At 41.7% G+C, this 53,664-nt stretch carries 53 protein-coding genes, 1 other RNA gene and 1 pseudogene (1 of these 55 only partly in view); 26 read left to right on the forward strand and 29 right to left on the reverse strand.

Annotated features, from left to right (window positions below):
• The 6 genes in view from lptB to KZ793_RS12585 are tightly spaced (at most 23 nt apart) and all read right to left on the reverse strand, a layout consistent with a single transcriptional unit that may run on beyond the window.
• Positions 1-422, reverse strand: partial view of an LPS export ABC transporter ATP-binding protein gene (lptB, locus tag KZ793_RS12560; protein WP_011148169.1) — the 5' portion only. It extends 304 nt beyond the left edge of the window; the window shows 422 of its 726 coding nt (coding positions 1-422); its start codon is at positions 420-422; the stop codon falls past the left edge of the window.
• Positions 423-428: 6 nt separating this feature from the next.
• Positions 429-962, reverse strand: a complete 534-nt coding sequence (gene lptA, locus KZ793_RS12565; protein ID WP_225815648.1) for a lipopolysaccharide ABC transporter substrate-binding protein LptA — start codon at positions 960-962, stop codon at positions 429-431.
• On the reverse strand, positions 943-1,521 hold the full coding sequence (lptC, locus tag KZ793_RS12570; protein WP_225815649.1) for an LPS export ABC transporter periplasmic protein LptC: 579 nt from the start codon (positions 1,519-1,521) through the stop codon (positions 943-945). The genes lptA and lptC overlap by 20 nt, the downstream gene beginning before the upstream one ends.
• A 20-nt stretch (positions 1,522-1,541) precedes the next feature.
• Entirely contained in the window at positions 1,542-2,105 is a 564-nt protein-coding gene (kdsC, locus tag KZ793_RS12575; protein ID WP_118985587.1) for a 3-deoxy-manno-octulosonate-8-phosphatase KdsC, read from the reverse strand.
• Between the two features lie 17 nt (positions 2,106-2,122).
• Positions 2,123-3,091 (reverse strand): arabinose-5-phosphate isomerase KdsD, encoded by a 969-nt coding sequence (gene kdsD / locus KZ793_RS12580; protein ID WP_225815650.1) that lies wholly within the window; start codon positions 3,089-3,091, stop codon positions 2,123-2,125.
• Positions 3,092-3,114: 23 nt separating this feature from the next.
• A complete protein-coding gene (locus KZ793_RS12585; protein ID WP_225815651.1) occupies positions 3,115-4,089 on the reverse strand; it encodes a calcium/sodium antiporter in 975 nt (324 codons plus the stop codon).
• Between the two features lie 228 nt (positions 4,090-4,317).
• On the opposite strand from KZ793_RS12585, the gene mlaF reads away from it, so the two are divergent.
• The 7 genes from mlaF (at position 4,318) to murA (ending at position 9,099) form a co-directional block, all read left to right on the forward strand.
• Complete coding sequence (gene mlaF, locus KZ793_RS12590) at positions 4,318-5,121, forward strand: phospholipid ABC transporter ATP-binding protein MlaF (protein ID WP_225815652.1); 804 nt, start codon at positions 4,318-4,320, stop codon at positions 5,119-5,121.
• A 10-nt stretch (positions 5,122-5,131) separates the two neighbouring features.
• On the forward strand, positions 5,132-5,914 hold the full coding sequence (gene mlaE / locus KZ793_RS12595) for a lipid asymmetry maintenance ABC transporter permease subunit MlaE (RefSeq protein WP_225815689.1): 783 nt from the start codon (positions 5,132-5,134) through the stop codon (positions 5,912-5,914).
• Between the two features lie 4 nt (positions 5,915-5,918).
• Entirely contained in the window at positions 5,919-6,425 is a 507-nt protein-coding gene (gene mlaD, locus KZ793_RS12600) for an outer membrane lipid asymmetry maintenance protein MlaD (RefSeq protein ID WP_225815653.1), read from the forward strand.
• A 33-nt stretch (positions 6,426-6,458) separates the two neighbouring features.
• Positions 6,459-7,088, forward strand: a complete 630-nt coding sequence (gene mlaC / locus KZ793_RS12605; RefSeq protein ID WP_225815654.1) for a phospholipid-binding protein MlaC — start codon at positions 6,459-6,461, stop codon at positions 7,086-7,088.
• A 1-nt stretch (position 7,089) separates the two neighbouring features.
• A complete protein-coding gene (gene mlaB / locus KZ793_RS12610) occupies positions 7,090-7,383 on the forward strand; it encodes a lipid asymmetry maintenance protein MlaB (RefSeq protein WP_225815655.1) in 294 nt (97 codons plus the stop codon).
• Between the two features lie 144 nt (positions 7,384-7,527).
• Entirely contained in the window at positions 7,528-7,782 is a 255-nt protein-coding gene (ibaG, locus tag KZ793_RS12615; protein WP_118985580.1) for a BolA family iron metabolism protein IbaG, read from the forward strand.
• Between the two features lie 51 nt (positions 7,783-7,833).
• On the forward strand, positions 7,834-9,099 hold the full coding sequence (gene murA, locus KZ793_RS12620) for a UDP-N-acetylglucosamine 1-carboxyvinyltransferase (protein WP_225815656.1): 1,266 nt from the start codon (positions 7,834-7,836) through the stop codon (positions 9,097-9,099).
• Positions 9,100-9,363: 264 nt separating this feature from the next.
• Here murA and KZ793_RS12625 read toward each other — a convergent pair whose 3' ends face one another.
• The 5 genes from KZ793_RS12625 to zapG all read right to left on the reverse strand — a co-directional run bounded on the left by KZ793_RS12625 (position 9,364) and on the right by zapG (position 15,274).
• On the reverse strand, positions 9,364-9,684 hold the full coding sequence (locus KZ793_RS12625; protein WP_225815657.1) for a DUF7716 domain-containing protein: 321 nt from the start codon (positions 9,682-9,684) through the stop codon (positions 9,364-9,366).
• A gap of 288 nt (positions 9,685-9,972) precedes the next feature.
• On the reverse strand, positions 9,973-11,031 hold the full coding sequence (degS, locus tag KZ793_RS12630) for an outer membrane-stress sensor serine endopeptidase DegS (protein WP_225815658.1): 1,059 nt from the start codon (positions 11,029-11,031) through the stop codon (positions 9,973-9,975).
• Between the two features lie 1,878 nt (positions 11,032-12,909).
• The gene (gene vapB, locus KZ793_RS12635; RefSeq protein ID WP_225815659.1) at positions 12,910-13,137 is read right to left on the reverse strand and encodes a type II toxin-antitoxin system VapB family antitoxin; all 228 of its coding nucleotides are present in this window, start codon (positions 13,135-13,137) and stop codon (positions 12,910-12,912) included.
• A gap of 118 nt (positions 13,138-13,255) precedes the next feature.
• Positions 13,256-14,632, reverse strand: a complete 1,377-nt coding sequence (degQ, locus tag KZ793_RS12640; RefSeq protein WP_225815660.1) for a serine endoprotease DegQ — start codon at positions 14,630-14,632, stop codon at positions 13,256-13,258.
• Between the two features lie 237 nt (positions 14,633-14,869).
• Positions 14,870-15,274 carry a Z-ring associated protein ZapG gene (gene zapG / locus KZ793_RS12645; RefSeq protein WP_225815661.1) on the reverse strand — a complete coding sequence of 135 codons (405 nt, stop codon included), beginning with the start codon at positions 15,272-15,274 and terminating at the stop codon, positions 14,870-14,872.
• A 218-nt stretch (positions 15,275-15,492) separates the two neighbouring features.
• On the opposite strand from zapG, the gene zapE reads away from it, so the two are divergent.
• The 5 genes from zapE (at position 15,493) to sspB (ending at position 19,186) form a co-directional block, all read left to right on the forward strand.
• On the forward strand, positions 15,493-16,623 hold the full coding sequence (zapE, locus tag KZ793_RS12650) for a cell division protein ZapE (protein ID WP_225815662.1): 1,131 nt from the start codon (positions 15,493-15,495) through the stop codon (positions 16,621-16,623).
• Between the two features lie 255 nt (positions 16,624-16,878).
• The gene (gene rplM / locus KZ793_RS12655; RefSeq protein WP_225815663.1) at positions 16,879-17,307 is read left to right on the forward strand and encodes a 50S ribosomal protein L13; all 429 of its coding nucleotides are present in this window, start codon (positions 16,879-16,881) and stop codon (positions 17,305-17,307) included.
• A 15-nt stretch (positions 17,308-17,322) separates the two neighbouring features.
• The gene (gene rpsI, locus KZ793_RS12660) at positions 17,323-17,715 is read left to right on the forward strand and encodes a 30S ribosomal protein S9 (protein ID WP_011148146.1); all 393 of its coding nucleotides are present in this window, start codon (positions 17,323-17,325) and stop codon (positions 17,713-17,715) included.
• Between the two features lie 310 nt (positions 17,716-18,025).
• Complete coding sequence (gene sspA / locus KZ793_RS12665; protein ID WP_058589205.1) at positions 18,026-18,667, forward strand: stringent starvation protein SspA; 642 nt, start codon at positions 18,026-18,028, stop codon at positions 18,665-18,667.
• A 3-nt stretch (positions 18,668-18,670) separates the two neighbouring features.
• Positions 18,671-19,186 (forward strand): ClpXP protease specificity-enhancing factor, encoded by a 516-nt coding sequence (gene sspB, locus KZ793_RS12670; RefSeq protein WP_225815664.1) that lies wholly within the window; start codon positions 18,671-18,673, stop codon positions 19,184-19,186.
• 50 nt (positions 19,187-19,236) lie between these two features.
• Here the strand turns inward: sspB and KZ793_RS12675 are convergent, their stop codons facing one another.
• The 3 genes from KZ793_RS12675 to gltB form a co-directional block, all read right to left on the reverse strand.
• On the reverse strand, positions 19,237-19,743 hold the full coding sequence (locus KZ793_RS12675; protein ID WP_225815665.1) for a hypothetical protein: 507 nt from the start codon (positions 19,741-19,743) through the stop codon (positions 19,237-19,239).
• A 238-nt stretch (positions 19,744-19,981) separates the two neighbouring features.
• Positions 19,982-21,400, reverse strand: a complete 1,419-nt coding sequence (locus tag KZ793_RS12680) for a glutamate synthase small subunit (protein ID WP_225815666.1) — start codon at positions 21,398-21,400, stop codon at positions 19,982-19,984.
• A 9-nt stretch (positions 21,401-21,409) separates the two neighbouring features.
• Positions 21,410-25,867 (reverse strand): glutamate synthase large subunit, encoded by a 4,458-nt coding sequence (gene gltB, locus KZ793_RS12685; RefSeq protein ID WP_225815667.1) that lies wholly within the window; start codon positions 25,865-25,867, stop codon positions 21,410-21,412.
• A 748-nt stretch (positions 25,868-26,615) separates the two neighbouring features.
• On the opposite strand from gltB, the gene arcB reads away from it, so the two are divergent.
• The 3 genes from arcB (at position 26,616) to mtgA (ending at position 30,582) form a co-directional block, all read left to right on the forward strand.
• Positions 26,616-28,961: an aerobic respiration two-component sensor histidine kinase ArcB gene (gene arcB, locus KZ793_RS12690; RefSeq protein WP_225815668.1), complete on the forward strand. Its 2,346-nt coding sequence runs from the start codon at positions 26,616-26,618 to the stop codon at positions 28,959-28,961.
• A gap of 237 nt (positions 28,962-29,198) precedes the next feature.
• Positions 29,199-29,852, forward strand: a complete 654-nt coding sequence (gene elbB / locus KZ793_RS12695) for an isoprenoid biosynthesis glyoxalase ElbB (RefSeq protein WP_225815669.1) — start codon at positions 29,199-29,201, stop codon at positions 29,850-29,852.
• A gap of 4 nt (positions 29,853-29,856) precedes the next feature.
• On the forward strand, positions 29,857-30,582 hold the full coding sequence (mtgA, locus tag KZ793_RS12700; protein WP_225815670.1) for a monofunctional biosynthetic peptidoglycan transglycosylase: 726 nt from the start codon (positions 29,857-29,859) through the stop codon (positions 30,580-30,582).
• A gap of 98 nt (positions 30,583-30,680) precedes the next feature.
• Here the strand turns inward: mtgA and dolP are convergent, their stop codons facing one another.
• The 4 genes from dolP to KZ793_RS12720 all read right to left on the reverse strand — a co-directional run bounded on the left by dolP (position 30,681) and on the right by KZ793_RS12720 (position 34,064).
• Positions 30,681-31,256, reverse strand: a complete 576-nt coding sequence (gene dolP / locus KZ793_RS12705; protein WP_225815671.1) for a division/outer membrane stress-associated lipid-binding lipoprotein — start codon at positions 31,254-31,256, stop codon at positions 30,681-30,683.
• A 10-nt stretch (positions 31,257-31,266) separates the two neighbouring features.
• Positions 31,267-31,857: a DnaA initiator-associating protein DiaA gene (gene diaA, locus KZ793_RS12710; protein ID WP_112878876.1), complete on the reverse strand. Its 591-nt coding sequence runs from the start codon at positions 31,855-31,857 to the stop codon at positions 31,267-31,269.
• 24 nt (positions 31,858-31,881) lie between these two features.
• Complete coding sequence (locus KZ793_RS12715) at positions 31,882-32,256, reverse strand: YraN family protein (protein ID WP_118985664.1); 375 nt, start codon at positions 32,254-32,256, stop codon at positions 31,882-31,884.
• A 65-nt stretch (positions 32,257-32,321) separates the two neighbouring features.
• Entirely contained in the window at positions 32,322-34,064 is a 1,743-nt protein-coding gene (locus KZ793_RS12720) for a penicillin-binding protein activator (RefSeq protein ID WP_225815672.1), read from the reverse strand.
• A 63-nt stretch (positions 34,065-34,127) separates the two neighbouring features.
• Here KZ793_RS12720 and rsmI point away from each other — a divergent pair, with 63 nt between their 5' ends.
• Positions 34,128-34,994, forward strand: coding sequence for a 16S rRNA (cytidine(1402)-2'-O)-methyltransferase (rsmI, locus tag KZ793_RS12725; protein WP_225815673.1), 867 nt, complete (start codon positions 34,128-34,130; stop codon positions 34,992-34,994).
• 202 nt (positions 34,995-35,196) lie between these two features.
• Positions 35,197-35,575: RNase P RNA component class A (gene rnpB / locus KZ793_RS12730), an RNA gene on the forward strand.
• Between the two features lie 42 nt (positions 35,576-35,617).
• Here the strand turns inward: rnpB and KZ793_RS12735 are convergent.
• Positions 35,618-36,319: a pirin family protein gene (locus KZ793_RS12735; RefSeq protein WP_118985563.1), complete on the reverse strand. Its 702-nt coding sequence runs from the start codon at positions 36,317-36,319 to the stop codon at positions 35,618-35,620.
• Between the two features lie 110 nt (positions 36,320-36,429).
• On the opposite strand from KZ793_RS12735, the gene KZ793_RS12740 reads away from it, so the two are divergent.
• Together KZ793_RS12740 and KZ793_RS22890 are read left to right on the forward strand one after the other, a co-directional pair.
• Positions 36,430-37,326 (forward strand): LysR family transcriptional regulator, encoded by an 897-nt coding sequence (locus KZ793_RS12740; RefSeq protein ID WP_225815674.1) that lies wholly within the window; start codon positions 36,430-36,432, stop codon positions 37,324-37,326.
• 466 nt (positions 37,327-37,792) lie between these two features.
• A pseudogene (locus KZ793_RS22890) lies at positions 37,793-37,912 on the forward strand (helix-turn-helix domain-containing protein); the annotation flags it as partial.
• Between the two features lie 42 nt (positions 37,913-37,954).
• On the opposite strand, the gene KZ793_RS12750 reads toward KZ793_RS22890, so the two are convergent.
• The 8 genes from KZ793_RS12750 to KZ793_RS12785 form a co-directional block, all read right to left on the reverse strand.
• Positions 37,955-38,725 carry a hypothetical protein gene (locus tag KZ793_RS12750; RefSeq protein ID WP_225815675.1) on the reverse strand — a complete coding sequence of 257 codons (771 nt, stop codon included), beginning with the start codon at positions 38,723-38,725 and terminating at the stop codon, positions 37,955-37,957.
• 98 nt (positions 38,726-38,823) lie between these two features.
• Positions 38,824-39,162 (reverse strand): hypothetical protein, encoded by a 339-nt coding sequence (locus tag KZ793_RS12755; protein WP_225815676.1) that lies wholly within the window; start codon positions 39,160-39,162, stop codon positions 38,824-38,826.
• A gap of 962 nt (positions 39,163-40,124) precedes the next feature.
• Positions 40,125-40,520 carry a DoxX family protein gene (locus KZ793_RS12760; RefSeq protein ID WP_225815677.1) on the reverse strand — a complete coding sequence of 132 codons (396 nt, stop codon included), beginning with the start codon at positions 40,518-40,520 and terminating at the stop codon, positions 40,125-40,127.
• A gap of 212 nt (positions 40,521-40,732) precedes the next feature.
• Positions 40,733-40,993, reverse strand: a complete 261-nt coding sequence (locus KZ793_RS12765; protein WP_225815678.1) for a YqjK-like family protein — start codon at positions 40,991-40,993, stop codon at positions 40,733-40,735.
• Complete coding sequence (locus KZ793_RS12770) at positions 40,986-41,387, reverse strand: phage holin family protein (RefSeq protein WP_225815679.1); 402 nt, start codon at positions 41,385-41,387, stop codon at positions 40,986-40,988. The genes KZ793_RS12765 and KZ793_RS12770 overlap by 8 nt, the downstream gene beginning before the upstream one ends.
• Position 41,388: 1 nt before the next feature.
• On the reverse strand, positions 41,389-41,694 hold the full coding sequence (locus KZ793_RS12775) for a DUF883 family protein (protein ID WP_225815680.1): 306 nt from the start codon (positions 41,692-41,694) through the stop codon (positions 41,389-41,391).
• Between the two features lie 194 nt (positions 41,695-41,888).
• Positions 41,889-42,560: a DedA family protein gene (locus tag KZ793_RS12780; protein WP_118985553.1), complete on the reverse strand. Its 672-nt coding sequence runs from the start codon at positions 42,558-42,560 to the stop codon at positions 41,889-41,891.
• A 258-nt stretch (positions 42,561-42,818) separates the two neighbouring features.
• A complete protein-coding gene (locus tag KZ793_RS12785) occupies positions 42,819-43,034 on the reverse strand; it encodes a hypothetical protein (protein WP_225815681.1) in 216 nt (71 codons plus the stop codon).
• An 89-nt stretch (positions 43,035-43,123) separates the two neighbouring features.
• On the opposite strand from KZ793_RS12785, the gene KZ793_RS12790 reads away from it, so the two are divergent.
• Together KZ793_RS12790 and sstT are read left to right on the forward strand one after the other, a co-directional pair.
• Positions 43,124-44,086, forward strand: a complete 963-nt coding sequence (locus KZ793_RS12790) for a TerC family protein (protein WP_225815682.1) — start codon at positions 43,124-43,126, stop codon at positions 44,084-44,086.
• A 416-nt stretch (positions 44,087-44,502) separates the two neighbouring features.
• Positions 44,503-45,750 (forward strand): serine/threonine transporter SstT, encoded by a 1,248-nt coding sequence (gene sstT / locus KZ793_RS12795; RefSeq protein ID WP_225815683.1) that lies wholly within the window; start codon positions 44,503-44,505, stop codon positions 45,748-45,750.
• Positions 45,751-45,878: 128 nt separating this feature from the next.
• On the opposite strand, the gene KZ793_RS12800 is transcribed toward sstT, so the two are convergent.
• Positions 45,879-47,897, reverse strand: a complete 2,019-nt coding sequence (locus KZ793_RS12800) for an oxidoreductase (protein ID WP_225815684.1) — start codon at positions 47,895-47,897, stop codon at positions 45,879-45,881.
• Between the two features lie 540 nt (positions 47,898-48,437).
• Between KZ793_RS12800 and KZ793_RS12805 the strand changes: the two genes are divergently transcribed.
• Positions 48,438-49,037: a GNAT family N-acetyltransferase gene (locus tag KZ793_RS12805; RefSeq protein ID WP_225815685.1), complete on the forward strand. Its 600-nt coding sequence runs from the start codon at positions 48,438-48,440 to the stop codon at positions 49,035-49,037.
• A 53-nt stretch (positions 49,038-49,090) separates the two neighbouring features.
• On the opposite strand, the gene KZ793_RS12810 is transcribed toward KZ793_RS12805, so the two are convergent.
• The gene (locus KZ793_RS12810; protein WP_225815686.1) at positions 49,091-50,026 is read right to left on the reverse strand and encodes a VirK/YbjX family protein; all 936 of its coding nucleotides are present in this window, start codon (positions 50,024-50,026) and stop codon (positions 49,091-49,093) included.
• A gap of 578 nt (positions 50,027-50,604) precedes the next feature.
• Here KZ793_RS12810 and idi point away from each other — a divergent pair.
• The 4 genes from idi (at position 50,605) to dinQ (ending at position 53,134) form a co-directional block, all read left to right on the forward strand.
• Positions 50,605-51,138: an isopentenyl-diphosphate Delta-isomerase gene (gene idi / locus KZ793_RS12815; protein WP_225815690.1), complete on the forward strand. Its 534-nt coding sequence runs from the start codon at positions 50,605-50,607 to the stop codon at positions 51,136-51,138.
• Positions 51,139-51,275: 137 nt separating this feature from the next.
• Positions 51,276-52,220 carry an SAM-dependent methyltransferase gene (locus tag KZ793_RS12820; RefSeq protein WP_225815687.1) on the forward strand — a complete coding sequence of 315 codons (945 nt, stop codon included), beginning with the start codon at positions 51,276-51,278 and terminating at the stop codon, positions 52,218-52,220.
• A 205-nt stretch (positions 52,221-52,425) separates the two neighbouring features.
• Positions 52,426-52,617: a hypothetical protein gene (locus tag KZ793_RS12825; RefSeq protein ID WP_225815688.1), complete on the forward strand. Its 192-nt coding sequence runs from the start codon at positions 52,426-52,428 to the stop codon at positions 52,615-52,617.
• A 424-nt stretch (positions 52,618-53,041) separates the two neighbouring features.
• On the forward strand, positions 53,042-53,134 hold the full coding sequence (dinQ, locus tag KZ793_RS22685) for a damage-inducible type I toxin DinQ (protein WP_274521077.1): 93 nt from the start codon (positions 53,042-53,044) through the stop codon (positions 53,132-53,134).
• Positions 53,135-53,664: the final 530 nt, after the last annotated feature.

The following is a 53,664-nucleotide window of genomic DNA, read 5'->3' on the forward strand; positions in this document are numbered from 1 at the left end:
CCCCCGGAAAGTGATTGACCAAGATTGTCACGTAGGTGGCTGATATGGAACTCTTCCATCAGCTCTTCGGCACGCTCTTTTCGTTGTTCTTGAGTCAGATCCTGGCGGATTTCCAATACCGCCATCAGGTTGTCGAAGACGCTTAGACGGCGGAAAATAGACGCTTCCTGAGGCAAATAACCGATACCACGGCGTGCCCGTTCATGAAGTGGCAGTAGGCTGATATCTTCATTATCAATGGTAATTGTCCCGGTATCCCGTGAAACGATACCGACGACCATATAGAAAGTCGTCGTTTTCCCTGCACCGTTCGGACCAAGCAGGCCGACAATTTCGCCGGAGTTCACGTTTAGGCTGACATTTTCAACGACCTTACGGCCTTTGTAAGCTTTTGCCAGATTTTCTGCGTTTAGTATTGCCATATATCGTTATTTACTCTTGTTGTTAGCCCCAGGGCTTTCTTCTTGTAATTGAGAAGGGAGTAGGACGGTTGTCACTCGTTTACCTTTGTCACTAAACGCTTCCATCTGCTGAGTTGGGACTAGATAGGTGATACGATCACCTTTTATATTGCTGTCTAACTGTTCCAAATAGGCATTGCCAGTGAGTGTAACCAGCTCTTTATCCATTTCGTAACGCATTTTGGAACCGCGGCCCTTGATTGGTTTGCCATTGTCCTGTAGTTGATAGAAGGTTACCGGATTACCAAATGCTTCAATAACCATTTTCTTAGAATCGCCATCTGGGCGAGTCACAACAACTTTGTCAGCGCGGATATCAATAGAACCCTGTTTAACGATCACATCTTCTGTAAATGTGGCAGTGTTCCCTGTCATGTCAAGGGCTTGTTTAACAGAATCGATAGAAATGGGTTTCTGTGTGTCATCTTTCAGTGCCATAGCGGGAAGAGTGACTGCAAAGATAGCACTGGCAATAAAAGCATTACGGATTCTGTTTTTCATGTTGGATTTCATAGTAGGTGTTAACCTTTTCAATCAGTTCAGCGGTTTTGTTTCGCAGGTTGCCACGCATTTTCATACCGACAGATTTTAGCCCGACACCAATCAGTGTGACCTGATCGTCGGATGAAACATCCTGAGTGACCAGGTTGATGATAGCGTTCTCTGTAGTAATACGTTGTAATTGTGATGTATTAGTCAGACTGTCAACCTGTACGTCTCCGTAAAGATAGAGCATTTTGTCATTAGTCAGTTTGGCTTTGTTAGCACGAACTGTCCATGTAGCAATGGCATTTGAGTCATAAGTAATTAATACCGGTTTGGTAAACCAGGTAATTTTTGACTCTGCATAATTCTGGACATCATCAGCGACCAATTTATACGTCAATTTCCCCGTAGGGTCATAAACAAAAGTTATGGCTTCCTGACTTTGATAGGTTGGCTGACTGTTATCTGTAGCAGAAGATGATTTAGTCTCATCTGAATCAGACAAGTTCCAGCCCATTAACGCCAGGATGATTAATACCAGAGTTATCACCAACCAGGATTTGATTCTATCCATTTTCGTTTCACTTCAACCTACTATATTGATAATCCTTTGGATTCTTCTAGCTTATTCTGAGCGAAAAGCACCAAATCACAAAGTTCCCTTACCGCACCGTGTCCCCCTGCAATTTGGGTGACATAATGCGCTTTTGGTAAGAGTAATGGATGTGCATCTGCCACAGCGACAGATAAACCTACTTGTTCCATGACCGGCCAATCAATCAGATCATCACCGATGTAAGCAACCTGTTCTGGTCTTAATCCCAGTTTATCTAACAATTCTTTGTACGCCAAAACCTTATCACTTTGTCCTTGGTAAAGATGTGTAATACCTAAGGTATTTGCTCGATCTTCCAGCAATTTTGCTTTACGGCCGGTAATAATAGCGACTTCGATTCCTGAAGTAATTAAGCAGCGAATTCCGTAACCATCTCGAACATTAAATGTTTTTAATTCTTCACCGTTATTGCCCATATAGATCCGACCATCGGACATAACACCGTCAACATCGCAAATCAGCAAGCGGATTTTACAGGCTTTTTCAATAACGTCTTTATTAACTGGACCATAACAGGTGTCCAAATAAACTAATTGGCTCATTAAGGCATTTTCTCCGGTTACACCACACCAGCTTGTAGCAGGTCATGCATATGTAATACACCAAGTAATTTATTTTCCTCTGCGACCAACAAGGAAGTGATATGGTGTGATTGCATTAAGTTCAATGCATCAACTGCAAGGGCATTCGGTTTGATGCGGATACCACCTGTTGTCATAACATCTGAAATTTTGACATTGTACAAATCGACGCCCATATCAAACACTCGCCGTAAGTCACCATCAGTAAAAATACCATCAATATACATATTTTCATCGCAAATGACGGTCATACCCAGTTTTTGTCGGGTGATTTCGAGCAGAGCTTCGCGTAAGGAAGCGTCGCGATTAACCTTTGGAATATCATTGCCTGTATTCATCAAATCACTCACCAGTAGCAGAAGTTTGCGTCCAAGAGTGCCGCCTGGATGTGATAGTGCGAAATCTTCAGCGGTAAAGCCGCGTGCCTGGAGCAATGCAACCGCTAAAGCATCACCCATAACCAGTGTTGCAGTGGTACTGGTTGTAGGAGCTAAACCTAGCGGACAGGCTTCCTGTGGGATTTTGATACACAAGTGGATATCGGCGGCTTTTCCCATATTACTGTTGCAATTGTTAGTCATGCAGATAAGCGGAATTTTTTGGCGTTTTAATGCGGGAATCAGCGACAAAATTTCACTGGATTCACCCGAATTTGAGATAGCTAAAACAATGTCTTTAGGTGTGATCATGCCGAGGTCGCCGTGGCTGGCTTCTCCCGGATGAACGAAAAAGGATGGTGTACCGGTGCTGGCGAAAGTGGCAGCAATTTTACACCCGATATGGCCGGATTTGCCCATCCCCATGACAATCACTTTACCTTCGCAGTTGAACATCAGTTCACAGGTACGGTCAAAATCTCCGTTTATATGTTGTTCAAGTTCTGTTAATCCATCACGTTCTATGTGTAATACTTTTTTACCCGTTTGCTGAAAATCAATCTTAGGCATTTCTTTTTCCTACTCATTCGTGTTTATTCAATGCTGTAATTGGAAATAAACAGTACGATAAAATAAGCGATAAAGCAGCTTAATAACAAGACACCTTTAAATCGGTTTAATCGGTGTTTACGACCCAGACAAAATGCAGTAAATATTATGCTGGCTACCATCATTACCCAAAAGTCACGATGGAAAGATTCAGGTGAAATGGCTGCTGGTGAGAGTAATGCGGGAAGGCCCAAAACAATTGATATATTGAATATATTCGAACCTATAATATTCCCGAATGCAATGTCATCTTCGCCTTTGAACGCGGCGGCAATAGAGGTTGCTAATTCTGGCAGGCTGGTACCGACCGCAAGTACAGTAAGCCCTATAACTAATTCACTGATGCCATAAATGCGGGCAATAACAGTTGCATTATCAATAACCATACGAGTTGCCATAGGTAAAATAAGTAACCCTAATAGAATCCAAAGTAGGGCAATGTGTTTATTGCCTTCGACTGGTAATTCGGCAGCCTGTTCTTGCGTATAAATATCCGCTTCGGCGCGGCGCGGGAGAGCAACCATTTTTATCATCAGTAAGATATACACTATGGCGGAAGCGAGTAATACCAACCCATCCATCCGGTTGAGGTAGTGATCACTCATCAAATAACCACAAAAGGCGGTGAGCAGTAGCATCAACAGCAGTTCCTGCCGCAGGATATCTGATTTTACTTCCATCGGGCGAATAAATGCAGCAGCACCGGTTATTAGTAGCAGATTAGTAATGTTGGAGCCAATAACATTACCCACAGCCATATCAGGTTGACTATCTAGCATTGCAGTAACTGAAACCATTAATTCGGGTAGAGAAGTTCCAATGCCAACAATGGTAATACCAATAATAAAGGGAGGCAGCCCCAGAGTACGGGCAAAAATTGCAGCACCATATACTAATCTATCGGAACCATATACCAGTAAAATCAACCCGGTAATGAGAAGTGAAAAGGTCAGAAGCATGAAGCATCCCTTGTAAGGTATATTCCGAATTAATGTTAACGCTGGTTGATTTTCTAAACAAAAATTGTCTGCCCAGTTAGATGGGGTATATTCTGACGGCGGCGGATAGAAAAGTAAAATTTGTCATCACATTAATGGCGAAAATTCTCCAGTTTTTTTGTAGTATATATGATTAATATATGAACCAAATATTAAAGCCAATTTATTAACCGTTAAGGGCTATCAATAATGAACCAACAGACAGCAAATCTCATCGAGATCCGTGGTATGTATTTTACCCGTGGTAACCGTTTGATTTTTGCTGATATTAATTTAGTTGTGCCTAGAGGAAAAGTCACTGCAATTATGGGGCCTTCTGGGATAGGGAAAACAACACTATTACGATTGATTGGCGGTCAGTTACGTCCTGAGCGCGGAGAAATCTGGTTTGATGGCGACAATATTCCTGTTTTATCCCGTTCTCACTTGTATGCTGCTCGCAAGAAGATGAGTATGCTGTTTCAATCTGGGGCATTATTCACTGATCTCAGTGTCTTTGAGAACGTTGCTTTTCCGCTGCGTGAACATACGAATCTGCCTGAAGAAATTATACAGACCACGGTAATGATGAAATTAGAGGCCGTAGGGTTACGTGGTGCCGCGAATTTGATGCCTTCTGAACTTTCCGGTGGTATGGCCAGGCGTGCAGCTCTAGCGCGTGCCATTGCACTTGATCCTGATCTGATTATGTTTGATGAGCCTTTTGTTGGCCAGGACCCGATTACGATGGGGGTTTTGGTGAAGTTGATTGATGAACTGAATAAGGCACTTGGCGTTACCTGTGTGGTTGTTTCCCACGATGTACCGGAAGTTCTGAGCATTGCAGACTACGCTTATATTATTGCTGAACAACAGATTATTGCTGAGGGTACTGCTCAGCAGTTGCACTCTAATTCTGATAGACGAGTACGGCAATTTCTTGATGGTATTGCTGACGGGCCGGTACCTTTCCGTTTCCCGGCTGGGGATTATAAAACTGAGTTATTAGGATAATGGGATGTTAATGTTAACACAGGTGCTGGTGGCACTTGGCCGACGGGCCATTGAGGTATTTGCCTCTTTTGGTCGTGCAGGTTTTATGCTTTTCCTCGCGATAATTGGCAAGCCAGAACCCGCCAGACAATGGCCGTTACTCCGACAGCAGCTTTACAGCGTGGGTGTTCGGTCATTATTGATTATTATCGTTTCAGGGCTGTTTATTGGCATGGTGCTTGGCCTACAGGGGTATCTGGTTCTGACAACATATAGCGCAGAAGCCAGTCTTGGTATGATGGTGGCGATATCTCTGTTGCGTGAATTGGGGCCGGTGGTTACTGCACTATTGTTTGCTGGTCGAGCAGGATCAGCCCTGACCGCAGAAATTGGTTTGATGAAAGCCACGGAGCAAATTTCCAGCCTGGAGATGATGGCGGTAGATCCATTACGGCGTGTGATAGCACCCCGTTTCTGGGCCGGGTTTATCAGTATGCCGCTATTATCCTTGATTTTTGTGGCGGTAGGTATTTGGGGCGGTGCGATGGTTGGTGTTGATTGGAAGGGGATTGACAGTGGCTTCTTCTGGTCTTCAATGCAGTCTGCTATCGAGTGGCAGAAAGATTTACTTAATTGTTTTATTAAAAGTGTCATTTTCGCCATTACTGTGACTTGGATTGCCTTATTCAATGGTTATGATGCGATTCCTACTTCGGAAGGGATCAGCCGAGCAACGACCAGAACGGTGGTTCATGCGTCGCTAGCCGTTTTAGGTTTGGATTTTGTGCTGACAGCACTCATGTTTGGGAACTAAGCCAATGCAAAGCAAGAAAAGTGAAATTTGGGTTGGATTTTTTGTCTTGATTGCACTGGCTGCAATCGTCTTTTTATGCCTAAAAGTGGCAGACATTAAATCGGTAGGCAACCAGCCAACTTACCGTCTGTACGCAACTTTTGACAATATTGGTGGTCTGAAAGTGCGTTCACCGGTAAAAATTGGTGGTGTGGTGATTGGTCGTGTTGCAACTATCTCTCTTGATGAAAAAACTTATACGCCGCAAGTGGCACTGGATATTATGAAGCAATATGACCATATCCCTGATACCAGTTCTCTTTCCATCCGTACTTCTGGCCTATTAGGTGAACAATATATTGCCCTGAATATAGGGTTTGAAGATCCCGACATGGACACCCGTATTCTGAAAGAGGGTGACCGCGTACAGGATACCAAATCAGCAATGGTACTTGAGGATCTTATCGGCCAGTTCTTGTATAAGAGTGGTGATAATGTCCAAAGTGGGGCAGAGCATCCATCGACACCCTAGCCAGCAACTGAATATCATTAAGAGGAACCAATTATGTTGAAGAGATTATTAATGGTGGTGCTGCTGGTTGTTGCGCCATTAGCGAGCGCAGTTGATCAGACGAATCCTTATAAGTTGATGCAGGATGCGGCGGAAAAGACTTTTACTCGTTTGAAAAACAGCCAATCACAAATTCGTCAAAATCCAGATTATCTGCGTAAAGTGGTGAAAGAGGAACTACTGCCTTATGTCCATATCAAATACGCAGGGGCATTGGTTCTGGGGAAATACTATAAAGATACGACTCCAGAGCAGCGTAAGGCTTATTTTGTTGCATTTGAATCCTATCTTGAGCAGGCTTATGGGCAGGCTTTGGCAATGTATCATAATCAAACTTACCAGATTGACCCTGAAAAGCCGTTGGGAGACAGTAATGTTATTGCTATTCGTGTCACGATTATCGACACGAATGGCCGTCCTCCAGTCCGTCTTGATTTCCAGTGGCGCAAAAACAGCAAAACGGGTTACTGGCAGGCATTTGATATGATTGCAGAAGGCGTCAGTATGATTACGACTAAACAAAGTGAATGGGCTTCTATCTTGCGTCAGCAAGGTATTGATGGCTTAACTAAGCAGCTTGAAATCAGTGCTCGTCAGCCAATTACTCTGGAAGAGAAAAAGTGAGATGGGTGAGAGTTTGAGTTGGGAAAAAGTAGAGCAAACATTGATCCTCAAAGGTATTTTGGATCGCGACACTTTGCTTCCTCTCTGGCAGCAAAAAGAAAAGTTAATGGCCGATATCGACTGTATCAATGTGTCACAGCTTGAATATGTGGATTCTACCGGGTTGGCTCTTTTAGTTCGTTTTAAGCATCATATGCAAAAGAGAGGGGATAAATTGCGCTTTTCTGGCATTGATGAACGGCTTAACACCCTGATTACGCTCTATGATCTGCAAGAAATTATCATTGATAGCTAACCGATAATCTCATTAATTATCTGTATAATCAGCGCCCTTGTAAGCAGAAATGTTACAAGGGCGTTTTCACAGTTTAAGAATAAGCAGGATTCTATTAGGATAGATGGCTGTCTATTATTTCTAACTACAGAACATTGAGCAATTATGGATACTAATGAGATTAAGCAAGTGCTGATGGATAAATTAGCACTGGATGAAGTCATCGTTAACGGAGATGGCAGCCATTTCCAGGTTATTGCGGTGGGTGAAATGTTTGCCGGTATGAGCCGGGTGAAACAGCAGCAAGCCGTTTATGCGCCTTTGATGGAATACATTGCTGATAATCGTATTCATGCCCTATCAATCAAAGCCTACACACCGGATGATTGGAAACGAGATCGTAAACTCAACGGTTTTTAATGTTGTTTGCCTCGCCGCGAGCAGCAAATCATATAAAGAGAGTAGTCACAGATGGATAAATTTCGTGTGAAGGGGCCCACTCGTCTGTCGGGTGAGGTTACTATTTCCGGGGCAAAAAATGCTGCACTGCCAATCCTGTTCGCCGCGTTGTTGGCTGAAGAGCCTGTTGAGTTGCAAAATGTTCCAGAATTGAAAGATATTGATACCACTATCAAATTATTGAATCGCCTTGGGACCAAAGTTGAACGTAATGGTTCTGTCTTTGTGGATGCTCGCAGTGTGAATCAATATTGTGCGCCTTACGAGCTAGTGAAAACCATGCGTGCATCTATTTGGGCGTTAGGTCCTTTGGTAGCGCGTTTTGGTCAGGGGCAAGTTTCTTTGCCGGGTGGTTGTGCGATTGGCGCCCGTCCAGTTGATCTGCATATCAGTGGGTTGGAACAACTCGGTGCTGAAATTGTGCTGGAAGAAGGCTACGTTAAGGCTTCCGTTAATGGGCGTCTGAAAGGGGCGTGCATTGTGATGGATAAAGTCAGCGTTGGGGCGACAGTCACGATTATGACTGCGGCAACGTTGGCAGAAGGGACAACCGTTATTGAGAATGCAGCACGTGAACCTGAAATCGAAGATACGGCTAATTTTCTTAATACCTTGGGAGCAAAAATCACAGGTGCAGGCACTGACCATATCATCATTGAAGGTGTAGAACGTCTTGGTGGTGGTGTACACCGTGTATTACCCGATCGGATTGAAACTGGAACATTTCTTGTTGCGGCAGCGATATCCGGTGGCAAGGTGGTTTGCCGTCATGCTCAGCCTGATACGTTGGATGCCGTATTGGCTAAATTGCGTGAGGCGGGAGCTGATATTGAAATGGGTAAAGATTGGATAAGCCTTGATATGCACGGTAAACGTCCTAAAGCTGTGACATTACGTACTGCTCCGCATCCGGGTTTTCCGACCGATATGCAGGCACAGTTCAGCTTACTGAATTTGGTTGCTGAAGGGGCTGGTATGATTACCGAAACTATTTTCGAAAACCGTTTCATGCATATCCCTGAATTAATTCGTATGGGGGCTCATGCGGAAATTGAAAGTAATACCGTGCTTTGTCATGGTGTTAAGAAATTATCCAGTGCTCAGGTCATGGCGACGGATTTACGCGCATCGGCAAGTTTGGTTCTGGCGGGTTGTATTGCCGAAGGAGTAACGGTTGTTGACCGTATTTATCATATTGACCGGGGTTATGAACATATCGAAGATAAGTTGCGTGGACTTGGCGCAAACATTGAACGAGTGAAATCAACGGGGAAGTAATTTTGTTTTCTTATTGTTGGAAACAAGAAGCACTATAGTTTTAGCAAAGTAAGTAATGATGGGTAGAAGAAGTAACAGTGTATTTATAAGGTACACAACTCAGATCGAGAAGGTACTGATGTGTTACTACAATTTACTCATCTCATCGCTTACGATTAAGGATGCCATCGGTAAGTTCCAGTCGGCACTGGCTTACTGTGGGTATGCGCCAAGATAGATCATAAGAAGGCCGGAAGATCACGCGGATCTTTCCGGCTTTTATAATTAAAACTCTATAAAAGCATCATTTTCAAAATAAAAAATAAATGCTTTCAATAGATCATCAAGAGATGGATTGTCTAACTGGGCCTTAGTATTAGCTACTACTTCTTCAATTGCTCCTCCATCTAAAACTTCAATCCACCCGTTTTCTTTTACCTGTTTAGGTAAATAATCATCAGAATCAGGTGGAAAATCAGCACTACTTAGAGAAAAAACTCCTTCTGTTTTTAACGTCCAATTATTTTGATCTGGAGGTAAGCAAAACCACTCGCTGGAATTATTTTCTGGGGTCGATAACACATCAGCAATAGAAACTAACTTCATAAACTACCTCATTATTTATAGTCCACCACAGTTGCTGATAGTCTTATTGATAACCTGTATTGAACAGGCAACATCGGGGATATTCCATTGCTGTTAAGATAACTGAACTGATTAAGTAGTTTTATTTGTTTAATATATAATCAAGAACATATAACAAAAAATTCATGTTGTCCCGCCTGTTTGTGTGATTAACATTTGATTAACTTAATAAATGTGACATAAATCCCAAATTTTTTTAATCAGTTGCGCTCACCAAAAATCCAATTTCAGTGAAGCTCAGATACCGTCTCAGTCATTAAACTCTTCAACGGTCACTTGTAGCGATAATATTTTCCCATTGCGCAATAAAGTGACAGGAATAACGCTGCCGGGGCGTATTTCAGCTACTTGATCCATTGTTTCAACCGCAGAAATAGCAGGTTTATTATTGACACTGGTAATGATATCACCCACTTTAATATCGGCTTTTTGCGCTGGCCCGTTTGCAGTCACCTGAAATACTCGTAGCCCTTGAAGCTGGTTAATATTGCCGTTAGAAGAGCGAATATGTGGAAGTTCCTGTGACGTTATGCCGATAAAACCCCGGATAACCCGTCCGTCACGGATAAGTTTCTGCATAATCTTGGTGGCGAGTTCAGTCGGAATAGCAAAGCCTAACCCTTCTGGGGTTTCACCATTTTCACTTTTATCGAATGATAATGTATTGATACCCACCAGTTCACCAAGGGTGTTAATCAATGCACCGCCAGAGTTACCTTGATTAATGGAAGCATCGGTCTGGAGAAAGTTTTGGCGGCGGGTAGGGCTCAATCCGACGCGACCAGTAGCGCTAATAATTCCTTGAGTAATGGTTTGCCCCAAGTTGTAAGGGTTACCAATGGCTAAAACGACATCTCCCACATGAGCCACTCTATTTGGATTGATAGTAATGACAGGCAGGTTTTCGGCATCAATTTTCAGGACGGCAAGATCCGTTAAGCTGTCAGAGCCTATGACCAGGGCTTCATAAAAATGACCATCTTGCAGTGCAACAATAATTTGTCCTGCATTATTAATGACGTGTTTATTCGTAAGAATGTAGCCTTTATCACTCATAATGACGCCAGAACCAAGGGTATGGTTTTCCCGGCCTTGATGAGAAAAACTCCCCATGTTGCTGCTGTAGACATTAACCACGGCAGGCGCTGCTCTACGGACACCTTTATTAAAGCTGAATGGGACTTCGTCATTATTGTTGCTGGTAATTGCAGATATCAGCCCGCTAGGGCGCAGTGATGGAATGGTAATCAGTAAAATTACAGCTACAAGTAATCCTAAAAAAGCAGAGCGCAGCAACTTGGCAATCATGGGTATTATTCAATGTGAGTTAATGAGTCATTGCAGGATAACATAGAAATTAACAGACACCGCATTATGCTGTATCTCGGATTGCTGACTTTTAGCGCTTCGATTATCACTATTGAGTTTTCATTAATAATAAAACGAAAAAATTTGTACTGATGATTTACATGGGTATTAAACTCTTTTTTATCGCATTTTGCTACAATCAGTGGGATTTTAACGCTATTTTTACTGTCTTTAACTTTTCGTTTTAGTGCTTTTTATTTACTTCGTAACGTTGAGATTCACTCAGATTAAATCATGTGGGTTGTTGTTTTTTATGTGATCTGAAAGCAAGGAATGACAGAAACTTTCATTCATTCAGGTAAGATGAGATACGCTTTATCTGAATATGATAAAGCAGTAGTTAAAAAGCTGTTTATGGTCTGTCAGTGTAGTTTTAAAATCTGGAAAAAATAGTCAGCATATTATGAAAAAGCAGGTAAGACCTTTAATCATTAAAGGTAAAAATAAGTGATTAAGGCTTTTTAAAAACGGGTAAAAATTCGATGCTATACTGACATTGGAAGAGAAAACATCAGGAAAAACTGGTCTTGAATTGATTAACAAAGTGATAGCGTTAACCCGATAATGAGAATAAAAATATTTAATAGGATTAACCGCACTAAGCTAGTTTTCTTAAATAAAAGATTTTACATGGTCTGTAAGAAGCTTACGAAATACCAGAGACAATCATTAAATAGAAATGGTAACCTTTTAGGTTAGCTAGATTAGCAGTATTAAAAATGATTAAATAAGTAGGAATTGATCCTAATATTACTAGCATATCTGTTATCAGCTCTGGTTTTAAAACTAAAGAATTAAATACAGGAAAAAGATAAAACCTAATAATCGGTTTAATGGAAAAGAGAAAATTAAATATTTGTCAGTAAATGAAAAAACATTAGCTTTATAAAAGCTGCTTAATGAAAATCATCTATTGGATGCATTTTTGATTAAAAAAACAGGGAAACTCTAAAAATGAGAATCGTTTTACAGGTTCCATCTTTTTAATATGGTTAACTTTCTATTTTTACTTGTATTTCTCGTTTTTAGCAATCGTAGGCGATTTTTTATCGGGCTAAGAGTTAAAAAGTAGATATCCTATTAATGCCAGTTTTTTAAAAAGTACAGAGTGAATAAAGGTGGTCTATTCCTTACTATGATCATTTAAAAGTGAGTATACAGAGAAATTAGAGATTTTATATAAAATGAGAAGGCAGGTTTAACTCAATAGATGCACTTTTTATAAGGGCAGTCAAATAAGATTCCAAAATAGTGTTACGTCTTATACCACTAACAACTCTATATATAACAATGGGTTGAATAGGGCTGTGTGTGGTAGAATTATAAAGCGTTATTTAATTACATTTAATCAAATGCTATTAACCATTAACAGAGAGTTGAAAAGAAATCAGCAGGTAAAGGAATATTATTCAGAATGTTGATATTAAAGTGTTTTCAACCGTTATTTTACTGAGCAAGTTATAAATATGATGCAATAAAAAGAGGGATAAAACAGTTAATGTGGTTGGATTTAAGTTCTAAACAGAGAGCTTATTATCTGAAAAAATATAAAGGGGTATCTTTAACGTCATCAGGTTATTTATTGACATAATTTATGTGGATAAAGTAAAGGGTGATAGCTTATAGAAATCTCTCAGGATTAAGAGTAAACAACATCAGCAAAGATAAAAATCAGGTATGATTAACGCTTGTTAAATGTAAAATACGATATGCCATGATGATTAGACCTAATAAAATCAGGTTTTAAGAGTGGTAAAAAAAACGGTTAAAGCCTGATGCCGATTAAAATCAGAGGTTAAAACAATGGCCTATATTTTTTCATAACTTAACGCGTTCTTTTTCCATAATGTCCAGCCGTTCGGTTAAAAAGTCAGAGCCAGCTTTTTCTTGCTGTAAAAAAGAATTCCAACTGGGTTTAACTGGTCGCAGAATAATGATATCGCCTTCACGAATAATCTCCAATTCATTCACTCCCTCGAAATCGAGGTCGCGAGGTAAACGTACAACCCGGTTATTGCCGTTTTTAAATACTACTACGGTTCTCATATTGAGTCCTCCAGAAAAACTGATTTACAAGACCACCTATCGTGGGGGATATCAGTGAGTTAAGACACAGCATTACACTGTGCCTTAAATGGAATTAGATCGATTTTTACTAAAAGTATTAATTTCTTAGTAACAGATAGATACTCTCTTCTCCGCGAAGAATGTTCAGCGCTATAACTGGAGGTTTAGAATCAATAACTTTGCGCAGTTCATTAATATTCTGTACCCGTTCATTATTGATCCCGACAATCAGGTCATTTTTCTGTAAGCCAGACATCGCCGCCGGTGAATTTTGGGTGACACTATCGATTTTCACACCGTAAGTCCCTTTCACTTCACCATTGCTCAGGGTTGCACCTTGCAGGGCAAGGGTCAGATTTCCCGCTTTAGTTGTTTGGCCTTCACTGTTTTCCAGCGTAACAGAAACCTCCATTGGCTTACCTTTACGCAATAAGCCAATTTTAACTTCTTTACCTGGTATCGTTGTGCCGATTTTGGCTTTCAGTTCAGCAAAGCTATTAATCTTCTTGCCGTCAACGGAAACTAAAATATCGCCGGATTTAATACCTGCTTTCGCTGCTGCGGATTTTGGTAATACTTCACTGACAAATGCTCCGCGTTGGGCATCAATATTGAATGCCTTGGCAATATCGGCGTTCATTTCAGTACCTTTGATACCGAGAATACCGCGTTTGACTTCACCGTGAGCGATAAGCTGCTCGCTCAGGGTTTTTGCCATATTACTTGGGATAGCAAAGCCGATACCGATGTTACCGCCGCCTGGAGCCAGAATTGCTGTGTTGATACCAATCAACTCGCCATTCAAATTAACCAGTGCACCACCGGAGTTACCTCGGTTTATAGAGGCATCGGTTTGGATAAAATTTTCCAACCCTTCCAGATTCAGACCGCTGCGTCCTAACGCCGAGATAATTCCCGAGGTTGCAGTTTGACCAAGACCGAATGGATTACCCACCGCGACAGCAAAATCACCAACCCGGAGCTTATCGGAATCGGCTATTGTAATTGCCGTTAAATTCTTGGCATCTTTCAGTTGCAGCAAGGCGATGTCAGTTTGAGCGTCGCGACCTAACAGTTTAGCTTCATATTCACGTCCATCATTCAATTGGACACGGATTTTATCCGCATTCTCAATAACGTGATTGTTGGTCAATATATAACCTTTGGCAGCGTCAATGATGACACCTGAGCCAAGCCCTTGAAATGGGCGGGTACTTTCACGGCCCATTGGCAGATTTGGACCAAAGAAGAACCTGAACTCTTCCGGTATACTCTGCTCCTGTTGTACCTGAGTACCGGAAACATGCACGCTGACAACCGCTGGCAGGACTTTTTCAAGCATCGGTGCAAGGCTTGGCAACTCCTGACCAGCAATAGCAGCAGGCAAAGCAGCATTGCTAATCATAGGGACGGAAATTGCAGACAACCCGATACTGATTGCTAATGCACTAAGGAATAAGTGTTTTCTTTTCATCTAATTTTGTTCTCTTGTATACCTAAGCCAGAAGGCTAATTAAGTTAATTCTGGCAAGCTGCCATGATTACTCTATGACTGTTAATTATTAAATAAAGTTCATCGGGCAAACAGATTTAGCATGATTCTTTACAGGTATTTACATGATTGAAAAACAAAAAAACAAAACTTGTAGGTAGATAATAGATTTTACATTTGAATTAATGTTGTGGCACAAGATGTGCCACAGCAGGGTATTTACTGGTTTTTTTCGTTCATCGGACGAAACAGGCCGGAAGCACCATCGGAATAATCTCTTGGTGGCATTTTAACCGGAGATTGATCATTATCCGCTTCTGATTCAGTCAATCTATAATTAAATGGATTTTCTTGTGCTGGCATATTCGGCATCAGTTCATGAGAGCTTTTAGCCATATGCTGATATAACTGACGATAATCGCGAGCCATATTGTCGAGTAATTCTGCACTACGGGCAAAATGACCAACTAATTCTTTACGGTATTCTTCCAGTTCTGATTTATTATTCTCCAGTTCAGTTTGTAAGGCTTTCTGCTGGCGCAGCTTGGTGTTACCAAAACGCATAACTAGCGCTCCGATAGCAAAACCAGCCACCAATCCAATCAGTGCATACTCCCAAGTCATAGCTACTCCTTCATCGACATCGTTGTTCCGCAGAATGTTTCACTTAATTATCGTCACTATAACCGTTAATCTAGTTAGAGTGGAATATTGATCATGATTTACATTTGCTTGTAGATCTTATTGTGGACCTTATTGTAGACAATTGATCCGGTAATAAGGTCAATCTGAATCATAAAAACGATAAAAAACGGGCGATTATTTTAAGGATTGTTATTGTCATGCCATCATTGATTACCCCTTCATCATGCTATCAAGAAGCCCTTTCTAAGGGTAAATACCAACCAGATGATGTTCAGCGTCAAGTTGTAGCTCAATTGGATACCATTCACAATGCTCTGATTAATGTTTCTTCCGGCAATCCCGCGAGGCGACAAAGCTTGAAAGGGCGTCTGAGTAAACTGTTAGGAAAGCAGGCTTCAATGAGCTGTGCACCTGTGCAAGGGCTTTATATGTGGGGAGGCGTTGGTCGAGGGAAAACGTGGTTAATGGATATGTTTTACCAGAGTTTACCCGGTGAAAGAAAATTACGTTTGCATTTCCATCGTTTTATGCTGCGGGTGCATGAAGAATTAAAGGCATTACAAGGGCATGAAAATCCGCTGGATATTGTGGCGGATGGTTTTAAAGCGGAAACAGATGTGCTTTGCTTTGATGAATTTTTCGTCTCCGATATTACTGATGCCATGATTCTTGGTACATTGTTGGAAGCGCTGTTTGTCAGAAGGATTACCTTGATTGCAACGTCAAATATTCCTCCTGATGAACTCTATCGCAATGGTTTACAGCGAGCTCGCTTTTTGTCGGCGATTGAGCAGATCAAAAAATATTGTGACGTTATGAATGTGGACTCGGGTATTGACTATCGGTTACGCACGTTGACACAAGCTCATCTCTATTTCACACCGCTGAATGAAGATAATGAACGAGCGATGGATCAAATGTTTATTCTTTTGGCCGGTAACAGCAGTGAACAAGCCTCTGTATTGGAAATTAACCATCGGCGGATGCCGGCAATTCGTAATGCTGATGGTGTATTGGCAATTGGATTTAAAGTCTTGTGTGAAGATGCGCGTAGTCAGATGGATTACATTGTTTTATCAAAACTTTATCACACTGTTTTGTTATATCAGGTTCCAGCGATAATGTCGGGTAATGAAAATGCTGCTCGTCGTTTTCTGGCGCTGGTTGATGAATTCTACGAGCGTCGGGTAAAACTGATAATTAATGCCGCGGTACCGATGGAACAGATTTACCAAGGGGTGTTGTTGGTTTTCGAATACCAGCGTTGCTTATCCCGTTTGCAAGAGATGCAAAGTGAAGAGTACCTGAAATTACCTCATTTACCTTAAGTTTGAGTTCGCTTATATATTTCAGACTGAAAACTGATTTTAAATATTCAAATGGGGGTCGATTTTTATTTTTGACTTCTCTATAATCTTGCGACCCCACGTTACAGCAATGTTTTTTTCCCAAAAACTTGCATATAGTGCCGGCATAGGCTATTCGAAGGGGTAGGTTTGCTGGACAAGAGTCGTGTGAACCTCGGCAAGTTTCTGAACCTTGAGTGTTCACCAACGTGTAACTTATTTATTGGGTAAGCTTTAATGAAAACTTTTACAGCTAAACCAGAAACCGTAAAACGCGACTGGTATGTTGTTGATGCAGATGGCAAAACTTTAGGCCGTCTTGCAACTGAAGTGGCTCGTCGTCTGCGCGGCAAGCATAAAGCGGAATACACTCCGCATGTTGATACCGGTGATTACATCATCATCGTTAATGCAGAAAAAGTTGCAGTCACCGGCAACAAGCGTTCTGATAAAATCTACTATCACCACACCGGTCATATCGGTGGTATTAAGCAAGCGACCTTTGAAGAGATGATTGCCCGCCGTCCTGAGCGTGTAATTGAAATCGCGGTTAAAGGCATGCTGCCAAAAGGGCCACTGGGCCGTGCAATGTACCGTAAACTGAAAGTTTATGCAGGTAACGAGCACAACCATGCGGCACAGCAACCGCAAGTTCTGGACATTTAATCGGGATTATAGGCAATGGCTGAAAATCAATACTACGGCACTGGTCGCCGCAAAAGCTCTTCCGCACGTGTCTTTATTAAGCCAGGTAGCGGTAATATCGTCATCAACAAACGCAGCCTTGAAGTTTACTTCGGCCGTGAAACAGCGCGCATGGTTGTTCGTCAGCCGCTGGAGTTGGTTGATATGTTAGGTAAACTGGACCTGTACATCACCGTTAAAGGTGGTGGTATTTCTGGTCAAGCGGGTGCAATCCGTCACGGTATCACCCGCGCACTGATGGCGTATGACGAAACTCTGCGTTCTGATCTTCGTAAAGCTGGCTTCGTTACCCGCGATGCTCGTGAAGTTGAACGTAAGAAAGTTGGTCTGCGTAAAGCACGTCGTCGTCCACAGTTCTCCAAACGTTAATTTTTTGTCTTTATGGCAATTATTTAATGTGCAAACCCGTCTTTGTGGCGGGTTTTTTACTTAATTATCCATACACTTCCCCCAAAATGTACAAAATCTGGTAAACTAGTGCCAATTTTTGCCTCATCCATTTGTCTGCTTACTATCTGAACGGTAATAATTGTGTTGAAACGATAGTAATTGTGTTGAGTAGCGCATTCCGTATTCACCGTTGTGGCGCAGAAACGTAAGGGATGAGAATGAATGAGTAAGAATAGTCGTGGTCGTGTGGGGCTATTCATTCCCTTTTTAGATAAACTTGGAGGTTTTCATGGCTGTCGCTGCCAACAAACGTTCGGTAATGACTCTGTTTTCAGGCCCGGCCGACATTTTTAGCCATCAAGTGCGAATTGTATTGGCGGAAAAAGGTGTCAGTGTTGAAGTTGAACAGGTTGAGGCAGGTAACCTGCCACAGGACCTTATCGATCTGAACCCTTATCAGACAGTTCCGACTTTGGTTGATCGTGAGCTGACGCTGTATGATTCCCGCATCATTATGGAATATCTGGATGAGCGCTTTCCTCATCCACCATTAATGCCTGTGTATCCAGTTGCCCGTGGTTCCAGCCGTTTGATGATGCACCGCATCGAAAAAGACTGGTATTCCCTGATGCATACTATTGAGGAAGGCAATTCTCAAGAAGCCAATACTGCCCGTAAACGATTAGCAGAAGAGTTGCTAGCAGTGGCGCCAATATTTAAAGAGATGCCATTCTTTATGAGCGAAGAATTCAGTTTGGTTGATTGTTATCTTGCTCCTTTACTGTGGCGTTTACCGGTATTGGGTATAGAACTACCGAGTTCTGGTACTAAAGATTTACAAATTTACATGCAGCGTGTCTTTGAGCGTGATGCATTCTTGGCTTCATTAACCGAAGCTGAACGTGAAATGCGCTTGCAATCCAGGAGCTGATTTATGGAGCTGTCTCAAATGTCTCCCCGTCGTCCTTATTTGTTGCGTGCTCACTACGAGTGGTTACTCGATAATGATATGACTCCGCATCTGGTTATAGATGTGACTTTACGCGGAGTTAATGTACCAATGGAATATGCCCGTGATGGGCAAATTGTGTTGAATATAGCGCCGAGAGCTGTTGGTAATCTTGAGTTAACCAATGATGAAGTACGCTTCAATGCCCGTTTTGGCGGTGTTCCCCGTCGGGTTAATGTACCGATGGCGGCAGTTATAGCGATTTATGGCCGTGAAAATGGGGCGGGAATGATGTTTGAGCCTGAAGCAGCTTATAAAGATGAATATCTTTTTAAATCCGCTTCAGATCAGGATAAGGTTGATACCTCTGCATCTGCGGCAGATAATCTGGTATTAGTTACGGATACATTGCCCGATGCTGAAGATGATAGTGGAACTTCACCTGATGATGAGCCACCAAAACCGACGAGAGGGCGCCCTGCTTTACGGGTAGTAAAATAAGCGTTAAAAGAGGGGGCGATTTGCCTCCTTATTTTTTTCAAATTCATTGATTAGAATTCTGTATTGTAGGCTTTTTCTAATTCCCATAAACAGTCTTCAATTCTGTCTTTAACTTTGTAATCTGTGATAGCGCCTAAGCTCTTTTTAACTTTATCTACAAATTCTATTTTATTCTCCCTGGTCCCCAGTTCTGGTGGGATTGTGCAGATATCAGCCAATGATATATTGTTTTCTTTATCTGCGTTAGCAAGGACTTCAACGGGATTATTAATTAATGCAAGGGATAATGCATAACGCATCTCTTTGGCAAAATCCAGATGCATACTTTGCATTAATTTAAAAGCCAGTTTTATCCAGTTACTGTCACCAGTAGTAATTTTGTGAGTGATTTCTTGCTTGGCGCCCATTTCACCTAATTCTGCCACCACAGAATTGGTACCTCTATTTACAATTTCTTTGGTAATATTTTCAGGCGTCAGGGGGCGTGATAAGGCAAGTGCCGTATGACTGATAAACAGCATTGGAGACAATAAAATTAGAGTTTTTATTAGTTGCATTAATGTTTCCAGTATTTATAGTTGAATAAGCATCGTGATACTTGTGCCGGTTAGTTGGAATATTTTATTTAAAACCCATATTAATGAGAGGGAATATTCCAAAATATCATATATGACAGTAATAAGTGTGGAATGTTCATTAAATCTACTTACTTTTTTGTGTAAGAGTAATCCAATTAATATAAGTTATCGAACTGATAATAGAAAGAGGTGGGAGCTGAAAAGCTCCCTTGGTTGATTAGATGTTGAGATAATCAAGAATGCCTTGTGCGGCTTTACGTCCTTCAGCAATTGCGGTTACAACCAGATCTGAGCCACGAACGGCATCTCCACCAGCAAATATCTGCGGATTGCTGGTTTGAAAGGGAATATCTGAGCACTCTGGTGCAACAATGCGTCCCTGTTTATCTAAGGCTACTTGATGATCACTGAGCCAGTTCATTGTATGTGGTTTAAAGCCAAATGCCATGATCACTGCGTCAGCTTCGAACAGCCGTTCCGAGCCTGAGATAATTTCAGCTTGGCGACGTCCATTCTCATCAGGTTGACCTAGTTGAGTCTGTACCATTTTTATGCCACAAACTTGACCTGAATGATTGATTTCAATACTGACAGGTTGCAGATTAAACAGAAATTCTACGCCTTCTTCTTTAGCATTTTTTACTTCGCGCTGGGAGCCTGGCATGTTGATTTCGTCACGACGATAAGCACAGGTAACTGAGGCTGCTTTTTGGCGAATAGCCGTTCTGACACAATCCATTGCAGTATCTCCGCCACCGAGAACCACAACTCTTTTACCTTGCATATTGATGAAAGGTTGTGATTGTAGGGCGGGATAACCCATCAAATTCCGGGTATTGGCAGTCAGAAATGGCAGAGCGTCATAAACACCATCAGCATCTTCATTTGCTAGTCCCCCACGCATTGACTGATAGGTTCCTACACCCAGGAACACCGCATCAAACTGCTCAGTCAGTTCAGATAAGGCAACGTCTTTGCCTATTTCAGTATTAAGCCGGAATTCAATACCCATCTCAGAGAACATTTCATGGCGACGTATCATGACCTCTTTTTCCAGTTTAAATGCCGGTATGCCAAAGGTGAGTAATCCACCGATTTCAGGATGGCGATCAAAAACAACGGCTTGTACGCCATTACGAGTCAATACATCAGCACAAGCTAGCCCTGCGGGGCCTGCACCAATAATCGCAACCTGTTTGCCCGTTGGCTGAACTTGTGACATATCGGGCTTCCAGCCCATAGCAATAGCTTTATCATTGATGTAACGTTCAATATTACCAATAGTCACTGCACCGAACTCATCATTCAGAGTGCAAGCGCCTTCACAAAGGCGATCCTGTGGGCAAACACGACCACAAACTTCCGGCAGGCTGTTTGTTTGATGGGATAAATCAGCCGCTTCCATAATACGTCCTTCATTGGCAAGTTTAAGCCAATTGGGAATGTAGTTATGAACGGGGCATTTCCATTCGCAATAAGGGTTACCGCAAGAAAGGCAGCGATCGGCCTGTGTCTGTGCCTGAATTGCTGAAAATGGCTCATAGATTTCCACAAATTCTATTTTGCGGATTTTCAGCGGTTTTTTAGGCGGATCGACGCGTTGTAAGTCGATAAACTGATATACATTCTGGCTCATCTTGGCTCCTTATTGCGCTTGAATTCGCAACTCTGCGGAAGAACGACTGCGATGTCCCAGTAGGGCTTTCACATCACTGGATTTTGGCTTCACAAGCGCAAATTTGCTCAGCCACTGTTGCCAGTTAGCAAGAATATCTTCACCGCGTTGGGAGCCTGTCAAGAGGACGTGTTCAGTGATAAGCCCTCTCAAGTGCTCTTCGTGGATAGCTAAGGCATCTACTGCCAGTACTTCGACCAACTCTGGGTTAACCCGTTTGCGGAAATCATCATTTTCATCCAGGACATAAGCAAAGCCGCCGGTCATTCCTGCACCAAAATTTATGCCAGTGCGTCCGAGAATACAGACGATACCGCCTGTCATATATTCACAGCCATTATCTCCGATACCTTCTACAACTGTAATCGCTCCTGAATTACGAACGGCGAAGCGTTCTCCTGCTCGCCCGGCAGCAAACAGTTTGCCTCCGGTTGCGCCATAGAGACATGTGTTGCCAATGATGGTTGCCTGATGGCTTTTGAAGGCAGAACCTACGGGAGGGTGTATAACAATGCGGCCGCCAGCCATACCTTTACCGACATAATCATTGGCATCACCGATGAGTGTCAGCTCCAGACCGCCGGCATTCCAGACGCCAAAACTTTGACCGGCAGTACCATTGAAATGAATTTTTATTGGTGCCGCCGCGATCCCCTGATTACCATATCGAGCAGCGATAAAACCGGAAAGTGAAGCGCCCACTGAACGATCCGTATTACGGATATCGAAATAGAAAGTTTTACTTTGTTGGTTCTCAATATAGCGAGAGGCTTGAGCCAGTAAGTTTTTATTCAGTGCCCCATTATCAAATGGTGGATTGCTTTCAGTGCAATATAATTTTTTGCCCTGATGGGGTTCTGCTGTTGCTAATAGCGGATCGAGATTTAGTTTGCTCTGTTTTGCTGAGATACCTTCCAGTACTTCCAACAGGTCAGTTCGACCTATTAAATCAGTTAGATTTTTGACACCCAATGTAGCCATGATTTCTCTGGTTTCACGGGCGATAAAGCGGAAATAATTCATTACCCGTTCAGGTAATCCGTGGTAGTGGTCGCGACGTAATTTCTCATCCTGAGTGGCAACCCCGGTTGCACAATTATTGAGATGGCAAATACGCAGATATTTGCATCCAAGGGCAACCATTGGCCCAGTACCGAAACCGAAACTTTCAGCGCCAAGAATGGCCGCTTTAATAATATCTACGCCCGTTTTCAACCCGCCGTCAACTTGTAAGCGGATCTTATGACGTAATCCGTTAGCAACTAGCGCTTGTTGGGTTTCCACCAGCCCCAATTCCCACGGGCATCCGGCATACTTCACCGATGACAGTGGACTGGCGCCGGTACCGCCATCATAACCTGCGATAGTAATTAAATCGGCATAAGCTTTGGCAACGCCAGTGGCAACAGTACCAACGCCCGGTTCTGAAACCAGTTTTACTGAGATTAGCGCATTGGGGTTGATCTGTTTTAGATCGAAAATCAACTGAGCCAAATCTTCAATAGAGTAAATATCGTGATGTGGTGGTGGAGAAATAAGGGTTACGCCGGGTACGGAATAACGCAGTTTTGCAATATACGGTGTTACCTTATCACCCGGTAATTGCCCACCTTCTCCGGGTTTAGCACCTTGTGCGACTTTAATCTGAATCACATCAGCGTTGACCAGATAAGCAGGTGTCACACCAAACCGACCGGAAGCAACTTGTTTGATACGGGAAACCTTTTTTGTTCCATAACGTGCGGGATCTTCTCCACCTTCGCCGGAGTTGGAAAAACCACCTAGCGTATTCATCGCTTCAGCCAGAGCTTCGTGTGCTTCCGGGCTTAATGCTCCAATCGACATCGCTGCGGTATCAAAGCGCTTAAACAGCTCTTCGGCAGGTTCTACTTCTTCAATAGGTAGAGGCTCATCTTTTGTTTTTATCGCCAGTAAATCACGGATTGTGGTAATTGGACGCTGATTAACCAGACGAGAATATTTCAAGTAATCGTTATATTCGCCACTATGAACCGCAGACTGTAAAGTGCTTACAACATCCGGGTTATAAGCGTGGTATTCGCCGTTATGAACATATTTCAGCAATCCGCCCTGATCGAGTGGTTGACGAGCAAGCCATGCACGTTTAGATAAGTTTCGCAGATCCTGCTCAAAATCGTTGAAATTAGCACCGCCAATTCGGCTAACGACGCCATTGAAGCAGAATTCAGTTAATTCGGAATGTAAGCCGACAGCTTCAAATAGTTTAGAACAGCGATAGGAGGCGATAGTCGAGATGCCCATTTTCGACATGATTTTATATAACCCTTTATTGATACCGTTGCGGTAGTTAAGCATGACATCAGCATAAGGTTTATTAATTGTGCCATTATCGACCATTTTGGCGAGGGATTCATAAGCCAGATAGGGATAAATTGCTGTTGCACCAAATCCCAGTAGTACAGTGAAATGGTGTGGATCACGGGCACTCGCTGTTTCTACTATCAAGTTGGTATCACAGCGTAGGTTTTTTTCTACCAAACGGTGTTGAATAGCGCCAACAGCCATAGGAGTGGGTATAGGTAACTTTTCCGGCGTAATGTTGCGGTCAGATAATACCAACAATACCGCACCATCTCTGGCGAGTTGTTCAGCTTGGTCACACAATGCAAATAGGGCATTTTGCAGATTGGTTTCTTGTGGATTGAAAGTTAAGTCTAATTGTTCTGCGCGATAATGTGGACTTTGCTGCGTTATTAATTGGTGAAAGTCAGAGTAGAGCAGAATAGGAGATTTAAAACTTAATCGGTGTGCTTGTCCCTCTGCTTCACAAAATACGTTCATCTCCCGCCCGATGCAGGTGGTGAGAGACATAACATGTGCTTCGCGTAGTGGATCGATTGGCGGATTAGTGACTTGAGCAAATTGCTGGCGGAAATAGTCATAGATAATCCGTGGGCGGCTGGAAAGGATGGCAAACGGCGTATCATCCCCCATTGAACCTGTCGCTTCCTGACCATTCTCTCCCAGAACACGGATGATTTGATCTAGCTCTTCGTTGCTGTAGGCAAATTGTTTGTGATAAACCGCTAAGGATTGATCGTTCAGATCTCGGTGACCGGCTTGATCTTCCAGTAATTCTTCAAATGGGGTCAGGCGCTTGACGTTTTTATCCATCCATTCTTTATAGGGATGGCGGCTTTTCAAGTCATTGTCTGTTTCTTCTGCATGAAGGATACGGCCTTGGCGGGTATCGATCACGATAAGCTCACCGGGACCAACTCGACCTTTTTCCACCACTTCATCCGGTTGATAATCCCAGATGCCGACTTCGGAAGCACAGGTGATCAGTTTATCTTTGGTGATGACATAACGTGCCGGGCGTAAGCCATTACGATCCAGATTACAGGCAGCATAGCGTCCATCTGACATGACGATTCCCGCAGGGCCATCCCACGGCTCCATGTGCATAGAGTTGAAATCAAAGAAAGCGCGCAGATCTTCATCCATATCAGGATTGTTTTGCCATGCGGGAGGAACCAGCAATCGCATAGCACGGATTAAATCCATTCCGCCGTTGAGAAACAGTTCCAGCATATTATCCAGTGAGCTGGAGTCTGATCCTGTTTCGTTGACAAAAGGAGCCGCAGATTGCAGATCAGGGATAAGCGGGGTTTTTAATTTATAGGCTCTTGCCCGTGCCCACTGGCGGTTACCGGTGATGGTGTTTATTTCACCGTTATGGGCGAGGTAGCGGAAAGGTTGTGCTAATGGCCAGCGTGGGACGGTATTGGTTGAGAAGCGTTGGTGGAATAGGCAAATTGCCGATTCCAAACGTAAATCAGCCAGATCAGGATAGAAACGGGGCAAATCTGCCGCCATGCACAGTCCTTTATAGATAGTCACCAGATTGGACAAACTACAAACATAAAAATCACTGTCGCTGATGCGTTTTTCTATCCGGCGGCGGGCAACGAATAAACGGCGTTCTAAATCACGGGCACGCCAGCCAGCAGGAGCATTAACAAAAATCTGTTCGATACGGGGGAGGCTTGAAAGGGCTATTTCGCCCAGAATATCACTGTTGGTCGGTACTTCACGCCAGCCAACGACTGACAGCGTTTCATTTTGCAGCTCCTGTTCGACTATTTCCCGGCAGTTTTGGGCAATCTGAGGATCTTGGCTGAGAAATAGCATACCGACTGCATAATTGCGGGCTAAACGCCATTCGTGCTCTTGTGCGACCATCCGAAAAAAACGGTCGGGTTTTTGCAGCAATAAACCGCAACCATCGCCGGTTTTACCATCTGCTAGAATTGCGCCACGATGTTGCATTCGTGCTAGTGCATGGATAGCGGTACGGACTACTTTGTGGCTTGGCTCCCCTTCAATATGGGCTATCAGTCCAAAGCCACAGTTATCCTTTTCTTGAGATTTGTTATATAGCATAGTGTGAACCTCCCGAGGTTCTGTCCGACTCTCACAGAAACTCACAGACATTTGTGAGATTAATATTTTTTACTGGCGTCTGAATTGCGCCCTCAATCAACCACCACTTGTTTATTTGTGATAAACAGGTGGTGACTTAAATGATATTGTGTCACTGCATAATTATGGTTCAGATGAGAATCTGACAGATGATTTCCAGTGACTTTCCAAGTTAACTAGAAATATAAATCAGGTCAAATATCACCGGGATAAGATAAGGATAGGTGATAAGTAAAGTTAATGTTATGATTTATAAGTAGAAAAATTAACATTAGTGTTGTGTGATATAGATCATGTTAGGATTTTAATGTGATTTATATCACTAATATTAGTGTAATATCTGTTTTGTATATGCTGTTAAACTTTTATTTATTAGATTTAAAATCTGACTAATATTAACTTTTAAGAATTAATTTGTATTTTTGTTCCTTTATAAGAATAAAGTTTTATCTTTTTGGGGGATATTAAAAGAGTAAAAAGAATTTTATGCTTATTTTATCAATGTATTTGATTATTTATTCATGTTTGGATTGTGCGAAAAGACCGGCAGGAGTAGAAAGCCAGAATAATGTTTGGGAAGTCATAACTAAAACTATTAAATAATACTATTGTTTTACCAGGTCAACAATTTCTGTTATTCCTTCAACGAAGTGGCCGGTTTTTTACGGTATGATCCGGAGTGGTCATATTTAACGGGAGTCTTTATGAAATGAAGCTGCTCAGGGGCCTGGCCCAATATTATGTTGATTTAATGATGAAATTGGGGTTAGTACGCTTCTCATTACTGCTTGCATCCGCACTGGTCGTTCTTGCCATGGGTGTACAGATGGTAGTCACTTTTCTGCTTCAGGGAGGAGTGCAAAGTATTGATTTAGTTCGCTCAATCTTTTTTGGTTTGTTGATTACGCCTTGGGCTGTCTATTTTCTTTCGGTTGTTGTTGAACAGCTCGAAGAGTCCCGCCAGAGATTATCCAAATTAGTTGAAAAGTTGGAAGTTATGCGTCAGCGTGATCGGGAACTTAATCAGCAATTAAAAGACAACATTATTAAGCTTAATCAGGAGATCTCTGAAAGAGAAAAAGCTGAGCAGGCTCATCTAATATTGTTGGATAAACTCAAAGAAGAGATGAAACACCGTGAGCAGACGCAGATTGAATTGGAACAACAATCTGTATTGTTGAAATCTTTTCTCGATGCCTCTCCTGATTTGGTCTATTACCGTAATGAAAATAATGAGTTTTCTGGTTGTAACCGGGCGATGGAATTGCTGACGGGTAAAAGCCAGAAACAACTTGTCGGGCTGACACCAAACGACGTTTATGACAAAGAAGTTGCTCGCAAAGTAATGAAAACCGATGAAAAAGTGTTCCGTCATAATGTTGCACTCACTTATGAACAATGGCTAGTTTATCCCGATGGTCGAAAAGCCTGTTTTGAGCTTCGGAAAGTCCCTTTTTATGATCGGGTAGGCAAAAGGCATGGGCTTATGGGATTTGGGCGCGATATAACGGAACGTAAGCGTTATCAGGACGCTTTGGAGAATGCAAGTAGGGATAAGACTACTTTTATCTCAACGATTAGCCATGAGCTTCGTACGCCTTTAAATGGCATTGTTGGTTTGAGCCGTATTCTGCTCGATACTGAGTTGACGTCTGAGCAAAATAACTATCTGAAAACGATTCATGTCAGTGCTATCACGCTGGGTAATATTTTCAATGACATTATTGAAATGGATAAAATTGAACGGCGTAAAGTGCAAATTGATAATCAGCCGATTGATTTTACCGGTTTTATGTCCGATTTGGAAAATCTCTCTGGGCTGCTGGTCCAACCGAAAGATATTAAATTTGTAATGAACCCAGAACTGCCACTGCCTGCCAGAATCATCACGGATGGTACTCGCTTGCGCCAAATTCTGTGGAACTTGATTGGCAATGCGGTGAAATTTACGCAAAAAGGTGAGATTAATGTTCGAATCTGGTACGAAGAGGGAGAACGTTTGCTGTTTGAAGTCACAGATACGGGGATTGGTATCCCACAGGATGAGCTAGAGAAGATCTTTGCGATGTATTATCAAGTAAAAGGCAGTCATGGTGGTTGTCCAGCAACGGGAACCGGTATTGGATTGGCGGTATCCAAACGTTTGGCTCAAAGTATGGGAGGGGATATTGTGGTGGAAAGTGAGCCGGGACAAGGTTCTCGATTTACACTGTCTATCATTGCACCTGCTATGGAAGAGAGTCTTTTATGCAGAGAAGATACAGAAGATTGCCCACTTCCGGCTTTGCATATCTTATTGGTAGAAGATATTGAGCTGAATGTGATTGTTGCTCGCTCTGTATTGGAGAAGTTGGGTAACAGTGTAGAAGTCGCTATGAATGGTAAAGATGCGCTAGAGGTGTTTAAGCCAGGAGAGTTCGATCTGGTACTGCTTGATATTCAGCTACCCGATATGACCGGGTTAGACATCTCCCGGGAATTAAGTCAGCGATATGCCAAAAAGGATCTGCCCCCACTGATTGCACTGACAGCAAATGTCTTAAAAGACAAAAAAGAGTATCTGGATGCAGGTATGAATGGTGTGTTGAGTAAGCCGCTTTCTGTGAATGCGTTAACCGCCATTATTGAACAATATTGGGGGGAACAGTCTGTGCATCATATGCAGCCGGAAGAAGAGGAGTCAGGATTGATGAAAAAAGATGAAGATTTACTTGATACAGAAATGCTTAACCAATACATCGAGCTCGTTGGGCCTCAATTGATTCGCAATAGTCTGAGTGTATTTGAAAAGATGATGCCGGGTTACTTATCTGTTCTGGACTCAAATATGACAGCTAAAGATCAGAAAGGCATTACGGAGGAAGCGCATAAGATAAAAGGTGCTGCGGGATCAGTTGGATTGCGTCATTTACAGCAATTGGCCCAGCAGATTCAATCACCTGATTTACCTGCATGGTGGGATAATGTTCAGGAATGGGTTGATGAGTTAAAGCAGGAATGGAGGAACGATACGGAAATTTTGGGAGAATGGTTGACGGACGCTGAAAAAAAATAACCCCAACCGAGGTTGGGGTGCGCGAATACTGCGCCAACACCAGGGAAAACTTTTTACACGCCTATCTAATATATCTTTGGTTGCGGCGAGTAAATGAGGAATTCTCCGTACATCATACAAGTACCAACATAGCAAAGATAAGATTTTTTGTTACAAGATTCATTAAAATCTGTGATGAAGATTGGTGTTTAACCCCCTAAAGGGTTAAGCAATAATCTACTACAAATGGAGTGAGGTATGAAATCAGTTGCGGTTGTCTTAAGTGGATGTGGTGTATTCGATGGTAGCGAAATTCATGAGTCAGTATTAACTCTGCTTTCTTTAGACCGTTTAGATGTTAAAACGAGCTTTTTTGCTCCTGACGAACCACAACTTCATGTTATTAATCATATTAGCGGCGAAGAAACGGGCGAAGAACGTAGCGTCCTACAGGAATCTGCCCGTATTTCAAGGGGAAAAATTAAGCCTTTATCACAAGCAAATGCCGATGAATTTGATGCCCTGATAATTCCTGGGGGATTTGGTGTTGCAAAGAATTTATGTGACTTTGCCGTTAAGACAGTTGATTGTGAAATAAATAAGGAATTATTAAGTTTTGTGAGGGCGATGCATAAGCAACATAAACCAATGGGATTTATGTGCATTGCGCCTGTTATGTTGCCAAAATTACTTAATAAACCGGTGAAACTAACTGTCGGCAATGATCCTGAAACGATTGCGCAAGTAGAGGCAATGGGAGGAGTCCATATAATTTGCAAGGTAAATGATGTTGTTGTTGATTTAGAAAACAAAATTGTGACGACACCAGCCTACATGCTTGCTGAATCTATTTCTCAGGCGGAAGAGGGAATTGATAAACTTGTCAGAAAAGTATTGGAAATGACTGAGTAACTGGATGCGAAATCCTTTTCAATTTTTATGGTACTGGCTTAAAAAAATCGTAATCTCAGTTATTATCTTATGGATAGTTTCTGTTGTTGCATTTTCATTTTTGCCAGTACCGTTTTCTATGGTTATGGTTGAGCGCCAGATTAGCGCTTGGTTATCGGTTAATTTTTCTTATGTGTCTCGTTCTGACTGGGTAGGGCAAGGACAAATATCGCCAAATATCGCATTGGCTGTTATTGCTGCGGAAGATCAGAAATTCCTACAGCATTGGGGATTTGACTTTGATGCTATCGAAAGTGTACTTGAGCGTAATCAAAATAACTCAGGAAGGTTGAGGGGGGCTTCAACGATTTCTCAGCAAACGGCCAAAAATTTATTTTTGTGGAATGGACGTAGCTGGTTGAGAAAAGGATTGGAAGCTGGAGTGACCTTTACCATTGAATTGGCATGGTCAAAAAGCCGAATTCTGACGGTTTATCTTAATATTGTAGAATTTGGTGATGGTATTTTTGGTGTTGAAGAGGCATCCAGACACTATTTTCATAAATCAGCCAGTAAATTGACTGCATCAGAAGCTGCTTTACTCGCTGCTGTATTGCCTAACCCGCACCGCTATAAAGTTAACGCACCTTCGGCTTATGTTTTACAGCGTCAACAATGGATTTTGCGACAAATGCGGTTGTTGGGTGGGGTGAATTACCTTAAGAAAAACGAGTTATTGAAGAATAATTGAGGGAAGAATGGTAAAAAGGGAAAGCGCCCGCGTCAAAGAATGACGCGGCTTAATATATCCAGGATAGATTTATGGTGCTATCCCCCTTAGTAATATGCTTAATTCAGATAAGTAAACGCAGTTGTTACCCGCTTAACACCGTTAGTTTCGCTGGCAATTTTCGCTGCGGCGTTACCCTCTTGTTTGGTTAGAATGCCCAGTAAAAAGACTTCGCCGTTTTCCGTAACGACTTTTATGTTAGAAGACTTAACCGAGTCACTAGCTAGGATTTTTGAGCGTACTTTAGTTGTAACCCAGGTATCTTTAGAAGCAGTGCCTAATTCAACAGGTTTCCCCTGACGAATTTCATTGTAAACGGTGTGTGCTCCATCAACACGTGATGCTATCTGTTTAGCACGGTCTAAAAGGCTTGAGTCTGGGCTTTGACCTGTCAGTAAAACTTTTCCTTGATAGGCAGTAGTAATAATACGGGTTTGCCCTTTGAGCTGCTTATCTTTGTTAAGCGCATTACTGACACGGGCTTCGAGAGTACTATCGTCAACCTGTTGACCAATAGTGCGTGGATCGGTTGCGGTTTTAGTCGCTACGGCAGCAGAACTGACCACGACCGCACCAATACATCCTTGTAACATTACAGCAGCACAAATCGTAGCTAATAGGGAGAAAAATCGCATTATTGGCTCCTTAGTCATCCTGATGGGGAAAGAGTGTATTATCGATTAAGTCACACAGGCAGTTAACTGTTAGCATATGAACTTCCTGAATTCTGGTGCTGCGATGAGATGGAATTCGAATCTCCACATCTTGTGGCCCAAGTAAGCCGGCAAGCTCACCACCATCATAGCCAGTAAGGGCGACAATTGTCATATCGCGGGTTACGGCGGCTTCAACGGCTTTAACAATATCACGGCTATTACCATGCGTGGAAATTGCTAATAACACATCTCCTGGCTGACCTAATGCCCGTACCTGTTTAGCATAAATTTCATCATGCTGTTTATTGCTTGAAATCGCGGTAATTACCACATTGTCTGCGTTAAGTGACAATGCAGGCAGGCTTGGGCGCTCAGTTTCAAACCGGTTAATCATATTGGCAGCAAACCGTTGGGCAGTCGCTGCTGAGCCTCCATTACCACAGCAAAGGATTTTGTTACCATTCAGTAATGACTGAACCATCATCATTGCCGCTCGCGAGATAGCATCAGGTAATGCTTCTGCGGCTGCAATCTGAGTTTGAATACTTTCTGTAAAACAGACTTTAATTCTATCCAGCACGTTTATAACCTACTCAGTATCATTTTAACGAGTGAACTCATTTTGATTGAAGGCATTTTGCAACCATTCAAATTGTTGACCAGTAATAGCACAAATATCAAAGCGACAAGAAGAGGTTTCAAAACATTCACCTCGTTGAAACAGCCATACTGCGGCAGCGTGTAGTAATTTTTTACGCTTGCTACGGGTGATTGTCACCAATGCATCTCCATATTGCCCTGATTTGCGAAAACGGACTTCAATAAAGACCCAAGTTTGCTTGTCTTTCATAATCAGGTCAATTTCACCGCCGTGAACTTTCACATTTGCGGCGATAAAAGATAATCCTTGTTTTTGTAAAAACAACTTTGCTTGCGCTTCATAGTTGCGTCCTAGCAAATAACTTGTCGGCTTTTTTATTTTCTTTTCATCCTGAAATGTGTCATTTGAATTGAAAGGACGCTTGGTGACAAGCGGCAAGTTACTTAAATCGCAGTGATTTGGCCTTGATGATATTGCATCCATGAGAGCTGTCGGAAAATGGTGCAGTTTTCCTGAACAGATAGCACCCCGGAAGCACCATTGAAATGGAAATCACTTTGAAGCTGAACCTGGCTGAATTGATTTGCTAATGACCAGGCATCAATACCCATAGCGTAAAGGCGCATCAAAGAGTAATCATTTGTAAATTTACTGGCTGCTTGCTGCATCAGTGGCAAGTTAGCACCGGCGATTAAGGGAATATCACTGAATTGCATTCCTTCCATCTCCAGGCGGAAATCGGGACCGACGCCAGCCTGATTACTGCGGGAACTTGCATAAAGGGGGGGCTTATCGCGGGAACTGATTGCCATATCAATCATTGTCTTAATTAGCGTCAGTTCATCCAGGGTAGAAACAATATACACTGCATCCACTGAGCCGCCAGTAGAAGTAGGAGCGACATCGGTGTTTATCTGGGGGATTTCCAGATCACCAATAGCGATTGATGTAGGTTGATTGCTTGTGACATTGACAGTTGTTCCGGTTAAGCGAATGCCGGTACCTCTATTAATCAATTGTTTCAGTTCGGCGGAAGAGCCAAAAGTTTGTTGCAGAACAGTATGTCCCCCTTGTTTGTGCCATTCCTGTGCAAAGGCTTTGGCAATGCGATCGCCAAAAGTCCCTCTGGGGACCAAAATCAGAGGATTCTGTTTCTGTTGCTGCCAAATATGTTCCGCGGCATTTTTCGCTTCATCTTCTGGTGACAAAGAAAAATAGCAGATATTAGAGTGTGGTTGAGCATTGTCTAACTCATTGAGTACTAGCATGTTTAATGCAGTATTTATCTGAACGAGTTTAACCACATCTGGCTTAAGTAACGGCCCGACAACTAAATTCACGCCGTCCTGCTTAGCCTGAATAAATAAGTTTTCCAATGGCTGGCTTGCTGTGTCATAGATTTTGACCTGTTGTGTGTTAATCGGCGTATTGGCTATGACAGGTATTGTCTGAGTGGTTGGTGTTGCTGAGTCTATGGGCGCCACTTCACTGGGGGACATATCGGACGAAACCATGCCATTTGACGCACTATCTCTGTCAGCTATAGATAAATTTTCCGAGTTTTCTGTTGGCAATGATGGATTTGGTAAACCGGCCTGAGCATCAAGAAAACCTTGGCGAATGGCTTCACCGAATAATTTTGCTTGACCACTTAATGGCAGGAACAGAGCAATACGGATATTCGCATCTTGCTGTTGGATGTCTGACTGTTGTAACTGAGTTGGGAGTGACTGTGCGGCAGGGTTTTGTGGATAACGAATTTTCCAGTCACGGATAGCTGCCTGTAGTTTGTCAGAGTCCTGTTTGTTATCCTGATAGGCACTGAGTAAGTCCAGCCAGCCTTGCAGAACATTTTCATCAGCGTTGATGACCAACCCACGGCGCTCTTGTGGTGAAAGACGGGTCAGCATTTGCCAGGTATCATCAATATTTTTTTGATGAGCCGCACTCTCTTTCAGAAGTGGTTCCTGAGCGATATAAGCACGGATGGCATCAAGAGAGGGTTCTCCATGAGCGGCATCAATGATGGATTGATAACGGGCGATTTCTATACTGATTTTGTCCTGGGTTTGCGAAGGTTGTTGCCCCTGTTGGTCAGGTATGGTACATCCTGCGATGATCATGACTGCCAGCATAGCTGAACAGACTAAACCAGTTTTGATACGCACAAAAATTGAGGAAAGCATACTGTATCCAGCGATGTTTTTTTCAAAGATGCTCAATTTTAAATCGGCCATTCGGATGAAACAATGAATCAACCTAATCGAGCAGTGGTTACGACATCCACGCTATATGTTGTGCCAACCCCCATTGGAAACCTGGGTGATATCACTCAGCGTGCGCTTGAAGTTCTTGAGCATGTCGATCTGATTGCAGCCGAAGATACGCGACATACTGGCTTGTTGCTTCAACATTTTGCCATTAATGCACGCATGTTCGCACTTCATGATCATAATGAACAGCAGAAAGCAGATCAATTAATTACAAAACTCCAACAAGGGCAAAGTATTGCATTAGTTTCTGATGCAGGAACGCCCCTGATTAATGATCCTGGTTATCATGTGGTTCGCCGTTGCCGTGAGGCCGGTATTCATGTTGTCCCACTTCCAGGGCCTTGTGCGGCGATAACCGCCTTGTCTGCTGCTGGTCTGCCATCAGATCGTTTCTGTTACGAAGGATTTTTGCCCGCAAAGCGTAAAAGTCGGACAGATACTTTACGGGATTTGCAACAGGAGCCACGCACATTAATTTTTTATGAATCCACTCATCGTCTGATCGAAAGTTTAGAAGATATGGTTGAGGTGTGGGGAACTGAACGTTATGTCGTTCTGGCGCGGGAATTAACAAAAACTTGGGAATCCATTCAAGGGATGCCAGTGGATGAACTTTTGGCGTGGGTTAAGGAAGATGAAACCCGTCGTCGTGGTGAAATGGTATTGATCGTTGAAGGCTATAAAAAACCGGATGACGATGTTTTGCCTCTAGAGGCATTAAGAACGCTGGCGCTTCTTCAACAAGAGCTGCCATTGAAAAAAGCGGCTGCATTGGCAGCAGAGATTCATGGTGTGAAGAAAAATGCACTTTATCGTCATGGGTTGGGACAGAACGAAGAATAATGGTAATTGTTGATAAACAAGGCAGATAATCAGTAAACGCCTATACCCTATGGATTTCAAGATGCATTGCGACGGCAAGGGAGTGAATCCCCGGGAGCATAGCTAACTATGTGACCGGGGTGAGCGAGTGCAGCCAACAAAGAGGCAATTTGAAAGATAACGGGTATATACATCGTTTGTTAAACCTCTTATAATCCGCCGCGAAGTTGACTAGACAGTCGCTGCTTTATCATTGTCCTTTTTTTGGTCGATAGGTAGAGGAGAGGAAAGTCCGGGCTCCACAGGGCAGGGTGCCAGATAACGTCTGGGGGGTGAAAGCCCACGACCAGTGCAACAGAGAGCAAACCGCCGATGGCCTACTTACGTAGGATCAGGTAAGGGTGAAAGGGTGCGGTAAGAGCGCACCGCGCGGCTGGTAACAGTCCGTGGCACGGTAAACTCCACCCGGAGCAAGGCCAAATAGGGGTTCATTAGGTACGGCCCGTATCGAACCCGGGTAGGCTGCTTGAGCCAGTGCGTAAGTGCTGGCCTAGATGAATGATTGTCCACGACAGAACCCGGCTTATCGGTCAACTTCACAAATTTAGCCCCATCAGGTTAACCTTGATGGGGCTTTCACTTTTTTAAGCAGCCAGCTCAATTAACAGCCCCTGGAATTCAGTATCTGCTTTTAAAACCAGACGACTTTCTTCATGAATAAAAGCGCCATCTCCGCATTTAATCAAATTGTTATCCTTAGAATTGCCTCTTATTTTTATATTTCCATTTAGGGATTGCAGATAGGCATTTTTTCCCTTCAATTGCAGATGATGAGATTGATTTTTATTAAGGAAAATATGATTTACCCACACTTGCTGACGTAATTGCATACTGCCATCTTCTGCGGTTGGAGAAGCTAACATAGCCAATGGTTGTTCTGGTAACTCCATTCGTTGCAATGGTAAGCTTTCCTGCTGAGGAAAGGCATTCAGCCAAAGTTGCAAGCGCGTCAGTGGCTTATTAGTACTGGCATTATGTTCACTGTAGCTGATGCCTTGACGAGTAGAAAATAGTAAACATTCTCCTCTGCGGGCTCTGATGTAGTTGCCTTCGCTGTCACGGTATTCTGCTTCACCTTGTAGAATAATATTCAATATATCCACATGTGGATAGGATTTAGGTTGGAAAGCGGCTTTGGGGGCGATGACTTCCTGATTGAGTACACGTAGCGCGCCATAACCTAGGAACTTAGGGTCAAAATAGTGACCAAATGAAAATGTATAACGAGCCTGTAGCCAACCATAGTCAGCTTTCCCACATTGTTTTGCTGTTCTATTTATAATCATGATGGTGGTTACCTTAAAAAAACACACACTAAGAATAGTAATTATCTGGACGGCGAAATGTTAGCCAGTTAATCTGGTCAGCATATTCAAATTTCCTGATTGAGAAAAATATGAGCAAAGAACGAGCGCTTACACTGGAATCTCTCCGGGTCATGGATGCGATTGACCGGCGGGGAAGTTTTGCTGCGGCCGCTGATGAGCTTGGCCGTGTTCCTTCTGCACTTAGCTATACGATGCAAAAACTGGAAGAGGAGCTGGATGTGGTGCTGTTTGACCGTTCGGGTCACAGAACTAAATTCACCAATGTTGGTCGTATGTTGCTTGAGCGTGGACGTCAATTGCTTGAAGCTGCTGATAAATTAACGGCTGATGCAGAAGCATTAGCGCGAGGTTGGGAAACTCACCTGACAATTGTTTGTGAAGCATTAGTTCCGGCTTCTTCATTATTCCCGTTAGTAGGTAAGCTTGCTCAAAAATCGAATACTCAGCTCTCTTTATTGACTGAGGTTTTGGCGGGTGCATGGGAGAGGTTGGAAACTGGTCGGGCGGATATTGTTATTGCACCAGATATGCATTTTCGCGCATCGGCAGAAATTAATTCACGTCAGCTTTACAGTATTACCAATGTTTATGTCGCTAGCCCTGATCATCCTATACATCAAGAGCCGGAGCCTTTGTCTGATGTCACGAGGGTGAAGTATCGTGGTATTGCCGTGGCAGATACAGCGAGGGAGCGCCCGGTATTAACGGTTCAGTTGTTAGATAAGCAACAGCGTTTGACAGTAAGTTCTCTGGAAGATAAACGCCGTGCTCTCTTGGCCGGGTTGGGCGTCGCTACCATGCCTTATCCTATGGTGGAACAAGATATTACTGAGGGGCGTTTGCGGGTGATTGGCTCTGAATACAGCCATGATACAAATGTCATTATGGCATGGCGACGAGACAATATGGGGGAAGCTAAATCCTGGTGCTTGCGGGAAATTCCTAAATTGTTTGTTAGTCGGTAAGTAGAAGCATGTAAAGTAATCAAATTACGAAGCCTTCTTATAATAAAGTCAGGTGTACCGAAAAGCATGGTTCGTTGATTGCTTAAAAAAATATGAAGTTATGGCATAAAGAGTGCGAAGTCGAATAAAACTTTTGTGATGAAAAAGCTAATAATTTGGTTTTGGCCTTATGGGTAGTTGGTCAATAAGACAATGCTGTATCAAGGCCAGTATTATTTATAATTAGGTATTGTTTAATAAAACTGCACAATTCTCCCCCTAAATTCTCGTTGCCTAAATTCTCATTGATAGTGTAGAGAAATTTTAGGATTAGGGGGAGATGGATAGCAAACAGTTCATAGAGCTGCCATTTCTCAGGTTGTTCTTGCTTTTGTATAGACTCTTTTCGTCACAGTCGGTTTGGTACGGTTTTGAGATTATTCACAAATCGACTGGGTATAATATTCGGGTGCATATTGAGTAAAAGAAGCTTTTCGAGCATGTTCGTCATGTGTACAACTGGGTATTAGCCGAGAAGAAAAAACATGACAATGCTTTTTCCTTTGGCGAGAAAGATGCTTACTATAGCAACTGCTCGCCCTTCTGAAAAATTGTACTTATTAGTCGAATCCGTCTCTATTTATTATTTTTAGCTAGATGCATTTTTTACTTTATGATAGTCACTGATAAGAGTATCAGTATTATCATATGTGACAGACCAGCTCTTTAGGTCAATAATTGTATCATGTTTAACGTTTTGTTTCTTCTTCTTATAATCACTTATTCGTAGTCTCCAGTCTATTCCTAATACCCCAATTCCGTCACCCGTATTTCTTTCTGGATCATAATTCTCTATTAATAAGAATAATTTTATTCTATGCCCGGAGTCATAGTTTTTGACATTGTCATTGTTAACTGAGCTCAGGAGATTGGTTAGAGCAGACTCCATATCTTTTTTGTCCAAAGGGTTTACTAGGGTCTCAGAAGCTCCCTCTGCAACTTTGATAAAGGCTTTTTTCACTGCGTCTACGTCATCGTATCTTTCTTGTGTAGAGGGGGGATTATCTTCATCCCCCCCAAATTCTGCTTTACAATTTTCACGTAACCATTGGAAGTTTTCCCATGCGCCGATATAAATTAATTGCTCTTTGTATCCTAAGGCACCTTCCTCAGGTGACCAATTAGCGTTGGATGTGTGTACTAAATTGCCATTATTATATTCCCCAATTGTAAATGCTTGTGTACTTCCTGTAATCATCTGTTTTCTTACGTCCTCAATATATTGTTCGAGTAAGCGTTCATCTGTAAGTTCACACGTCAACCCAATAGCAGTCAATTGTGCCTTTAAGTCACTTACAGATAGTTGGTCTGGAGAGTTTTTTATTAACTGCACATTTATTTTTTTACCATGAATAGTCATAAATTTTCCGTTATTATTCTATGGGGATTAAATGTTGATTTAACAATGCACTATAAGTGCATTGATTAATGTGAGCTCTCTTTTTCTAGCTTGGAATTTTATGGTTTATAAATTAATTCAATGCCTCTTAAATTGCCAAGTCTTACACAAATGTTAACTTCTAATGCATTGAGATAAGCATTATGACTTATATCATAGAGCCCATAAATACCGTTGCCCTCTATAATATCGGGGGTTAGATATGTATCATACCATTGCCCTTCTACTAATACATTCATGGCAGGTCCATTTCCATTTTGGTTGCTTGTAATATTTATACTGCTTATAGATGTATTAGTAATTAATTTACCGTCGCAAACATCCTTTAATTTTCCTGCTCCGGTAGCATAAAATGGCATTAAACAAATAATGGTATAAGCAATTGAACTATATTTCATTTGTCTTCCTTATTCGTTTACTGTATGAAGAATTCTGTGAATTATCTGGTATAAGTATTTTTTGTGAAATGAAAACACAATTATTTAATCTTCAATACTAATTATTAGCCTACGTTACTACCAATATTTTTAATGAATTTCCTATTGCTTAAATGATTTTCTAATGTATATAGTTATGTGTCAAGTTGTTTCTTTTAGTTTTTTGTGTCGATTGATAATATTCTTGATTTATCCCTCTAAACACGTCTTGTTATTTTTTTATCCAATAATTATAGGCTTTTTAATTCTATGCTGTGATTTAAAAAATAACCGTTTTTTAAATCGATTGTCTTAATATTATTTTGCAGGGAAAGTGTTTTTAATTTAAGGTGATAATGTTAATTTTTTATTATTTTATTGGCTGGAATATAAAGAAGGGTAATTATGTGAAGGAAATGTATTAATCGTATAATTAAATAATAAAAATGTGTGAGTTTTAATTTGAATCTCTATATAAATAAACGTTCGACATTGTAATAGTAATGATTTTTTATGGAACATACCTAATAGATTTTACATGATTTGATTATTGTGATTAAAAAATTGAATTGGATTAAATAACCTTTAAATATATTTTGGTTAATTGTTTTTTATTTACATTATTATTGTGGGTGTTAATTATATACCTAATATATTAATTTATTATCGGGCATGGATTTAATTATTTTCCACTGAAAAGTGAGGTGGTTATTTATTTTGATAAAATAATTATCTTACAGAAGTTACTGTGATTCAATAAAAGTTGGGTCTATTGACTAAAGTAAGCCGAAAGATCTTCCAGATCTTCCGGATTACTATTTATCTTTAGGCTCAATATTGGATAGTTTGCTGATAAAATCCTTGAGCAAGAGCGGGATTTTGATCGTTTCACCTTTTACCTGAGAGCTGTTATTACTTAGATTCAGAACAGCCACGGCAGGGTATTACCAGTTTCTCTTCATCAGGCGATCGATACTGAATTTACCTGGACCTGTGATAGCCAGTAACAGATAACCTCCTCCGATAGTCAGGTTCTTAAGAAACATAGTCTGGTTCATCCCTTCAGCAAAATTGCTGTGGAAAAGTACGGCAGTCAGGATACAGAAACCAAAGGTAAATAACGCGGTGGTACGGGTTAACAAACCAAACAGAACTGCCAGACCACCACCTAATTCAAGTAAGATCGTCAGTGGTAATAGAAAGCCAGGGACGCCCATGGCATTCATATATTGTTGAGTATCCGCGTAGGAATCACCTAATTTTCCATAACCTGCAACGATAAACAGAATTGGCATCAAAATGCGAGCCAGTAGCAGGGCACTATCTTCAAATTTTTTCATTAACAACCCCTAAAACTCAGAGAAATAATAATAGTTTGTTTGATGATTAACTTGTACCAACTCGAAACAGCACAATTTGTTAATCATTAACGGATGGAATGTATATTAAAGGTAGGTGAGCTTAGTTGTAAGCAAGGATTATTAACAATTTTATACAAAGTTTTTGAATGTAGGTAACTAAAGTTATCATCAATGAAATATATTATGAAGAATTATTTCCATTTCAATATTCGAATGATGTGGCGCGACAAACGATAAAATTTCATAGGATGACGCAGGCCATATAAAGAGATAGTACGGATTGCGAGCCGCAGATAAGGTTTTAATGACAAAAGCTTTTGCCAGCTTTTGTCATAAGGTTCAGTGAGGCTCTTCCAGAGTTGTGTATTGTTGGTGAGTTCGAGGCGTTGTAGTTGGATATTTCTCATTATTTGCTGTTTTTTTAGCTTTTTTTTCTGACGTTGTTTACTCATTACTGTTATCCTCCAACATTTCTCTGTCTATCTTTAATTGCTCACGAGTTGCACTAAGTAATGTTGAATTTCGCGCTTTCCTGATGGTCCATATCAGACCGATAAGCGCCAGAATGAGTAGTGTGCCAGTGGTACTAGCCAATGCAATAAAGCGCCAACTAGGATCGATAGCCCAAAAAATCATAACAAGCAGACACATAAGGCCGAAAGTGGTAAGCAGTAGTGTCAGACTGGCTATGACTATTAGCTGTATCAAAGTAGCTTTTTCTTTTTCCAACTCAAGAACGATCAATTGCAAACGAGTTTCTATTATCTCGATAACTACAGCGGCAATGCGTTGGAGAATGTCAAGGACCCCTTTACCGGGGCCTTGAGATTTGGATGAGTTGATCATATTAGCGTTTAGCTAACACTACACCTAATATGGCACCGACAACAGTACCAATACCGATGCTTACCCAGGGTTTATCGTGAACGTAGACATCAGCACGGCCCGCCATATCTTTTGTTTTCTTGACAACCATATCACTGGCATTACTGAGTTTAGAACGAGTATCTTTGATGACATCCTCTACTTTGCCGCGAAGTTCTTCCAGCTCGACTTTGGATTTATCACCAGAGCTTTGGATCACTTCTTCCAGTGTATCTGCGAGTGATTTTAGTTCAACGTGTAGATCTTCAGTAGTTTTGATCTTTGACATGTAGATTACTCCTTAATGTAAGGTGTGTGTATTTGACTTAGTCAGTTGCTTTTCCTGATGCCGGAAAAGACTATCATTAAATATAGCTTATATTTGGGAAGGTGAATAAAAAACATTAGAGTTATTTCACTATTCTGCTGCAAACGATACTTTTATCTGCAGCAGGGAGGGATATTAGATTTTATCGGAATTAATTACTTTTTTTGAGGGGATTGACAAGTTTTTTTACGCCATACAACTAACAAACTGCCGCTAAAACCAATAATGAGTAAAGCAAGTGGTAGTAATATCAGGAAATTCATTACCAAGTCTTCATATTGACGGAAAATGGGGGTCTTACCAAATGCGTAACCCAAAGAGGTAAGGATAATGACCCACAGGAAGCCACTGAGCCAGTTAAAAAACTGGAAACGACTGTTTTGTAGACCTGTCAGTCCTGCAAGTGTTGGCAGGAGGGTTCTGACAAATGCGAGGAAGCGGCCAAGAAGTAAAGCTGACAGGCCGTGGCGGTGAAAAAGATTGTAAGCTCTTTGGTGATAATAAGCTGGAAGGTGAGAGAGCCAGCCTTGTACTGTCTTGGTATTTCCTAACCATTTTCCTTGGAGATAACCAATCCAACAACCTAAGCTTGCTCCGGCAGTTAATACTACAATCGTTAGAGGGAAACTCATTGCATCTTTGGCAATCAATACGCCAACTAGTATAAGCAGGCTGTCTCCTGGTAAAAATGCAGCGGGAAGGAGGCCATTTTCAAGGAAGAGAATTAAGAATAGCATGATGTAAATGGCCCATAATAGGGATGGGTTGGCCAGAGTTTCATAATCCTGGTACCAAAGTGCATATATAAGTTCTTTTACTATTTCCATCAGGTGTTCCTAAAATGCCTTTGTTCGTTCATCCTGAAAGCATGAGGCTAAACCGATTAAATTACATCCTATTTTACGTTATTTGGTTGGTTTTAATGCCTTTTCACTATTGAAAAAGGCAAATGACGCAGCCTGTGCCACTGTAACAAAATCAGGGGTGACTAAACAGAAAATTTTGGTGATCAATTGAACGTTCATTAAAATAGGATAAGAAATGGGCCTATGAGGCTGGCTTGTTAGGTTTCTTGCATTTAATGACTACTGACTATGAGTCAATATTTTTTCGGTGATAGATTGATTCTTGTCTGAATTTGATTTATTTTTCACCGCAGCAAAGGGGAGTAACTTCCTTGCCGGTTTATCGTCATTACGATGCAACAGCATCCGGTAGCCGGGCAACCTTGAACTTATACCTGATGGTACATTTTCTGTGTTGTAAGTGAGACCTTGCCAGAAGGCGAGGGTTGCTTGCAATACATCGATATCCACGATGTGGGGAAGAAATATAGCAGCGGCTGGCGTCTTCTGAGACTTCAGCCGTTTTTGTTTATGAGAGAAAGAAAATGAACTCTGTGGGTAGTCCTATCTTATGGGGAAGTTTTGCTGTTTTAATGACGATTATGTTGTTGCTGGATCTATCCTTACAGGGGCGTAAGAAAGAGCAAGCAATGTCATTTTGTCAAGCTGCTGTCTGGAGTGTAATCTGGGTAAGTTTGTCGCTCTTATTTGCATTAGGATTATGGTGGTATTGCAGAGAAACTGTGGGGGGCGCTGTTGCTAATAGTCAGGTAATGGCTTTTCTTACCGGGTATTTACTTGAGAAAGCACTTGCTGTTGATAACGTGTTTGTTTGGCTGATGTTATTCAGCTATTTTGCCATTCCGGCAAATTTACAACGTCGGGTGCTTATTTACGGTGTCTTAGGCGCAATTGTGCTGCGTACCGTGATGATCTTTGCAGGGAGTTGGCTGGTTTCTCAATTCAGTTGGATACTCTATCTGTTTGGCATCTTTTTGTTGGTTACCGGCGTTAAGATGGCGTTGGCAAAAGAGGATGATTCCCCGATAGGCGATAAACCTTTTATCCGTTGGCTAAGAGCGCATATTCGTATCACTGATAATCTTCACGGAGAACGTTTCTTTGTGAAAGAAAAAGGTTTGTTATATGCGACTCCACTAATCTTGGTCCTGATTCTGGTTGAAATTAGTGATGTTATTTTTGCGGTAGACAGTATTCCTGCTATTTTTGCAGTAACTACAGATCCTTTTATTGTTTTGACCTCTAATCTTTTCGCTATCTTAGGATTACGTGCGATGTATTTTCTGCTGGCAGGGGTGGCAGAGAAATTTACAATGCTGAAATATGGTTTATCAGTCATTCTGGTATTTATCGGTATTAAAATGCTGATAATGGATTTTTATCATATTCCTATAGGGGGTTCTCTGGGCGCTGTAGCAAGTATTTTGGCAGTAACAATGATTATTAATGTTTGGGTAAATAAATACAAAGCTACAGAGAATCAGTAATTAGGTAACTATTTTTTAACAGATAACCATATCTTTTTTGAATGGGGAGATATGGTTTCTTCTTGTCTTAAATTGCTGCGAAATGGTTAAACATAAAAACAAATAATTGTATTTTGTAAATGTGTAAATTGCCGTTTTGATCACACAAATGTGAATGTGTTGTTAATAAGTGCTGGCGAGGTTGTATATTTTAACTATCGCTGCTTTTCTCTACTTTTGGTTTCCCTATACTGAGGAAGCAAACACAAAAAAATATATACCCGTTATCTTTCAAGTTACCTCTTTGTTGGCTGCGCTCATTCACCCCGGTCACATAGTTAGCTATGCTCCCGGGGATTCATTCCCTTGCCGTCGCGATACATCTTGAAATCCATAGGGTATAGGTTTAACAGAACTGTTAATAAAATGGATCAACTATGGAAAAACAAAAACGTGGCTTCGTGCATTACATTGTGCAAGGGAGCCTGGTTAAACAAATTTTGGTAGGTTTAATTGCCGGGATACTGTTAGCGTGGTTGGCGCCTACGGTTGCCAAATCAGTCGGTTTGCTTGGGACGTTGTTTGTTGGTGCCTTGAAAGCAGTAGCCCCGGTATTGGTATGGGTTCTGGTCATGTCTTCTATTGCTAACCATAAAAAGGGCCAAAAAACCAATATTCGTCCAATCCTTATCCTCTATATCTTGGGTACATTTTTTGCTGCGCTGGTTGCTGTGGCCGGTAGCTTTATGTTCCCGTTACAACTAGTGCTGACTGTCAATGATGCTCAGATGTCTCCGCCTGAAAACATTATGGAAGTGATTAAAGGGGTACTGGTTAATGTTGTTGCTAATCCAGTGAATGCGTTACTGAATGGTAACTATATCGGTATCCTTGCCTGGGCTATTGGTTTGGGTATCGCCCTGCGTCATGCGACGGATTCAACTAAGTCTCTAATTCATGATATGTCTGAGGCGGTTACTCAGGTTGTTCGGGTGGTCATTCGTTTTGCACCGGTTGGTATTTTCGGTCTGGTGTCTGCAACCATTGCAGAAACGGGGTTTAATGCCTTACTGGGATATGTCCAATTGTTGGTGGTATTACTGGGTTGTATGTTGGTTATGGCACTTGTTGTAAACCCGTTGATTGTTTACTGGAAAATTCGTCGTAATCCTTATCCTCTGGTATTTGCTTGCCTGCGTGAAAGTGGCGTAACGGCATTTTTCACTCGCAGTTCGGCTGCAAATATTCCGGTGAATATGACGATGTGCCGCCGTATGAATCTGCATGAAGATACTTATTCAGTTTCTATTCCATTAGGAGCGACGATCAATATGGAAGGTGCTGCGGTGACCATCACGGTATTGACTCTGGCTGCGGTCAGTACACTTGGTATGCCGGTTGATCTGCCTACAGCATTGTTACTGAGTGTGGTTGCTGCAATTTGTGCCTGTGGTGCTTCTGGTATAGCTGGAGGCTCCTTACTGTTGATCCCTCTGGCCTGTAGCATGTTTGGGATTTCCAATGAGATTGCTATGCAAGTTGTAGCAGTCGGTTTGATTATTGGTGTATTACAGGATTCGGCAGAAACCAGTTTGAATTCTTCTACTGATGTGTTGTTCACCGCAGCTGTTTGTCAGGCTGAGGATGACCGTCTGGCATCGGATCAGCTAACTCGGCGTAATTGATTGATTAAAAATATTTCGGTTTAAAAAAAGGTTTAGGTAAGAAAGAGTAAAATACCCGCGCCAGGAATGGCGCGGTTTGAGGATTTGCTCTGTTTTTACGGTCTGTCTATGACCGTCATTATTTATCATCAAATTTTAAAGCCTAACCGAGTACCTTGATCGATAGCTCGTCGGGCATCCAATTCCGTTGCAACATCTGCCCCACCAATAAGATGCACTGCTTTTCCCGCTTGCTGTAACGGTTGATATAATTCTCTCAGTGGCTCTTGTCCGGCACAAATAACGATATTATCTACGGCAAGACAGCGCTGTTCCCCATTGCTGCTAATATGTAATCCTTGATCATCTATTTTCAAATATTGCATATTGTTGAGCATTTTCACGCCGCGCATGTGCAGATTGGTTCTGTGTACCCAACCTGTTGTTTTACCTAATCCTTCACCAACTTTTGTCGGTTTACGTTGTAATAGATAAATTTTTCGGGGAGAAGGTTTTGGTTTAGGGCCTTCAGGAGATAAACCACCACGATGTGTCAGATTATGGTCAATGCCCCATTTTTCGCTGAAAGTGGTGCTATCAAGGCTAGTACTTTTTCCTGGTTGACTCAGATATTCTGCGGTATCAAAACCGATACCACCTGCGCCAATGATAGCGACACGCTGACCGACATTTTTCTTATCCTTTAATACATCTAAGTAGCTCAGTACCTTTTCGTGATGGATACCATCGATCGTAAGTTGGCGAGGTACGATGCCGCTGGCGATAATCACCTCATCAAAATCAGAAAGTGCTTCTATTGTGGCGGTCTGGTTCAACCTGACATCAACATGATGGATTGCTAACTGACGTTGAAAATAGCGTAATGTTTCATGGAATTCTTCTTTACCAGGGATCTGTTTGGCAATATTGAATTGTCCACCAATCTGTCCGTCACGTTCAAACAGAGTGACATGATGACCACGACTGGCAGCGGTCACTGCAAATGACAATCCGGCAGGTCCGGCACCGACAACCGCCAATTTTTTAGGCATGGTAACAGGTTCAGCAGTCATTTCTGTTTCGTGGCAGGCGCGGGGATTAACTAAACAAGAGGCTATTTCACCGACAAAAATTTGATCCAGACATGCCTGATTACAGCCAATACAGGTGTTAATCTCATCAGTCCGCCCTTGTTGGGCTTTCAGAACAAATTCGGCGTCCGCCAGAAAAGGCCGCGCCATGGAAACCATATCGGCACAACCTTGAGCCAGCACTTGTTCTGCAATGTTGGGATCATTAATTCTGTTTGTTGTGATCAATGGGATAGAAACTTTTCCCATCAACTTTTGCGTTACCCAACTGAATCCAGCGCGGGGAACCATAGTGGCAATCGTTGGAATCCGAGCTTCATGCCAGCCGATACCGGTATTGATGATCGATGCTCCCGCTTGCTCAATAGCAACTGCGAGTTGTTCGACTTCCTGCCAATTAGAACCATCCTCGACTAAATCCAACATCGAAAGCCGGTAGATTAGAATAAATTCTCGCCCTGTTGCCTGACGGACTGCTTTAACAACTTCCACAGCAAAACGCATTCGATTTTCGAAACTTCCGCCCCATTTATCCTGGCGGTGATTGGTTCGGGTAGTCAGAAACTGGTTAATCAGATAGCCCTCAGAACCCATGATTTCTACACCATCATAACCTGCTTGTTGTGCCAGTTGTGCACAATGAGCGAAGTCAGCAATGGTTTGCTGAATGTCTTCTTCTGTCATTTCACGAGGCATGAATGGATTAATTGGTGCTTGAATGGCAGTAGGGGCGACAAGGTGTGGTTGATAGCTATAACGGCCGGTATGTAGGATTTGCATTGCAATTTTTCCACCAGCCTGATGAACTGAGTCTGTAATAACTTTATGGTGAATAAGATCTTTTTCATCTACCAGAAATGCAGTGCCTTTCCCTATAACACCTTGTTTATTTGGCGAAATCCCGCCTGTGACAATCAATGCCACTCCTCCGGCTGCCCGCTCAGCGTAAAAGCGGGCAAGTCTCTGGGGGTCGGGATGTTCCTCTAGTCCAGTATGCATTGATCCCATCAAAATGCGGTTTTTTAGTGTAGTGAACCCCAGATCTAGAGGGGCGAACAGGTGAGGATAATGGCTCATTGCAATCTCCATCGGGTGTTTGTCAATCATAACCAGATTATTATTGTGTCCTAAACCACGGGACAAAAACGCCAAGTGGTCGGATGAGTAATGATTCAAATTTAGATGGAATAAGGTTAATAGGGAAAAAAATGTTAAATGAATGTGATGAAGGTCATGAAATCAGATTCTGTCATAGAGTTAGTGAAGAAAATTGGAACACAAAAGTTGTTAGTGTACTCCTTGTTGATTGATTCTAGAAAGGTTAATCAGATCACAATATGGGTAATCATTGATTTCAGTTGTTCACTTTTTCCGGATAATTCGTGGCGTGGCTTTGTATTCTTACATGGGGAGAATGTGACTCATTCAGCCAGGCGATTTGTTTACCCAGTTTTGGTATTTTTTTCTGAATAATGTGAGAGCCACCTAAGATGTTAAAAGTGCAGGTTTTGCTTAAATGGGGGATTAATTTTCCATATATTAACTTGATCCCTGTTTTGACTCCGGAATAGGGTAATCTCTTCTATTCTGACTTAATTTATAACATCAGTGGTTATTATGAAAAAACAGATGACTGAATGGGTAACTTTGGCAGGAAAAGGGGTGACTTTAGAGCCTCTAACTTATCAACGGCATGATGAATTTTTACAGGTAATTGAAGAGGGTGAGTTGCATAAATTGTGGTACACCCGTGTTCCTTCGCCGGCTGAGTTGAGTAATGAGATTGAGCGTCGTTTATTCCTACATGAAAAGGGTACTATGTTGCCTTTTGCGATTATTGATCATCGAACAAGTAAAGCGGTTGGAATGACCACGTATATGAATATTGATGCTAATGCCCGCCGGGTGGAAATAGGTTATACTTGGTATGCTCGTTCTGTTCAGCGGACACATATTAATACGGAAGCAAAATATCTCTTATTGAAATACGCGTTTGAAGAATTAGGATGCATCGCAGTGGAATTTCGCACTCATTTTTTTAATCATCAGAGTCGGAAAGCGATAGAGCGACTGGGTGCAAAACTTGATGGAATTCTGCGTAGTCATGGTGTATCTAAAGATGGGAGCATCAGGGATACTTGTGTTTACAGCATTATCAATAGTGAATGGCCTGCGGTTAAAATACATCTTGAATGGCAGATGGTTAAACCGAGGTAAGAGTCATCTCAAAAATTAGGCCGTCCTGTGAAAGGTAGCGGCCTGATTCTGATTTAATTTGAAGGCAGAGAATGCTGCATTCCATTATCCAGTTCGTCTAGTAATTGATAGCGGCGGCGATATTCTGCCCGTTTCTTACTGGCTATATCTTCAAGTGGTTTTCTTTCAATGGATAAGGGGAGATGGAAATCCTTATTTTTTCCTTTTGCTCCACCTAATGATTCCCAGAAAGAGTCGTAATCAGCGACTAATTTGTCTTTCTTTTTATGCCAATAGCGTAGGCTCTTATAGATGTGAGTATCATTGCTAGCTGCCAGAATTTGCTGGCATTCAAAGTGGGCAGCGAGACGGCAAACGGATTCAATCAGTAAGCGTTTTGGAAATAATCCATAACAATCTTTCGTTGCATCGCGGATAATTTCAAGGGTTGCATCGCCTTTGGAACCTTGTAGCCCACCGATGAACAGTGTTTTTTTACCAGCAATAGTGAGTAGTGTGAAAGCGCATCTTGCTAAAGTTTTATTATCTTCTGTCATAATAAATAGAGTAAGCTCACCTTCTTTATTAAAACAGTCCATAGAATCTAAAGAGATAGTATAAGTTCTACTCTTACCATTGATAACCGCTAATGGATATGCATTGGAACGAAATATTTTATTAACAATAGACTGATTTAACCCAGTAAATAATAGCTGGTAATGTTCATTTATTGCACGTAACGTCTGCCCTCTATTGAAGTTAATGCTCAGATAAGGGCGATGTAATTTAGAAGGTAAACAAGGTTGTTTCTTCAAAATATCCAGATAAAACGGCGTATTAACTATCTGGTTTAATAGTTTTAGTGTCGATATTGGCATCAGAGCGCTACGTAAGGCAAATTTAGTGCGATTCTGGGCAGAATACCAATGAGGGCTAGGGCTAATTTTTTTTCCGACTAAATCGGTGAACAGTCGAATTCCTGAACTGGCAGGTTGATACATATATTCCATTTCTTTATCTAGTTCTAAAAAATACTGGAGGGAAGAAGACTTGCAAACGCTGAGTATACTCCTTTGGTATTAAACAAAACTTCAACGGATGTTTATTTGTGTTTTTTTAAGATGAAAAATCGACAGTTGTTTAATGAATGTTTAGTTATTAAGGGGATTTTCTCTTATTTGTTTATTATTCGTTTAATTTTCTGTGATGTTTTTTTGTTGTAAAAGTACATCCAAAAGGATGAGAGAAACGGCTATAACTTGGTGTGATACCTGAGGTCATGATCTGTAGGGTCTGTAATTTAACAGGTGAGTCTTGGTGATAAATGATTAATGTTGGATATATTCTTTTTTTGAATATGTTTAATTAAAACATTAATGATTATTCTATTAATTTGTTTTATTTTTATATTAATGTCAGAGTGGAATGGATGAAATATTTTTATTTTGTGATTTATATCATGTTGTTATGAAGATATTTTCTTATTCTTGCAAAGTTAATCTGGTACTTGCAGAATATTGATTATATTTTTATTGTTAATTAAAATTTATGATTTTATATGATTCAATTCACAGAAAGGTCATTAATAATGGATGAGATACTTGTTCTTGTTGATAAACATGACAATCCCATTGGTTCAGCGGGAAAAGCTGATATTCATCAGAAAGGTATGTTACATCGGGCCTTTTCTATCTTTATTTTTGATAATAAAGGAAATTTACTCCTACAGAAGCGCGCAGCAACCAAATATCATTCAGCCGGACTTTGGACCAATAGCTGTTGTGGTCATCCCAGGGTTGGTGAAGCTCTGGAGGCCGCTGCGCATCGGCGTCTTGGCGAAGAAATGGGTTTTGACTGTCCATTGAAAAAGGTTTCGTCATTTATTTATCATGCGTTACTTCCTAATGATTTGATTGAATACGAGTATGATCATGTTTTTATTGGACGCTTTGATAAAGAACCGATAATTAACCTTGACGAAGTGTCCGATTACAAATGGGTTAATCCGCTGAAATTGAGGGAGCTAATTAATAATGCTCCTGATATTTATACGGTTTGGTTCAAAAAAATCATTAATGGCCTTTCGTATCAAGATATTGAGGAGTGGCAAAGGCTGATTTGATAACAATGTAATTTATCGGTGGTCGTAGCATTGGATTAATTAGATATGAATATCTCATTGAAATTTACCAATACGCCGCAAATCCTGACAAATTAAGGGTGCGACGCTTTTAAAAACCGTTTAATAAGGAAAAGCTCATGAGTAGCTTTGATAATGTGTTTTGCACTGATGTTGAGCCTGCCTCGCCCTATCACATCATCCAGGGGGAAACCACCAACGACTACGAAAGTAAAGTGGTACAAACTTATTGCGAAGATCCAGAACGCTGGCGTAAGGCGATTGGTGATACACTGTTATTCCAGTTTGGTGTTTACGATGATCCTGCTTCAAAGCCACCAATTTCATTGGATGAGTCAGGTATTCGTTATTTTGAGCGTCAATTACTTTTAGCTGGTTTGGAAACAAAAGTTGAGCGGCCAGTGGTTCGACGTATCTTAGACGTGGGTTGTGGTTGGGGTTATATCCTGAAATATCTGGCTGAGCGTTTTCCTGAATGTAAACGTTTGGATGGCGTAAATATCAGCGAACAGCAATTGCGATATTGTGCTGAATTTCATGCACAATACGGGCTTTCTGAGCGTATCAATCTGTATTTGTGCAATGCGCAGGATATTGATCGCTTACCTGATCCACAAGAGCTCTATGATCTGGTGATTATCCGTGGTGTCATTTCGCATTTTCCGAACTCGTTGTATGAAAAGGCTATGAGTACATTGTTCAAACGGGTGAGCGCTGGTGGTCAGGTGATTATTTCTGACAATCTCTATAATGTGGAGTTGGATAACTATAAATCGGATATTCCTGACATCATTGATCGCCTCGCTTGTGCCAACCGAAAAACACCCGGCTATTTCAGAGAAGTGTTGGAGGAAAGTGGCTTCGTTGTCAAAGATATGAGGGTATTACCATCTAATATTGATGTGGTGCATTGGTTGTTGGATGTTAAGGCCAACATCGAACGAAACTTTCCTGAAGGCGTTAGTGGTCCTCTGGAAGAATTGCGTGTACTGGCTGAAAATTTTTCGGTTGCTCAGGTGAAAAACTATGTGTCGACTTATAGTGTTATTGCACAGAAAAATTAGCAAACAGCTTTGTTTTCTTGGGTTAAGAGTAAAGCTGTTAAAAAAATCTTTGTCGTCGTTTTGTTGTCACTGACCGTTGGAAATGGAAAAGCCACTTTTTTATGGAGTAGCCTCATCAGATTGCGCCAGCATGGATGGCGCGAGAGAAATTGCCAACTGAAAAATTTTTAATAAATTTCAGTTGTTGGGCCTTACACACTTGTAGTTGGGGGGAATCCAGCAAATCAATGTCATGACGTTGATGTTAGAGACGCTGGATGTGGTTAAGGAATTAGCGGAACTGACCGCCGCGCATACGCACCATAACACAGGCACGCCGGAGAACGCCAGCGCGATAAGGAACACGGTCTATAAATCCGATGGACTGAAACAGAAATATTCTCCTGTGATTGGGTGACTTTTAATCTGTCTGTATTGTTTGTTTTATAGTCATGTTATCGGTTGATATTTCCGGTTCTAAGCATTAAAATTCTCATGTTAGTTGAAGTGGATCGCGCTAAGCTTGGGGTTACCGACCTGTTTAAGAGCGCAAAAACAAAAAAACCAACCTCACCAGTTGGTTTTTTTGTTTTTACCTATCTATTAATCCATTGAATCATCTGAAAATAAACCTATAATCAACGGCTGTTAGTTTGGGGTAGCGTTCTGGCCTGTGTATCTCTGACGCAAGTTTTCGTAAGTCCTGGCTGAGTACAGGTGGTGCTGATTCAGTGCCTCGGTCAGAGCGCGATCCACTTCAACTAACATTGATGAGAACCAGCCAGACAGGCAATGTAAAGGCAACGGCTGGGTAAATCGTGCTCTTCAACTGGAGCAAACGGATGAAAGCATTCAAAGCCTTTATTGATACTGCTATCATCGTTCTCAAAGCGTTAATCGCGCTTTTAGAGCTGATCCGTGCATTTCTGAAATAGATAACGGAAACGTAGCTAAGGCCATCGGGGTAACCTCCCGGTGGCCTTTAACATTTACCGCTTTTGAGCAAGCTACTGTGTTTTATAATCTTTACCCTTCACAAAGATACTGATTTAAAAGCTTAAATTTGGCAATCCCTACTGGATTTGAACCCGTAATCAGGCGATTATTGTTCCGGTAGTATGGGGGTAGTCAACAGATTAATGTAATGAAATTAATGAATTAATTGCTTGATGTGGTTAAACAATTTGTAGCTTACCGCGAGTCATACACATAATAACATTGGGACGCCTTTTTAAATGCGGTATCAATCAGCACTACTGGTTTGTGTTTCGATAGTTTGAAACACAATTATCTCGCCCGCGCAACATGCGGGCTTTTTTACACCTTCATAGAACTTGAATACAATTCTGATATTAAAGAATAGGCAATGAGTGTAATAAGAAACTGATAATTCAGAGTACTATATTAGTTTGATGGTTTAAAAGTTGTCGTTACTTTTTCGGAGGTGGGCAGCCAGCAAATCAAC

This window comes from Photorhabdus antumapuensis (assembly GCF_020387775.1).
GTDB classification, from domain to species: domain Bacteria; phylum Pseudomonadota; class Gammaproteobacteria; order Enterobacterales; family Enterobacteriaceae; genus Photorhabdus; species Photorhabdus antumapuensis.

Coding starts and splice junctions, on each gene's coding strand:
- lptA (WP_225815648.1), bottom strand. CDS start 962: ATGAAAAACAGAATCCGTAATGCTTTTATTGCCAGTGCTATCTTTGCA.
- lptC (WP_225815649.1), bottom strand. CDS start 1,521: ATGGATAGAATCAAATCCTGGTTGGTGATAACTCTGGTATTAATCATC.
- kdsC (WP_118985587.1), bottom strand. CDS start 2,105: ATGAGCCAATTAGTTTATTTGGACACCTGTTATGGTCCAGTTAATAAA.
- kdsD (WP_225815650.1), bottom strand. CDS start 3,091: ATGCCTAAGATTGATTTTCAGCAAACGGGTAAAAAAGTATTACACATA.
- KZ793_RS12585 (WP_225815651.1), bottom strand. CDS start 4,089: ATGCTTCTGACCTTTTCACTTCTCATTACCGGGTTGATTTTACTGGTA.
- mlaF (WP_225815652.1), top strand. CDS start 4,318: ATGAACCAACAGACAGCAAATCTCATCGAGATCCGTGGTATGTATTTT.
- mlaE (WP_225815689.1), top strand. CDS start 5,132: ATGTTAACACAGGTGCTGGTGGCACTTGGCCGACGGGCCATTGAGGTA.
- mlaD (WP_225815653.1), top strand. CDS start 5,919: ATGCAAAGCAAGAAAAGTGAAATTTGGGTTGGATTTTTTGTCTTGATT.
- mlaC (WP_225815654.1), top strand. CDS start 6,459: ATGTTGAAGAGATTATTAATGGTGGTGCTGCTGGTTGTTGCGCCATTA.
- mlaB (WP_225815655.1), top strand. CDS start 7,090: ATGGGTGAGAGTTTGAGTTGGGAAAAAGTAGAGCAAACATTGATCCTC.
- ibaG (WP_118985580.1), top strand. CDS start 7,528: ATGGATACTAATGAGATTAAGCAAGTGCTGATGGATAAATTAGCACTG.
- murA (WP_225815656.1), top strand. CDS start 7,834: ATGGATAAATTTCGTGTGAAGGGGCCCACTCGTCTGTCGGGTGAGGTT.
- KZ793_RS12625 (WP_225815657.1), bottom strand. CDS start 9,684: ATGAAGTTAGTTTCTATTGCTGATGTGTTATCGACCCCAGAAAATAAT.
- degS (WP_225815658.1), bottom strand. CDS start 11,031: ATGATTGCCAAGTTGCTGCGCTCTGCTTTTTTAGGATTACTTGTAGCT.
- vapB (WP_225815659.1), bottom strand. CDS start 13,137: ATGAGAACCGTAGTAGTATTTAAAAACGGCAATAACCGGGTTGTACGT.
- degQ (WP_225815660.1), bottom strand. CDS start 14,632: ATGAAAAGAAAACACTTATTCCTTAGTGCATTAGCAATCAGTATCGGG.
- zapG (WP_225815661.1), bottom strand. CDS start 15,274: ATGACTTGGGAGTATGCACTGATTGGATTGGTGGCTGGTTTTGCTATC.
- zapE (WP_225815662.1), top strand. CDS start 15,493: ATGCCATCATTGATTACCCCTTCATCATGCTATCAAGAAGCCCTTTCT.
- rplM (WP_225815663.1), top strand. CDS start 16,879: ATGAAAACTTTTACAGCTAAACCAGAAACCGTAAAACGCGACTGGTAT.
- rpsI (WP_011148146.1), top strand. CDS start 17,323: ATGGCTGAAAATCAATACTACGGCACTGGTCGCCGCAAAAGCTCTTCC.
- sspA (WP_058589205.1), top strand. CDS start 18,026: ATGGCTGTCGCTGCCAACAAACGTTCGGTAATGACTCTGTTTTCAGGC.
- sspB (WP_225815664.1), top strand. CDS start 18,671: ATGGAGCTGTCTCAAATGTCTCCCCGTCGTCCTTATTTGTTGCGTGCT.
- KZ793_RS12675 (WP_225815665.1), bottom strand. CDS start 19,743: ATGCAACTAATAAAAACTCTAATTTTATTGTCTCCAATGCTGTTTATC.
- KZ793_RS12680 (WP_225815666.1), bottom strand. CDS start 21,400: ATGAGCCAGAATGTATATCAGTTTATCGACTTACAACGCGTCGATCCG.
- gltB (WP_225815667.1), bottom strand. CDS start 25,867: ATGCTATATAACAAATCTCAAGAAAAGGATAACTGTGGCTTTGGACTG.
- arcB (WP_225815668.1), top strand. CDS start 26,616: ATGAAGCTGCTCAGGGGCCTGGCCCAATATTATGTTGATTTAATGATG.
- elbB (WP_225815669.1), top strand. CDS start 29,199: ATGAAATCAGTTGCGGTTGTCTTAAGTGGATGTGGTGTATTCGATGGT.
- mtgA (WP_225815670.1), top strand. CDS start 29,857: ATGCGAAATCCTTTTCAATTTTTATGGTACTGGCTTAAAAAAATCGTA.
- dolP (WP_225815671.1), bottom strand. CDS start 31,256: ATGCGATTTTTCTCCCTATTAGCTACGATTTGTGCTGCTGTAATGTTA.
- KZ793_RS12720 (WP_225815672.1), bottom strand. CDS start 34,064: ATGCTTTCCTCAATTTTTGTGCGTATCAAAACTGGTTTAGTCTGTTCA.
- rsmI (WP_225815673.1), top strand. CDS start 34,128: ATGAATCAACCTAATCGAGCAGTGGTTACGACATCCACGCTATATGTT.
- KZ793_RS12735 (WP_118985563.1), bottom strand. CDS start 36,319: ATGATTATAAATAGAACAGCAAAACAATGTGGGAAAGCTGACTATGGT.
- KZ793_RS12740 (WP_225815674.1), top strand. CDS start 36,430: ATGAGCAAAGAACGAGCGCTTACACTGGAATCTCTCCGGGTCATGGAT.
- KZ793_RS12750 (WP_225815675.1), bottom strand. CDS start 38,725: ATGACTATTCATGGTAAAAAAATAAATGTGCAGTTAATAAAAAACTCT.
- KZ793_RS12755 (WP_225815676.1), bottom strand. CDS start 39,162: ATGAAATATAGTTCAATTGCTTATACCATTATTTGTTTAATGCCATTT.
- KZ793_RS12760 (WP_225815677.1), bottom strand. CDS start 40,520: ATGAAAAAATTTGAAGATAGTGCCCTGCTACTGGCTCGCATTTTGATG.
- KZ793_RS12765 (WP_225815678.1), bottom strand. CDS start 40,993: ATGAGTAAACAACGTCAGAAAAAAAAGCTAAAAAAACAGCAAATAATG.
- KZ793_RS12770 (WP_225815679.1), bottom strand. CDS start 41,387: ATGATCAACTCATCCAAATCTCAAGGCCCCGGTAAAGGGGTCCTTGAC.
- KZ793_RS12775 (WP_225815680.1), bottom strand. CDS start 41,694: ATGTCAAAGATCAAAACTACTGAAGATCTACACGTTGAACTAAAATCA.
- KZ793_RS12780 (WP_118985553.1), bottom strand. CDS start 42,560: ATGGAAATAGTAAAAGAACTTATATATGCACTTTGGTACCAGGATTAT.
- KZ793_RS12790 (WP_225815682.1), top strand. CDS start 43,124: ATGAACTCTGTGGGTAGTCCTATCTTATGGGGAAGTTTTGCTGTTTTA.
- sstT (WP_225815683.1), top strand. CDS start 44,503: ATGGAAAAACAAAAACGTGGCTTCGTGCATTACATTGTGCAAGGGAGC.
- KZ793_RS12800 (WP_225815684.1), bottom strand. CDS start 47,897: ATGAGCCATTATCCTCACCTGTTCGCCCCTCTAGATCTGGGGTTCACT.
- KZ793_RS12805 (WP_225815685.1), top strand. CDS start 48,438: ATGAAAAAACAGATGACTGAATGGGTAACTTTGGCAGGAAAAGGGGTG.
- KZ793_RS12810 (WP_225815686.1), bottom strand. CDS start 50,026: ATGGAATATATGTATCAACCTGCCAGTTCAGGAATTCGACTGTTCACC.
- idi (WP_225815690.1), top strand. CDS start 50,605: ATGGATGAGATACTTGTTCTTGTTGATAAACATGACAATCCCATTGGT.
- KZ793_RS12820 (WP_225815687.1), top strand. CDS start 51,276: ATGAGTAGCTTTGATAATGTGTTTTGCACTGATGTTGAGCCTGCCTCG.
- dinQ (WP_274521077.1), top strand. CDS start 53,042: ATGAAAGCATTCAAAGCCTTTATTGATACTGCTATCATCGTTCTCAAA.